The sequence below is a fragment of the Mesorhizobium sp. M0678 genome, assembly GCF_040320505.1.
In the GTDB taxonomy this organism is placed as follows: domain Bacteria; phylum Pseudomonadota; class Alphaproteobacteria; order Rhizobiales; family Rhizobiaceae; genus Mesorhizobium.
In genome coordinates this window covers 57672-113327 of the sequence record NZ_JAMYPT010000012.1, presented here as the reverse complement: position 1 = coordinate 113327, position 55656 = coordinate 57672, and the positions used below count along the sequence as shown (strand labels likewise).

The window sequence follows — 55656 nt, the reverse complement described above, 5'->3', positions numbered from 1 at the left end:
CTTGCCGGCCTCGACGGCTGGTCGCTGGCCAAGGATGGTGGCTCGATCACCCGCAGCTTCACCTTCAAGAATTTCTCCGAAGCCTTTGCCTTCATGACCCGCGTTGCCCTGGCCGCGGAGAAGATGGACCACCATCCCGACTGGTCGAACGTCTATAAGACGGTAAACGTGACCCTCAACACGCACGACGCCGGCGGCCTGACCGCGCTGGATTTCGATCTGGCCAGGAAAATGAACCGCTATTTCGGCGGCTGAGCCTATCTGCACCTTGCAGCGAGGTTCGGCTTTCACCACATTTTGCCTCGCGGTCACGCGTGAAGTCACGCGACGGCCGCAAGGAGAGGTTGATGGCGCAAAAATCCGGTTTTGATTTCTTTGGCCTCGGCAGCAAGCCGGGCAACGAGAGCGAAGTGCGCGAAAAGTTCTGGCGTACGGCGAAGAAGGCCGCCCGGCAGATCCCGTTCATGGAAGAGGTGGTCGCCGCCTATTACTGTGCCATGGACAAGAAGACGCCGCTGCGCGCCAAGGGCACCTTGCTGGCTGCGCTCGGCTATTTCGTGCTGCCGACAGACGTCATCCCCGATTTCATCCTTGGGCTAGGCTTCACCGACGACATCGCCGTGCTGACCGCCGCGATTACCGCCGTCAGCGCCCACATCACGCCGGCGCACCGGCTCGCCGCCAGGCAGGCCATCGCCGACAAGAGCTGAGCCGGTACGGCGCAAAAAATCGCGTGAGAACCGACTTTCCGGCCGTCAAACCCACCGCCGCACCCGCGCCTTGTAGGCGCGATAGGCATCTCCGAACTTCCGCTCGAGATAGCGCTCTTCCGGCGCGATTACGCCGGTATTGATCACCCACAGCAGCGGGACGACGAGCGCAATAGCCCAAAGACTTCCGGCCGCGACGCCGAGGCCCAAATAGATGAGGGTCGTTCCCAGATAGAACGGATTCCTGGTGCGCCGATAGATACCGTCGACGACCAGCGCCGTCGTCGGCAAGGTCGGTGGTATGTTGGTTCCAGCGGCCTGAAAGCGGCCCGCTGCCATAAAGATGAACACGAAGCCGCACACCGCGAGCACGGCGCCGGTCAGATAGCGGGCGAGCGCCTGCCCGGCCATGACCGGGAGCGGCACGAGCACCTCGAGCACGGTTGCCGCCACCAGGAAGCCGAGGAAGATCAAAGGTGGCAGCGCAATGACCCCGGCCACGTCGGGCGCGCCCGATCCGCCCGCCGTCTCCCCGGCATCCGACCGGCGCACCGCGCCACCGGCCGCCCGCCGCATGGCGACACGAATGCCGAACACAATCGCCAGGACGGCTGTGCCGCCCGCCAGGATCAGGACTGTCTCGGAAACGGCCATGGCCAAATCTCCCGTAGCCGCCAAGAAGGGCGCCCTGGCCGAACGTCGTGGAGGCGAACGTAGACATGGTACCATCTGGAGGGAAATTCGTCACGTACATCAGAAAAGCCAGGATGGCTGCAAGGACCTAGCTGCTTGAAAAGTCAAACTCTTGCCGTTTTCGTGGCCTCCAAGTCGCGGCAGGGACAGTGCGCCAGCCGCTTTTTCGAGCGGCAGCGCGAAGACGGCGGCGGTTTCCTGGCGTGAACATCCTTTTCTCAGGGAAATTCACCGTTTGGTAACCCAGATTAAATCAAAATGAAGCGACGGGCAGGACGCCGAGCCGGCCTGCCGCCGCACCAGTGGAATACGGGAAAAGCGATGCGCGGATTGATTGCTATAGTTTCCAGCCTGGCCCTGGTGGCCTTGACGGCGCCCGCGCTGGCGCAGTCGGCAACCAAGATCGGCCAGCATAATGCCTGGGGCACCTACAGTTATCAGGCGTCGGGCGGCGGCAAGGTCTGCTATGTCCTGACGGTGCCAACCGACAAGCAGCCGCCGACGCTCGATCACGGCGACATGTTCTTCTTCGTCAGCCAGCGGCCGGGGCAGCAAGTGTCCTACGAGCCGCAATTCATCGCCGGCTATACCTTCCAGGAGGGTTCCAAGGCCACCGTCACCATCGACAAGAAGTCTTTTTCGATGTTCACGCGCGGCAAGTCGGCCTGGGTCGAGAACGCCGCCGAGGAGCCGGTGCTGATCGCCGCGATGAAGACCGGCACCGACATGAAGGTGTCGGCCAAGTCCGGCCGCGGCAACACCACCACCTACGTCTTCTCGCTGAAGGGCATCTCGGCGGCGCTGGCCTCGATCGCCAAGTGCAAGTAGGCGGTTAGGCGCAGTCTTCCCTTCTCCCCTTGTGGGAGAAGGTGGATCGGCGCGCAGCGCCGAGACGGAAGAGGGGTGTTGGACGGAACGCCGTCGGCGCCAAGCTGGAACACCCCTCATCCGACCGAGCTTCGCTCGGCCACCTTCTCCCACAAAGGGAGAAGGAAGAACCCGGCATGACTCCGCCATCAAGCTGTGCTATGCGCCGCGCTTCATTTCGGGCACGATGCTGTATTCGGCCGCAAATCGCTTATATTGGCGCAACAATGACCCTTTCATTCGATCTTACCGCCGAAGGCGCGCGTGACGCGTTGCGCACCCGCACGACGCCTGAAAAACCGTCGCTGATCGGCTTGACGCGCGCCGAACTTGGGGCCGCCCTTGTCGCCGCCGGCATCGTGCCGGAGCGCCAGGCGAAAATGCGCGCCCAACAGCTCTGGCATTGGATCTATGTGCGTGGCGTTTCCGACTTTGCCGGCATGTTCAACATCTCCAAGGATCTGCGCGCGGCGCTCGACAGGCATTTCACCGTCGCCAGGCCCGAAATCGTCGAGGAGCAGATCTCCACCGACGGCACGCGCAAATGGCTGTTTCGCTTTCCGCCGCGCGGCGCCGGCCGGCCGGTCGAGATCGAGACCGTCTACATTCCCGAAGAAGGCCGCGGCACGCTGTGCATCTCTTCGCAGGTCGGCTGCACCCTGACCTGCTCCTTCTGCCACACCGGCACGCAGAAACTGGTGCGCAACCTGACCGCCGAGGAAATCCTCGCCCAACTTTTGACCGCCCGCGACCGGCTCGGCGATTTCCCCGACCGCGATACGCCGGACGGCGCCATCGTGCCGGCCGAAGGCCGCAAAGTATCCAACATCGTCATGATGGGCATGGGCGAGCCGCTCTACAATTTCGAGGCGGTGAAGAAGGCGCTGCTTATCGCATCCGACGGCGACGGGCTTTCCCTGTCGAAGAGGCGCATCACGCTCTCGACCTCCGGCGTCGTGCCCGAAATCTTCCGCACCGGCGAGGAGATCGGCGTGATGCTGGCGATTTCGCTGCACGCCACCAATGACGATTTGCGCGATCTCTTGGTGCCCATCAACAAGAAGTATCCGCTGAAGGATCTGATCGCTGCCTGCCGCGCCTATCCAGGCCTGTCGAACGCCAAGCGGATCACCTTCGAATATGTGATGCTGAAGGACGTCAACGATTCCATCGACGACGCCAAGGCGCTGATCAAGCTGCTCAAGGGCATTCCGGCCAAGATCAATCTGATCCCGTTCAATCCGTGGCCGGGCACCAACTACCAGTGCTCGGACTGGGAAACGATCGAGAAATTCGCCGATTACATCAACAATGCCGGCTATGCCTCGCCGATCCGCACGCCGCGCGGCCGCGATATCCTCGCCGCCTGCGGCCAGCTCAAGTCGGACTCCGAGCGCATGCGCAAGGTCGACCGGCTGGCGCTGGAAGCGATGATGATCGCGGGGCATGGCGAGGCGTGAATCGCGTCGGCGCCTATCTGATCCGCTTCGCCGTCATCCTTGTCGGCTACGGCGTTGCTTCGCTGGCGGCCAGCGCCTTCCTTAACATCATGTTCCTGGCGTCTCTTGGGCTGATAACGGACGAGACGCAACCGGCGGCGCAGGCGTCGCTGTGGTTTTCAATCCCCTTCGTCGCGCTGTTCGTCGCCTATTTCGCCTTCATGCCGGCCGCCATCGCCATCCTCGTCTCCGAGATCCTTGGCCGGCGTGACTGGCTGTTCTATGCGCTGGCGGGTGCTGTGGTCTCGGCGGTCTTCCTTGGCTTCGTCCACCAGACGGCCGATGCCAATTTCGAGGTTACCAATACCAGCGTCATGCTGGCGGTGATCGGCTGCGGCATGGTCGGCGGTATTTTCTACTGGCTGAGCGCCGGGCGCTCGGCCGGAAGCTGGCGTCAGATCGGACGCCCTATTTCGCCTGGGCCGTCAGGATCTTGAGCGCGAAGGCCGAAAAAACTCCGGCAAACAGATAGTCGACGACGCGGGTCACACGCGGGCTGGATTTCATCGCGGCCGAGAATTTTTCCGCCGCCAGCACCATCGGCGCCGTCACCGGGATCGCCAGCACGACGAACATCGCGCCGAGGAAGAACAGCTTTCCCGGCGCGTCGGGATCATGCGCGGAGACGAATTGCGGCAGGAAGGTCATGAAGAACAGGATGATCTTCGGGTTGAGCAGATTGACCCCGAGCCCCGCCGCCCAGCTGCGGAACAGCGAGATCTGCGGCCCGCTCTTCTTCTCCGGTGAAAACGCCGACCCTTTTGTGATCGCCTGCCATGCCAGGAAGACCAGATAGCCGGCGCCAAAAATCTTCAGCACGAAGAACGCCATCGGCGAGGCGACGATCAGCGCCGAGACGCCGACCACCACCAGCGTGGTGTGGATCAGCGTGCCGCACAAGGCGCCGGCCATCGAGGCAAAGCCGGTGGCACGGCCCTGGCTCAGCGTGCGCGACACGAACAGCGTCATGTCAAGCCCGGGCGTGATCGCCAGGATCAAGGTGGCGATGGAGAACTGGATAAGCGTCGTACTGTCGGGGATGAAGGACATGGCTCGTCTCGTGGCGGCAAAAGACGGCGCAGCCATACCGCAAGAGCCGTGTCCTCGCCAGCCTCTTGGAGATGAGGCATTTGGTCCAGGCATCGTTCGTCCCTTGCGCTGGCCTAAAACGCCGTGATACCTCGCCCGCGAAGAACCCCTGTCGCGGAACTGCCCACCATGTCGAAAGCAAAAGCCGCCAAGAAAGTCGTGCTCGCCTATTCCGGCGGCCTTGACACCTCGATCATCCTGAAATGGCTGCAGACCGAGCTCGGCGCCGAGGTCGTGACCTTCACCGCCGATCTAGGCCAGGGTGGCGAACTGGAGCCGGCCAGGCGCAAGGCCGAGATGATGGGCATCAAGGATATCCGCGTCGTCGATGTCCGCGAGGAGTTCGTATCCGATTTCGTCTTCCCGATGTTCCGCGCCAACGCTGTCTATGAAGGCACATATCTGCTCGGCACCTCGATCGCCCGGCCACTGATCTCGAAACATCTTGTCGAGATCGCCAGGGAGACCGGCGCCGATGCGATCGCCCATGGCGCCACCGGCAAAGGCAACGACCAGGTGCGTTTCGAGCTGTCGGCCTATGCGCTCAACCCCGACATCAAGGTCATCGCGCCGTGGCGCGATTGGTCGTTCAAGTCGCGGACCGATCTCATCAACTTCGCCGAGCAGCACCAGATCCCAGTGCCGAAGGACAAGAAGGGCGATGCGCCTTTCTCGGTCGACGCTAACCTGCTGCATTCGTCGTCCGAGGGCAAGGTGCTGGAAGACCCGTGGAGCGAGCCGCCGGAATTCGTCCACCAGCGCACCATCTCGCCGATGGATGCGCCGGATGAGGTCACCGAGATCGAGATCGAATTCCTCAAGGGCGACCCGGTTGCGCTCAATGGCAAGAAGCTGTCGCCGGCAACGATGCTGGCGGCGCTGAACGATCTCGGCCGCGACAACGGCATCGGCAGGCTCGACCTGGTCGAGAACCGTTTCGTCGGCATGAAATCGCGCGGCGTCTACGAGACCCCCGGCGGCACCATCCTGATCGCCGCCCATCGGGCGATCGAATCGATCACGCTCGACCGCGGTGCGGCCCACCTCAAGGACGAGTTCATGCCGCGCTATGCCGAGCTGATCTACAACGGCTTCTGGTTCGCGCCCGAGCGCCTGATGCTGCAGGCAATGATCGACAAGAGCCAGGAAGACGTCGAAGGCACCGTGCGGCTGAAGCTCTACAAGGGCAACGTCATGGTCACCGGCCGCAAGTCGAGGAAGACGCTCTATTCCGACGCGCTGGTCACCTTCGAGGACGACCGCGGCGCCTACGACCAGAAGGATGCCGAAGGCTTCATCCGCCTCAACGCGCTCAGGCTGAGGACACTGGCGGCGCGTAACCGCCAGCGCTGACATCCGAACAGCGGGCTGGGCGCTCTACCGATCTCGTGAAAGCTGAAAACGATCCGAGAAAACTAGGACGTAGACACATTACTTGCACCGTGCCGTCATGGGCCTCGGTAATGACGTCCATCAGCCGATCCCAGACACCTGCTTTCCGCCATCGAACGAAGCGGTTGTAGCAAGTGGTGCGAGGGCCGTAGCGCTCGGGCAGATCGCGCCATGGCGCACTCGATCGCAGCACCCAGAAGATGCCGTTCAGCACGCGACGGTCATCGACACGCGGCACGCCTCGCGGCTTGTTGGGCAAAAGCGGCTCGATGACGCGCCATTCGAAGTCGGTCAGATCGTATCGGCTCATGCCCCTATGAATCAGACTCCGCTCAAATTTGGAACCAGCCAGTCGGCAAACGACCCAATGCGGGACAGGACGCCTGCTCACACCTCACTTCCATGTTGGTGAGCTTCGTCCTCAACAAAAAGGTCGAGGCTCCAGCCAACACCGCAATCCGCGAGCACCCTCATCGCAGACGGCTCAAGCCAAATGCCGCACTGTACGTCGTAGGGCTGATAGAACCCGCCGTAGATAGTTATCTGCTTTGGCCGCACTTCCTGCCGCAGCCGTGCGAAGGCCTCCTCCCGACCTCGCATCTGCTCGATCAGGTAGTTGACCGCATTCTCGTGCTCGGCCCCACTCCGGAGCCTTTGCCGCGGACCATCGAGGCTCCATCCATTCTTCTTGCGCGGGGACCCGTTACGCATCGGGTCGCCCTTGCGGACTATGCGTGTCGGTTCGAGGCTTAGGATCGCAGTCACCCCCTCGGGGTCCGCATCGAAATCAACGATCGAGAGCGAGATCATCGCCTGTCCTAGCTAGGTTCCAAAGGGCAAGGCAAGCCCTGCGCTGTTGCGAGACTCTTCATGCTCGCCTCGCGCTTCCAACCGAGCCCAGTCATTTTTGCGTTTATATCCTGTCAGTCGGCATCGATCGCCGTGGCCATGCGGGCGATGGCCTGTTGATAGACGCTCGCCGAATTCCAGCCAGCAATTGCGCCGATATTCGCCTGCGCGCTGGCGCCCGGTCGCCAACCATGACCCTTGAGGAAGTTGGCGGTAGAAGCCAACGCAGTGGCCTTGTCGCGCAGGTTTTTGTTGCCTACGCCATATGCCAAAACATTTCCGGGCAGGAACTGCGTGTGGCCAATCTCGCCATGCGCGGCACCGACCGACGCGGCGCTCAACGCTCCGCGATCAACCAGCTTCAGGGCCGCAATGGCATGCGGGTAGAAGAACTCCGGACGGCGACAGTCATAGGCCAGCGTTAAAATGGCGGAGACCGTATTCTGGTTGCCCATGGCGGAACCGAAGCCGGTCTCCATACCCCAGATGGCGAGCAACACGCCCGGCGACACGCCGTAATTCCGTTCGATCTTGTCGAACAGCGCAGCATTGGCCTTCTTCAGCGCACGGCCCCTGGCAATGATCGCGGACGCGCCACGGCGCTTCATGAAAGCTTCCACCGAGCCGCTGAAAGCCTTATGGATGGCGCGGTCGACGGAGATCGTCTTTGTCGCGTAGGTTGCGCGAGACAGAGCGGCCAGACCCTTCGAGCCGACACCGTCGGCCTTTGCCTCCGCGGCGAACTCCGGTTTCCATGCCTCGAAGCCGGCGCCGCTCTTGCCACAGCTGGCCGCCGCCTGCGCGCCCGTCGCCAGCGCAAGCACCGCCACCACCGTGGCCACTACAAACATCTTCCCCTTGGCAAGAAATGCCATGCTGCTCTCCTGGTTGCCTGAATCACGTTCCCAATTGCGAACTTGCCTGCGAAACACCTGCTTGTCACTGTCCCGGCGCTGCGCCGATGCACTCAATACAGCAGGAACTTCAAATCCACCACACTGGCGGATGCCCGGGAATTTGCCTACGATCAAGTAATTATTGTGGCGGGGACAGAATAAGCATGGAAGACGTTGATGTCGTGATCATCGGCGCCGGTTCAGCCGGGCTTTCGGCTTCCAAGACCCTGCGCGCTGCCGGTTTTTCCTTCAAATTGTTGGAAGCGATGAACCGCATTGGCGGCCGCGCCTGGACCAGCGACCAGCATTTCGGCGTGCCGTTCGACATCGGCTGCGCCTGGCTGCATGCCGCGGACCGCAATCCCTACTTTCCCGAGGCGAAGGCCGCTGCCTGGACGCTTCATCACCACGACATGAATGTCGATCATCTCTATTACCGTGAGCGAAAGGCAAGCGAAGCCGAGGAGGCGGCGATGAAGGTGGCCGACGCAAGGCTGTTCGAACTGGTGGCGGCACATCAGGTGAGGGAAGGCGACGATGACCGCCTTTCGGCATTGCTCGCCAAGGGACACGCGCCGCGCGCCGCCGCAACCTTCGCGGGGCCGATGGATTTCGGCGCCGACGAGGACGAGATATCGATCCGCGACTTTCAGGCCGCCGCCGATCTCGATCCGAATTATTTCACCGGGGAAGGCTTCGGTACGCTGGTTGCCCGCTTCGGCGCCGACGTGCCGGTGGAGCTGTCGACGCCGGTGCGCAAGATCCTCTGGGATGGGCCGGGCGTAGCCTGCGTCACCGATCGCGGTACCATCTGCGCCAAGGCGGTCATCGTCACCGCCTCGCCGGCAGTGCTCGCCTTCGAGGAGATTGCGTTCTCGCCTGCACTCCCCGATGCGCATTTCGCCGCCCTCTTCGACCTGCCGATGGGCATGCTGACCAAGCTGCCGGTCGAAATATCCGGTACAAGGCTCGGTCTGGAGCCGTTCGACGATTTGCTGATCGAGCGGTTGGCACGGCACGACATCTACTTCCTCTGCTTTCCCTTCAACCTTGATTTGATGGTCGGTTTCGTCGGCGGCGATTTCGCTTGGGAGATGTCGGCGGCGGGCGAGGCGGCTGGCATCGACTTCGTCGTCGACCGGCTCTGCGGCATTTTTGGCGGCGACATACGAAAGCATGTCGGACGCGCAATGATGACCAATTGGGGCGCTGAGCGGTTCGTGCGCGGCGCCTATGCGGCGGCGCGGCCCGGCCGCTCGCAAGCGCGCGCCACGCTGATGCAGCCCGTGGCGGAAAAGATCTTCTTCGCCGGCGAGCATTTGGCCGGTCCGCTGATGCAGACCTGCGGCGGCGCCGGGCGAGGCAGTGGCCAAGGAGGTCGTCGCCCAGCTTGCGGCAAAATAGCATCGGCCGGCAGGAACGTGGGCAGCTGACAGGCGTTTGGCGTTCTCCTGCTCGTATCGTCCTCCGCATTTCGAATGATTTGAGACGCCAATGAAGCTTTTCGACTGCCCGCATTGCGGCCACCGTCTCTATTTCGAGAACGCGCAATGCCTGAACTGCGCCAGCCTCGTGCTTTACGATCCCGAGCATGCGCGCTTCGCGCTGTCCGGCGCCGACGTCTTCCATTGCACCAATGCCGACGAATGCGCCTGCAACTGGATGGCGGAGCCCGGCCACGCCTTCTGCCGCGCCTGTGCGCTGAACCAGCTGATCCCGGATCTGTCGGTCGACGGCAACCGCCGCCGCTGGATCCGTGTCGAGGCGGCAAAGAAGCGTGCCGTCTATTCGCTGCTCGCCTTCGGCCTGCCGGTCGCACCCAAGCAGGACGTTGGCGACGAGATCGGTCTCGCTTTCGATTTTCTTGCCGATCCGATCGGCGGCGGTCCGGGCGGCGAACGTATCCTGACCGGTCATGACAACGGCCGGATCACGCTCAACGTCGCCGAGGCGGATTCGGCAGAGCGCGAACGGCGGCGCGTCGAGATGGGCGAGAACTACCGCACGCTGCTCGGCCATTTCCGCCATGAGCTCGGCCATTATTACTGGGACCGCCTGATCCGCGACAATTCGCAAAAGCTTGCCGGTTTTCGCGCTTTGTTCGGCGACGAGCGCGCCGGCTACGAACAGGCGCTGAAGACCTATTATGCCGATGGCGCGCCGCCCGACTGGCAGCAGCGCCATATCTCGGCCTATGCGACGTCGCACCCATGGGAGGACTGGGCCGAGACATGGGCGCATCACATGCACATCACCGACACGCTGGAGATGGTGCATGCCCTGAATTTCCCGCTCGGCCGGCTGGAAACCGTTGAAGCCAACGAGCTGCCGCGCGCCGATACCGGCGGCAAGCTGCAGCCGGCACCATCGGAACCCGCCTCCAGGCCAGAGCCTTTCGAAAGGATTCTCGACCGCTGGCTGGTGCTGTCGGAGGCGTCCAACTCGATCAACCGCTGCATGGGCCTGCCCGATCTCTATCCCTTCGTCATCTCGGACGTGGCGGCGCAAAAACTTGCTTTTGTTCACGAGCTTTTGACCGACCTGCCGAAAACGACTGGAACAAATCGTGAGCCGGCCGAAGCCTTTTAGCCGGAACGCATGCGGCTTTGCTTCGTTTTCCGTGCCAAGGGACTGTGAAACGGAGAGAAGACCATGAAACGCATATTGTTTCCGGCGGTGGCCGGAGCGCTCATAGCGATGTCGGGCTCTGCATTGGCCGACACCGCCGTCTCGGCCATCACTGATCTCAATGTACGCGCCGGCCCCGGCCCGCAATATCCGGTGATCGGCGTGCTCGCGGCCGGCCAGTCGGCGACGCTCGACGGCTGCATCGCCAACAGCAAATGGTGCACTATCGCAGAGGCTAACGGCCAGGGCTGGGTCTATTCCGACTATGTGACGGCCGATTTCGGCGGCAGCCGTGTGGTCCTGACACAGCGTCCGGCCAGCGCCGACATTGCCATCGTGACGCCGCCCGCCGATAGCGTCGAGTATTCCGACAGCTATACCGGAGCAATCGTCGCCGGCGAGGCGATCGAACCTATCCGGAGACCGCCGGCCGAAATCCGTACCTATGTCCGTACGCATCGGCTCGATCCGGTCTATCTCGAGGGCGAGGTGGTCACGGGCGCGACGTTGCCCGACACCGTCGAGCTACGCGAGATTCCGGACTATGACTACCGCTACGTCTACGTGAACGGTCAGCCGGCGCTGATCGATCCGGACACAAGGCGCATCATGTACGTCGTGCGCTGACGTTACCAACAGGGCGGTCGCCCTGCAGTAGCGGCGGCCGCTCACAAACCCCGATATTGCCACAGGCCGGCATTGCCGATGCAATACCGGTTTCCACATTGGGGCCGATGTTCTAGACCTTGCGAGCCGAAGCACCAGCCAGCGAGCCCGCGTGATCATCGACCCGACCGCCTTCCAACAGTACCGGCACGCCGCCAACGACAAGGCCACCTTGCCGCGCCTCCTGCTCGGGACGGTGGTCGTCATCCTGTTCTGGCTCGGAACCACTGCCGCCGTGCTGTTCGGCGGCACCTATGCGTTTGCCGTTTGGCAGGCATCGTCTGGCACCGCCCCGCCAGGTGGAGGAGCGGTGCAGGATTTCATGGCCTCTCCTGCGGGCATCCTCGCGGCGCTGGCTTCATTTGCCGGAATCTGGCTCGGCCTTTGGGCTGCCATGCGCTGGATCCATCGCGAGAAGCTGACCGCCCTGATTGGCGTCAGCCGGCGCATTTCTTGGGCGGGGTTCCTGAAAGGGCTGGCCGCAGTGCTGATCACCTCGCTGCTTTCCGAGATCCTGCTTTATGGTTTGCAGCCCGACATCGCGCGCGGCACGATCGGCCTGTCCGCGTGGCTTTCGTTCCTGATCCCGATCGCCGCCCTGACCTTTCTGCAGACCTCGTCGGAGGAGATGCTGTTTCGCGGTTATCTGCTCTGGGGCCTGGCGAGCCGGTTCCAGAACCCTTTCATCTGGGCGCTGCTGCCGGGATTGCTGTTCACCTCCCTGCACTGGAGCCCAGGTTCGAGCGCTGCCATCAATGCCTGCGTGCTGGCCTCGATCGCCGCCTTTGCGCTGCTGCTGACGCTTCTGGTCTATGCAACCGGCAATCTCGGTGCCGGCTTTGGCGCCCATCTCGGCAACAATCTGACCGGCTTCCTGCTGATTTCGCACCAGCAAAGCTATAATTCCTTCGCCCTGTTCAACGCCAAGCCGCTCGAAGCCGCCGGCTGGACGACTTCAGACGCCGTCCTCATCGCTTCGATCGGCATCGTCAGCAGCCTGTTGACCGTTCTGCTGCTTTTGCATCCGCGCTCACCGCTGAAGGTCGAGCCGGATATGGCGCGCGCCGGCAGCGTGCGCTGATGTGCATTGCCTGGTCGTCCTGAGCTATTTGACGCAAAGCTTGACCAAAGCTTGACTCTGCGGCCGATTTCCTGTCTACACGCCGCGAATTCCGCGACGAGTATTCCTCCGAGCAAACCGACCGGGACGCCGAAACCTCTTTGAGGTGAAGTGCTGTAAATCGATCCCGGAGGCCAACACCCGGCAGCGCTGTGCGCCCCCGGGTGCTTTTTGGCTTTGGGCTTTGCCCGGACCGGCTTTTGCTTGGACAGTTGGCGCGAACGCATTACCTCTCGGGCATCATCCGGGTGCCAGGGAAAAGGAAAAAGAATGTTTGAATCGCTACAGGAACGTCTTGGTTCGATCCTGAACGGCCTCACCGGCCGCGGCGCCTTGTCGGAGGCTGATGTCTCGGCGGCGCTGCGCGAGGTGCGCCGTGCGTTGCTCGAGGCCGACGTGGCGCTGGAAGTGGTGCGTTCCTTCACCGACAAGGTGCGCGAGAAGGCCGTCGGCGCCGCCGTGGTCAAGTCGATCAAGCCCGGCCAGATGGTCGTCAAGATCGTCCATGACGAGCTGGTCGAGATGCTCGGCGCCGAGGGCGTCGCCATCGACCTCAATGCACCGGCTCCGGTCGTCATCATGATGGTCGGCTTGCAGGGTTCCGGCAAGACGACGACCTCGGCCAAGATCGCCAGGCGCCTCGCCGACCGTCAAAACAAGAAAGTCTTGATGGCCTCGCTCGACACGCGGCGTCCCGCCGCGCAAGAGCAGCTCCGCCAGCTCGGCGAGCAGGTCAAGATCGCCACATTGCCGATCGTCGCTGGCCAGACGCCGGTCGATATCGCCCGCCGCGCCGTGCAGGCGGCCAAGCTCGGCGGCCATGACGTCGTCATCCTCGACACCGCCGGCCGCACCCATATCGACGAGCCGTTGATGGTCGAGATGGCCGACATCAAGAAGATGTCGTCGCCGCACGAGATCCTGCTGGTCGCCGATTCGCTGACCGGCCAGGACGCCGTCAATCTGGCAAAAAGCTTCGACGAGCGCGTCGGCATCACCGGCCTCGTGCTGACCCGCATGGACGGCGACGGCCGCGGTGGTGCGGCGCTCTCGATGCGCGCCGTTACCGGTAAGCCGATCAAGCTGATCGGCACCGGCGAAAAAATGGACGCGCTGGAGGAATTCCACCCCAAGCGCATCGCCGACCGCATCCTCGGCATGGGCGACATCGTCAGCCTCGTCGAAAAGGCGGCCGAGAACATCGACGCCGAACAGGCCGCGGCGATGGCCAGGAAGATGCAGTCGGGCAAGTTCGACCTGAACGACCTCGCCGGCCAGCTTCAGCAAATGTCGAAAATGGGTGGCATGGGTGGCATCATGGGCATGATGCCCGGCATGGGCAAGATGAAGGACCAGATGGCCGCCGCCGGGCTCGACGACAAGATGTTCGGTCGCCAGCTCGCCATCATCTCGTCGATGACCAAGGCCGAGCGCGCCAACCCCGATATTCTGAAGCACTCGCGCAAGAAGCGCATCGCCGCCGGCTCGGGTACCGACGCGGCCGAAATCAACAAACTGTTGAAGATGCATCGCGGCATGGCCGACATGATGAAGGCGATGGGCGGCAAGGGCAAAGGCGGCGGCCTGATGCGCGGCATGATGGGCGGCCTCGCTTCCAAGATGGGGCTCGGCGGCATGATGCCTAGCGGCGCAGGCGGCATGATGGGCGGCGGCATGCCGGACCTCTCCAAGGTGGACCCCAAGCAGCTCGAAGCCTTGCAGAAGCAGGCCCAGGCGGCCGGGCTCGGCGGCATGAAGGGCCTGCCCGGTGGTTTTCCCGGTGGCGGTGGCCTGCCTGGGCTGCCCGGTGGCATGAAACTTCCCGGCCTGCCGGGCGGTGGCGGGCTGCCTGGCCTCGGCAAGAAGAAGTGAGGGCGCCATGAACGAAGAGAAGGACATGGCGGACGCGCGTGCGGCGCTGGCCAATTATCGCGCCTCGATCGACAATATCGACGCGGCGCTGATCCACATGCTGGCCGAGCGCTTCCGCTGCACCAAGGCAGTCGGCGTGCTGAAGGCGGAACATGGCCTGCCGCCTGCCGATCCGGCGCGCGAGCAGGAGCAGATCGCCCGTCTTCGCCAACTGGCGAAGGACGCCCATCTCGACCCGGATTTCGCGGAGAAATTCCTGAACTTCGTCGTCCGCGAAGTGATCCGCCATCACGAGCAGATCGCCGCATCCAACGGCGTAGCGAAAACCGGCTGAGGACCAGCCACCAACCGATCAACCGAATCAGAGCTTTTAGGAGAAAAGAAATGCCACTGAAAATCCGATTGGCCCGTGCGGGCTCGAAGAAGCGTCCCTATTACCATGTCGTCGTCGCCGACGCGCGTTCGCCGCGCGACGGCCGTTTCATCGAGTCGCTCGGCTCGTGGAATCCGCTGCTGCCCAAGGACGGCGAACGCGTCAAGGTCGACGCCGAGCGCGTCAAGCATTGGCTGTCGCATGGCGCCCAGCCGACCGACCGCGTGCTGCGCTTCCTCGATGAAGCCGGCATCGCCAAGCGCGAAGCCCGCTTCAACCCGAACAAGGCCGAGCCCGGCAAGAAGGCGCAGGAGCGCGCAGCCTTGCTGAAGAAGGCGCAGGAAGATGCCGCCGCGGCCGTTGCCGCCGCCGCAGCCGCGCCGGCCGAGGCGGAAGCCGCCAGCGCCGAATAAATCATCTCCACAACCACGAAACGGCGGGCCCTGCCCGCCGTTTTGCTATTGCATCCATATGATGCGGCCCGATCAATAGCCTTCCGGGCAACTCGCAACGTAGACACGACCGTTGCGATCGCGATAACGGCATTGGCCGCTTTCGCTGGCACGGCCGATCAGTGCACCGGCCAAAGCGCCGGCCGCACCGCCGATCACCGCGCCCTTGGTCGGGTTGCCGGCCACCGCAGCGCCGACCGCCGCACCGCCCAGGCCACCAACTGCCGCGCCTTGCTCAGTACGGGAGCAGGCACCGAGCGGGACCAGCAAGGCCATCAAGATCATCACCTTTTTCATTGTCGTTCCTCTCCAACAGGGTGCCGTCCTCGCCGCTGCACCCCCTAACTCGCAACCAGGCGATTTGATCCAAAGAAGAAGATCGGCTGCCGCCCGGCGGCGCTCAATTTGATCCAAAGAGTAGAAAGGCGGCGGCAGACCGCGCCCGCTCTGGCGGCGTGGCCACCATCGAACGGCTTTCGAAATCGCCGCTATTGGCTGAACGGGAACAACGCGCGCACCCTTGGATCGCGCAGATACAGGCCACCCCAGAGGACGGCGCCGAGATAGACGCCGAACAGTATGTGCGAGAACAAAGGGCTGCCGATACGCACATGCGTGGCGACTGCGCCGCCGAGATAGGCGGTGAGCAGGATGGCGCCGAGCACCGAGGTGCGTGGCAGCGCGTAAAGCGCTGTCGAGACCAATCCAATGGTACCGAGCATGCGCGAGACATTGGCATCGGCCGGCCAGCCGAGCTGCACCATGGTCTGGGTGACGATTTCGAGCGGCGGTAGCTTGATGACGCCGTCGAAGATCATGAACAGCACGATGACGGCGCTGAGCACGCGGCCGGCCCACAGGGCACGCGGTGAGACGGGTGCTGCCTGAGACATGGTCATTGATGTTCCCTCCGGTCGTTGTGAGCACTGGCTCCTTCGCCAGCTCGAACCAAGGACGCGGCCCATGACGGCGATCCGACACGCCTCCAGCTCTTTTTCAGCTCCGGGGGACGGCGACCTCGGATGTACAAGTTCAGTCGGCAACGAACCTGGCCAAGTCCACCTTGCGGGGTGAGGTGGAGGGCGTTATTGAAAATCCGTAGAGGTGTCTTCCGAGCGCTCGACGGCAACCACCGCCTGATCGCACAACGAAAGCAACCGATGGCCGGAGAGACCGACCTGAAACAGTTGCTGGCGGCAATGACGCCGGAATTGCTTGCCGGCGTTCATGTCTTCACCACGTTGCCACCCGATGCGCCCGTTCCCGACAGGCTCCACCCGGTGATGCTGTTTCGCGAGCGCGAGGGCACGACGCTGATCGTGGTTGAAGACCATGCCAAGGCCGCTGGACTGAAAACCGTGTTCCGCTGCCGGATGCTGACGCTGAACATCCATTCGTCGCTGGAAGCGGTCGGCTTCCTCGCCGCCATCACCGCGCGGCTGGCCACCGCCGGCATCGGCGTCAATCCGGTCTCGGCCTTCTACCACGATCATCTGTTCGTGCCCGCCGACCGGGCGAAGGAGGCGCTGGAGTTGCTGTTGGACCTAGCGGAGGAGAACCGGCTGTGACGCCGTCGCCTTGCTGCCTATTTGAGACGCCTGTGCCCCTCATCCGCCTGCCGGCACCTTCTCCCCGTGAACGGGGAGAAGGGCGCTAACGGCCGAAGGCCGAGCCCGCGACTGCGGGCCGCCGGTCGTCCGGCGCCCCCGCGGAGGGCCAGCCGCGACAGCGGCGATGCGGCCGTGAGCGAAAAAGTTATGCCGCCTTCTTCTTCGGCTGGATCAGCCCGCGCTCGACCAGCAGCTCGGCGATCTGCACCGCATTGAGTGCCGCGCCCTTGCGCAGATTGTCGGAGACGATCCACATCGACAGGCCGTTGTCGATGGTCGAGTCCTCGCGGATGCGCGAGATGAAGGTGGCGTCCTCGCCGGCCGATTCCAGCGGCGTGATGTAGCCGCCGTCCTCGCGCTTGTCGATGACCTGGCAGCCCGGCGCCTCGCGCAGGATCTCGCGCGCCTCGTCCGCCGTGATCGGCTTCTCGAACTCGATGTTGACCGCTTCCGAATGGCCGATGAACACCGGCACGCGCACGCAGGTCGCCGTCAGCTTGATCTTCGGGTCGAGCATCTTCTTGGTCTCGGCCACCATCTTCCACTCTTCCTTGGTGAACCCGTCGTCGAGGAAGACGTCGATATGCGGGATGACGTTGAAGGCGATACGCTTGGTGAACTTCTTGACGTCGACCTGGTCGGCGACAAACACCGCGCGCGTCTGCGTGAACAATTCGTCCATGCCTTCCTTGCCGGCGCCGGAGACCGACTGGTAGGTGGCGACGACGACGCGCTTGATGGTGGCCGCGTCATGCAGCGGCTTCAGCGCCACGACCAGCTGCGCCGTCGAGCAGTTCGGGTTGGCAATGATGTTCTTGCGCGTGAACAGCGAGATCGCATCCGGGTTCACTTCCGGAACGATCAGCGGCACGTCCTGGTCGTAGCGGAAGGCCGACGAATTATCGATGACGACGCAGCCCTGCTTGCCGATCTTCGGCGACCATTCCTTGGAGACGTTGCCGCCGGCCGACATGATGCAGATGTCGGTATCTGAAAAATCATATTGGTCGAGCGCTCTGACCTTCAGCGTGCGGTCGCCGAACGACACTTCCGTGCCCTGGCTGCGCCGCGAGGCCAGCGCCACCACCTCGCTCACCGGAAAGCCGCGCTCTTCGAGTATGTTGAGCATTTCCCGGCCCACATTGCCCGTGGCGCCGACGATCGCAACCTTGAAACTCATCGAAATCTCCTGTCCCTCTCCGCTCGTTTTCTGGAGAAAACCCGCCGGCCGATGCGGGTTTCAACCCCCGGGCCGGACCCGGGAGAGGGTGGTTAGGCCAAGGGAATCAGACCGTTTTGGTGGTCGTTTTGCCGGTTTTTTTGAGCAAGAACGTGATTTTGCTGGAACGAGGAGACGCAGCGACGCGCCCGGCCCAATGGTTCGCATTGGGGCCGGGGATGTCGAAGGCAGAAAGCGCCATCAAAAGGCCGCGCATCGAAAACTATCCCGTTCGGTGCCGGCTTTTACGCGGTTTACGTCTAGAGTCAATCGCAACAAGGCCGACCCGCCCGCCCTGTACAATGACGGCGGCACCAAGTACGAACGAGCATCGTCTGGCTCGTGGCGCCCGTCTGTGGCGCTTGCCGACATTTGACCCGTCGCCGGGTATTCAGAATCCGAATTTCGAAAGAGCAAGATGTCCAATTTCGAAGCTATTGTTCCCGCGCTGGCAAAGGCGCTGGAAAAACGCGGCTATGTCGAGCTGACGCCGGTGCAGAAGGCCGTTCTCGAGCTTGGCCAGGCCGATGCGCTGGTTTCGGCCCAGACCGGCTCCGGCAAGACCGTCGCCTTCGGTCTGGCTTTGGCGCCGACCCTTCTCGATGGCGCGGAGCGCTTTTCCCACGCGGCGGCACCCCTGGCGCTGGCCGTGGCGCCGACGCGGGAGCTGGCCCTGCAGGTAACGCGCGAGCTGGAATGGCTCTACGAACTGACCGGCGCCACGGTGGCGTCCTGCGTCGGCGGCATGGACATGCGCACCGAACGGCGCGCGCTGGAGCGCGGCGCCCATATCGTCGTGGGCACGCCCGGCCGCCTGCGCGACCACATCACCCGCAATTCGCTCGACATGTCGGCGCTCAAGGCAGTGGTGCTCGACGAGGCCGACGAGATGCTCGATCTCGGCTTTCGCGAGGATCTGGAATTCATCCTCGATGCCGCACCCGCCGATCGCCGCACGCTGATGTTTTCCGCGACCGTGCCGCGCTCCATCGCCACGCTGGCCAAGGGCTACCAGCGCGATGCTGTGCGCATCTCGGCCTCCGGCGAGGAAAAGCAGCATCTCGACATCGAATACCGGGCGCTGAGCGTCGCCCAGGCGGACCGCGAAAACGCCATCATCAACGTGCTGCGCTTTTACGAGGCCAAGAACGCGCTGGTGTTCTGCAACACGCGCGCCGCCGTGAACCATTTGACGGCGCGCTTCAACAATCGCAACTTTTCCGTCGTGGCGCTGTCCGGCGAGCTTAGCCAGAACGAGCGCAGCCACGCGCTACAGGCGATGCGCGACGGCCGCGCCAAGGTCTGCATCGCCACCGACGTCGCGGCACGCGGCATCGACCTGCCCAATCTCGAGCTGGTGATCCATGCCGACCTGCCGACCAACCCGGAAACGCTCCTGCACCGAAGCGGACGCACGGGTCGTGCGGGACGCAAGGGCGTCAGCGCGCTGATCGTGCCCAATAGTGCCCGCAGGCGCACCGAGCGGCTGCTGCAAAGTGCCGGCCTTGCGGCAACCTGGGCGAGCCCGCCGTCGGCCGACGACGTGATACGGCGCGACGACGAGCGCATTCTCGCTGATCCGGTCTTCAGCGAGCCTATGAAGGATGAGGAGCGCGGCTTCGTCGAGGCGCTTCTCGATCAGCACGGGCCCGAACAGGTTGCCGCCGCATTCGTGCGGATGTGCCGCTCCAGCCACTCGGCGCCGGAGGATCTTCTCGACGTGGCACCGTTCACGCCGTCGGGCGAAAAATTTGCGCGCCGGGACGAGGCACCGAGCCGCCGCGACGATTTCGGCGACAGCGTCTGGTTCTCGCTGTCGGTCGGACGCCGGCAGAATGCCGAGCCGCGCTGGCTGATCCCGATGCTGTGCCGGACAGGCGGCATTTCCAAGCGCGAGATCGGCGCCATCAAGATGCAGCCGGAGGAAACCTTCGTGCAGATCGCGGCGGACTGGGCCGAGCGTTTCCTCGCTGCGATCGGCCCCGACCGCAAGCTGCAGGGCAACATTGCGGTCAAGCGGCTGGACGGCACGCCGGATTTGTCGCGGGCCGGCTACCAGGAACCGCGGCCCGAAAAGAAGCCGCACCGCGGCAAGCGCACCTTCGATCAGAACACGCCCAAATTCGAGAAGCGCGCACCGGCCGACCAGCGCCCGGCATTCGAGGCGAAGCCCTGGGCCGGAAAACCGGCCAAGGCGAAGTTCGAAGGCGGACCTGCGAAACACAAGAAATCGAAGAAACGGCCGGGGTAAATAGCCAGCACTCTCCATTTCCGCACGCCCCTTGCGGTCTGCCGGAACTTTGCACAGTCTGGGGCGGGGAAATGGGGGTGGGCAGGACATGCGCGGCGAAGTTCTTCATTACGACGAAGACCAGGGTTTCGGCTTCATCATCGGAGCCGACGGCAACCGCTACACTTTGGCGCGCGAAGATTTGCGCCGCGAAGCATCGGTTGCCGGAGGTACGACCGTCGAATTCCAGCCGGCTGGCGGACGGGCACGCGATGTTTTTTCGATCCGCGCCCAACCTGGCAGTGCGCCTGCCGACGCCTCCACTGCAACCGCCGCGCCATCTCAGGCCGGCAACGCGCCAGCGGCACGTCAGCCGCAACATTTCGGCCGTTCCGCTGAACAAAGTCCGGCCGAATCGGCCGGCCTGTGGAACTATTTCTGGCTGGGTCTGACCGAGAATTACTTCAACTTCGCCGGCCGTGCCTGCCGCAAGGAATATTGGGGCTATTGCCTGTTCTGGACGATCGCGCTGCTCGTGGTCATAGGCATCGGTGTCTTTATCGACGGCGCCATGGGCAATACCGCTGAACTGCCGGCAGTAGCGGTCGGCCTTTTCGGCCTCTTTCTGCTGGCGACAGCCCTGCCGTGGTTCGGGCTGAACGTGCGTCGCCTGCACGATATCGGCCTGACCGGCTGGCTCTTCCTGCTTTTCCTGATCCCGACCTTCGGCACCGTGATCATCCTGATCTTTGCGCTGATCCCGACCCAGCCGCGCGAAAACCAGTGGGGTCCGGTGCCAGTAGGTGTCAGGGTTTAGTACCTCCACGATTGGGTCGCCGGCCGCCACGCCTTCGTCATCCTAGGGCGGAGCGACGCGAAGCGGAGCGCAGACCCTGGGATCCATGCCGCGACATAAGCCGAGGAACGCAGCGGTTCAGAATGGCGCTCATATCCACCACGAAGAAGCACTCGGTTCTGGTCGGCCGAGCACTGCCGCCGGGTAACGGCATGGATCCTGGGGTCTGCGCCGCGTCGCTTCGCTCCTTGCTTCGCCCCAGGATGACGAAGGGGGAGATGTTTCGGCCAATCTCCAATTTAGGGCTTCCAAGATCGCGTCGAGGAACCAGCCGCGATCGCCAGCAGCGCCTCGCCGGATAACCTGAGAAAGACCTTCTGCTCGTGACGCTCGGCACCAAATTGGGCATAGAAGCGCAGCGCGCCTTCGTTGCAGTCCTCCGTGGTCAGATCGATACGGCCGATGCCTTCGCGCATGCAATTGCCGGCGAGGAATGCCATCAGCGCTCGACCGACACCGCCATCGCGGGCGGTATCGCGCACGAACAGGTCCTTGAGGAACAGCAGCCGCTCGAGATCGATGCCGGGATGCGCGATCGCAACCGAGGCCAGCCCGCAAACTTCGCCATCGACGAAGGCGAGCGCAAAATGCGGATAGGATGGGCTTTCGTCGCCAAGCCATTTCTGCGCCGCCGACAAAACCTGGCTGGCGTCGAGTGGCGGTTGCCGGTAATGCACCGCCATTTCGCAAAGCACGGTGGTGAGTGCCGCCGCATCCCCAGTCGTCGCCCAGCGGACGTCGACCGCCATAGGATCAGCCCAGGAACTTGGCGATGATCGCGCCGCCCATCTCAGCGGTGCCGACCTCGGTCATCCCCGGCGAATGAATATCCCTGGTGCGCAACCCCTGATCGAGCACGGCGGCGATCGCGCCTTCCAGCCGGTCGGCCTCTTCAACCATGCCGAAGGAATAGCGCATGCACATGGCGAAGGAGGCGATCATGGCGATCGGATTGGCGATGCCCTTGCCGGCGATGTCGGGCGCCGAGCCGTGCACCGGCTCGTAGAGCGCCTTGCGCTTTTTTGTCTTCGCATCCGGCGCGCCGAGCGAGGCCGACGGCAGCATGCCGATCGAGCCGGTCAGCATGGCGGCGATGTCGGACAGCATGTCGCCGAACAGATTGTCGGTGACGATGACGTCGAACTGCTTCGGCCAGCGCACCAGCTGCATGCCGCCAGCATCGGCCAACATGTGATCGAGCTTGACGTCGGCATACTTGGCCTTGTGCGTCTGGGTGACGACCTCGTTCCACAGCACGCCCGACTTCATCACATTGCGCTTTTCCATCGAGGTGACGTGATTCTTGCGCGTGCGCGCCAATTCGAAGGCAACGCCCGAAATGCGCTCGATCTCGAACGTATCGTATATTTGGGTGTCGATGCCGCGCTTCTGGCCGTTGCCGAGGTCGATGATCTGCTTAGGCTCGCCGAAATAGACGCCGCCGGTGAGCTCGCGCACGATCAGGATATCGAGCCCCTCGACCACCTCCTGCTTCAGCGAGGAGGACGCCGCCAGCGCCGGATAGCAGATTGCCGGCCTGAGATTGGCAAACAGCTCCATGTCCTTGCGCAGCCGCAGCAGACCCGCCTCCGGGCGCACCTCGTAAGGCACCGCATCCCATTTCGGTCCGCCGACGGCGCCGAACAGCACCGCGTCCGACGCCATTGCCTTGGCCATGTCGGCATCGGAAATCGCCGCGCCATGCGCGTCGTAGGCGCAGCCGCCGACAAGGCCCTCATCGGTGACGAAATCGCTGCCGAGCCTGTCGTTCATGGCGGAAATCAGCTTCTTCACCTCGGCCATCGCCTCGGGGCCGATGCCGTCGCCGGCAAGCAGGAGAAGATTTTTCGAAGCCATGGGGAACCGTCCTGATTGTGTCGTGAGCCGCGGCCTTGCTAAACGCCAAGCGGCCGGCGCGCAAGCCTGCGGTTCAGAGCATCGGACCCAAAAGTGGAAACCGGTTTTGGGAAAATCCGATGCTCAAGACAAAATGCCTAGAGATGCGAAAGGATATTGACCAGCCTGCCGAACGGGTCGCGTACGAAGAAGCGCCGCACGCCCCAGGGTTCGTCCGCCGGACCGTATTCGATGGCAAAGCCGGCCGTCCTCATGCTTTCAAGCGCGGCATCGACGTCGTCGACTTCGATAGAGATGTCCGGCACCGGCGTTCCTGATCCCCCTTCGGCCATGAAACTGACCTGCACGGACATCGTCTCTTGCGAGCCGTAGGTAGCGATCCAGCCCATATCCATCTTGAGATCGAGGCCGAGCACATCCTGATAGAAGGGTTTTGCCGCCGCGATATCCTGCGTGTCTATGTTTGCAACGATGCGCCTGACCTTCACCATGGGCCGATCCTCGTGCTAACCGTGTCGTTGTCGCAACCGTGACAGGCATCAGGCTGTGCGCCGCAGCGCCGTCACCTCGATCTCGATCTTCATCTCCGGCTTGTTGAGCTGGCACACGATCATCGTTGCCGCCGGCCTGATCTCGCCAAAGGCCTCGCCGAGGATCGGGAACACCACATCCACGAAAGCCGCATCGGTGATATAGTAATGCGCCCGCACCACATCGGCCGTCTCGAAGCCGCCGTCCCCGAGCGCCTTGGCGATCGTCGTCAGGCAATTGCGCGTTTGTGCCTCCACGGTCTCCGGCATCGACATGGTCGCATAATCGTAGCCGGTCGTTCCGGACACGAAACACCAGTCGCCCTGCACCACGGCGCGCGAATAGCCGGCGGTCTTCTCGAAGGGCGAACCGGTGGAGATCAGTTTTCGCATGGTGTCCTCCTTTTTTGCAGCGTAGGCGGTTTGGCGAAAGCGGCGGTGACGGCCGATCTCCCCCCAAGTGGGGGAGATGTCCGGCAGGACAGAGGGGCGCGCGAAGGATCGCGGCAGAACGATTTCTAATTCGGCGACCCCAGCGCCTTGTCCAGCGCTTCCTTGACGTCGGCCGGCCATGTACTCACCGCCGGCCACGCGTCCGGCTCGGGCTTGTCGCCGCGGCGGGCGAAATACAGCTTGTGCTTGACCGGGTCGACCGCCATGAAGCCGTCATTGCCACCGCAATCATGCGGCACGCAGCCGCTGGCAAAGAAGGCACCCGACGCGGTTTTTTCCGTGCCGCCGCCGACCAGCAGGCTGGTCGCCATGTCGGGCATGTCCTTGCCGAGCAGCGTCTCGGCTAGCCTGTAGACGGCCTCGTTGTGAAAGGCATCAATGATGTTGTCGTATTTCGACGGATCGATGTCTTTCCAGTCGGTGCCCGGCTCCGGCATGTAGGTCAGATTACCGGACGTCGTCAGTCCGTCCGTCGGCGACCATTGCAGCGCCGGCTTGGAATCGCCCGGCAGCAGATAGGGTACGAAATAGACGGCGCTGTCGGAGATCGCGGCCGGCGGCGCGCCGCATTCATCCTGCTCGACCGTGGTCGTCTGGATCGCACCGCCCTCCGGCTTCCACACGATCACCTTGGCCGGGCCGCACTGGTTGCCGCCGTCGCCGACATCGACCAGCGCCACCTTGACGCCGCCGACCTCGACGATCTTGTCGAAGAAGACGTCGTAATTGCGCGCCAGTTCCTTGCCGTCGAAGGCGAGTACCCGTTCCCCGTATTCTTCCTCCTGGGTGATGGTCAGCTGGCCGCCCTCGAACGGGATCGGCGCCTGCTTGTCATCGTCGGCGGCGGCTGTGTCGCTGGCGCCTTGATCTGCCGCTGGCGCTTCCGTGGCGGGCGTCTGCGTCTGGGCATAGACGCTCGCCGGGGGCAGCAGCATCAGCGGCAGTCCGCAGGCAGCGGCAACAAGCAAGCGTGTCATCACATCCCTCCCCGGACACTTGGCGTAGAGGCTGACCGTCGGCGCGGCTTTAGAGCCTATGCCCAGGGCCGCAGCTCGGCGTTCTTCTTCTCGAACGAAGCGATGGCGCCGGCCTTCTCCATGGTCAGGCCGATATCGTCGAGGCCGTTCAAGAGGCAGTGGCGCTTGAATTCGTCGAGGTCGAACTTGACCACGCCGCCGTCCGGCCCGCGGATTTCCTTGGCTTCGAGATCGACCGACAGCGTCGCGTTGGAACCGCGCGAGGCATCGTCCATCAGCTTCTCCAGGTTTTCCGGGCTGACGGTGATCGGCAAGATGCCGTTCTTGAAGCAGTTATTGTAGAAAATGTCAGCGAACGAGGTCGAGATGACGCAGCGGATGCCGAAATCGAGCAGCGCCCACGGCGCATGTTCCCGGCTCGAGCCGCAGCCGAAATTGTCGCCGGCGACCAGGATCTGCGCCTTGCGGTAGGCCGGCTTGTTGAGCACGAAGTCCGGGTTTTCCGAGCCGTCGTCCTTGTAACGCATTTCGGCGAACAGGCCGGTGCCGAGCCCCGTGCGCTTGATCGTCTTGAGATAATCCTTGGGGATGATCATGTCGGTGTCGACATTGACGATCGGCATCGGCGCGGCGACACCGGTGAGCTTGGTGAATTTTTCCATGGTTCTTGCCCGTCTTCTTCTCGTTGCGGGGAATTGCTGGCGCTCGGTTTACACAATGCCGCGGGCAAATAAAAGACGGCTGTTTTTGGACTTCCGTCGTCGATCGAAACACAAAATCGGTACAAAACAGCTTCAAAACCACCAGCCCATGGTGCACTTTTGTCGACATGACAACGCGATCCACGATCCTTTACGCCAGCGAACCGGGCCTCGGCATCGCCGAGTTCCGCCGCGTTCTGGTGGAATCCGGCCTCGGCGAGACACGGCCCGTCGATGATCATGCCCGTTTGAAGGCGATGCTCACGAGTGCCGCCCTGGTGCTCACCGCGCGCATCGATGCACCGGGCAAGCCGCTGGTTGGTGTCGCTCGCGGCGTCACCGACTTTTCCTGGGTCTGCTATATCTCCGAGCTCGCTGTTTCTGCATCGGCGCAAGGGCTGGGTATCGGCAAGGGCCTGATGGATGAGGCACGCCGGCAACTCGGACCTTCCGTTGCCATCAGCCTGATCTCCATGCCCGACGCCGTCGGCTTCTATGAGCGTATCGGCATGGAGCGCATGCCCAACGCATTCTGGTTCGGCCGCAAGCGCTGACGCCTGCCGCGGAGTTCTCAGATTACATTCAATTCCCGAAACGGCCGCCCGTCGGCGATCCGGCTGTACCCGAACGCCGAGCAATCCACCGTGCGATAGCCGCCATGCACGATCAGTTCGGCCAGCGCCTTGCCGACCGCCGGAGCCTGCTGCAAGCCGTGGCCGGAAAAACCGTTGGCGAAGAGGAAATTGCCGACCTCCGGGTGCGGGCCGATCACCGCGTTCTGGTCGAGCGTGTTGTAGTCGTAATGGCCGACCCAGGCGCGCGTCGGCTTGATCGCCTCGAAGGCCGGAATGCGGGTCGCCAGCACCGGCCAGATCACCTCTTCGACCAGCGGCCAGTCGGGGTCGAAGTCGGCGGGGTCGGCCGGTCCTTCGCCCTCTTCCGGCTCGGCGCCGCCGGTGATGTAGACCGAGCCCTCCGGCCGGACATAGATGCCGCTCGGGTCGACCAGCAGCGGCATGTCGTCATATTTTTCGCGCGCCTCGAAGACGAAGACATTGCGCTTGCGCGGCTCCACCGGCAACGCCAGCCCGGCCATTGCTGCCACCTTGCCGGCATTCGGCCCGGCGGCGTTAACGACGGTGCCGGCCTCGAGCCGCTCGCCATTGTCGAGGGTCACACCGGCGACGCGCTTCCCCTGCCGCTCGATACCGGTCACCGACGCTGTGATGAAATCGATGTTCTTGCTTCGCAGTGCCTTGCGGAACAGCATCAGCATCGCATGCGCGTCGAACCAGCCTTCGCCGCTGCGGCCATAGGCGCCGGCGGAAATGCCCTCGACCGACAGCCACGGAAAGCGGCGGACGAGCGCCTCGGCATCCTCGAGCACGATGTCGGCGCCCTCGGCCATCTGCGCCTCGTGGTTGGCCCGCAGGATCGGCAGCCCGTTCTCGCCGGCAAGGATGAGGTAGCCGCCTTCGCGAAAGCCGATATCGGCGTCCGCGCCAAACTCTTCCCTGAGCCGCCGGAACAGTTTCAGCGTGAATTGCGACAGCCGGATGTTTTCCGGGATCGAGAACTGCTGGCGGATGGAGGCGCAGGACAGCGTGGTCGCGGCGCGGGAAAATTGCGGGTCGCGCTCGACAAGCGCGATCGAGCCCGAAAACCCTTCCTCGCGCAGATAATAGGCGACCGAGGAGCCGACGATGGCTCCGCCGATGATGACGATGTCGTAATGCACCTTTTGGCCCTTCCGATCTGAACCGCCGAGTCACGCCGCCGGCAGGATGATTTCGAAGCGCGTGCCGCTCGCCGAGTCAACCAGCCGGATCGTGCCATCATGCGCTTTCAGGAGGGCCAGCACGATGCCGAGGCCCATGCCGGTGCCGCCGGAATCGCGGCGCGTGGTGAAGAACGGCTCGAAGATGCGGCCTCGGTTGCTGGGCGAAACGCCGGCGCCGTCGTCAGCGACCACGATGGTGGCCTTGCCGTCCGCTTTTGCGGCTGTGACCGATACCAGCGTCGCGCCGTGCCGCGCCGAATTGTCGATGAGATTGGCCAGCACGATCGCAGCGTTTTCGGCCGATATGCGCAGCCCGATCTCGGTGCCCGCCTCGACGCGCACCGCCAGCCTGTCGTCGGCCGGCAGCAGCGCCAGTGCAGCAGTGAGCGACGTGCTTTCGCCGCTCGGCTCGAGATTTTCGGCGCGCGCCAGGTCGAGCAGGCGGCGCACCAGCAGATTGAGCCGGCCGGCATCGGTGACGATATTGTCCGAAAAGCGCCGCCGCTCGGCCTCGTCCATCGCGCTGCCCGAATCGCGCAGCAGTTCGGCGGCCCCCTGGATCGCCGTCAGCGGCGATTTGAGCTCGTGCGAGACGTGGGTGGCAAAGGTCTGGATGCCGTCGGAGCGTGCGTGCAGCTTTTCGGCCATGTCGAGGAAAGCAGCAGAGAGTTCACCCATTTCGCGCGTGCCGTGGTGATCGAGCGGCCTGATCGCCGCGCGGTCGCCGGCGGCGATGCGTTTCGTGCGTTCCATCAGCGCATAGATCGGACGGCTGACGGCGCGCAGGAAGACCAGCCCGATCAGCAGCGCGCCGCCGAGGATGGTGATTGCCGCCAGCGCCACCTTGCCGCGCTCGCCATAGAGATGCTTGACGATGTTGTTCGGCGTCCGCGACAGATAGACGACGCCGGCGACCTTGCCGGAGACCGCAACCGGCATGGCGACAAAGACGCGAACCTTGGTGCCGCGGCTGACCGAATAGAGCGGCGGCGACGGCTGGTCGGGAACCCGCAGCCTGAGCGCGCTGGCGTAGCGGCCGGCAAGCGCTGCGCCAACCTCGTCGACAGCGGCGAGCGACAGGCCGGCCTCCTCACGGCCGGCGATGACCACGCCTCTGGGATCGAGCAGCCGGAAGCCGGCGAGCGTGGTCTTCTGCGTCTCGGCAAGAATGCCCGACAGGCGTGCGCCGATTGCCGGGAAGGCGGGATCGGCGCTGGCCGCGGTGGCCGCGGGCCGGGTCGGCAGGATCCTGTCGGACGCAAGATCGAGGCGCGGTTCGATTGGCTGGTAGGGAGAGGCCCGATCGCTGGTGTTGGGTGAAGGCACGGGTGCGCCGAGCTTTTCCGGGGCAAGGCCGGCCTCGCGAACCTCTTGCGCATAGATCGCGCCAAGGGCGGCGCCTTGGGCGATCAGCTCGGCCTCGGTCTGCCTGATCAGCTGGTTCTCGTAGAGCCGGAAGAAAAACAGGCCGGCCAGCGGCAGCGCCATCACCATGATCAGGATGGCGATGACGACCGTGGCGAGGCGAGGCCGCCATTTGCTGCCAATCAGTTCTTGGGCGCTCACGCGCCGCATCCGCCCAGCCGAAAACCGACGCCGTGCACGGTCTCGATCGCATCGACGCAGCCGACGGCCGCCAGCTTGGCGCGGATATTGCGGATATGGCTGTCGACGGTGCGGTCTGCGACATGGATATTGGCCGCATAGGCGTTGGCCATCACCATGTCGCGGCCAAGCACATACGCCGGCCGCGCCAAAAAGCCTTTCAGGATCGCGAATTCGATCGACGTCAGCGCCAGCGGCTTGCCGTCGAAGCTGGCTGTATGGCTTGCCGGAACCAGCAACAGTCTGCCATGCGAGAATTGCCGGTCGTCGGCTGGTTCCGGCGTGGGCCGCGCGCGGCGCAGGATGACGTTGACGCGGGCGACCAGCTCGCGCGGGCTGAACGGCTTGGTGACATAATCATCGCCGCCCATCTCCAGCCCGAGGACGCGGTCGATCTCTTCATCCCGCGCGGACAGGAACAGCACCGGCAGGTCGGATGTGTGGCGCAGCCGCCGGCACACTTCCAGCCCGTCCATTTCCGGCATGCCGATGTCGAGCACGACGAGATCGGGCGCATGGCGCTCTATCGCCTGCAAGGCAGCCGCGCCGTCCGGCACCGCCAGCGTTTTCATGCCGGCCTTTTCCAGCGCGAAGCAGATGATTTCGCGAATGTGCGGGTCGTCGTCGGCGACCAGTATGTGGTGCGGCATCAAATCAGCGGCCCGGCATGAAGGGTTCGGACATCGGAGGAACCACGAACGGGCCACGCCTGTCGAGGGCGCGGTTGAGCCGCCAGTCACGAAAGCTCCAGCCCCGCCAGCTTTCCTGGCCGGCGCGGAAGCGTGCTTCGTCCTGTGCATACCAGCCGGCGAGTTCGCGGATGGAGGCATCCTCCGCGGAAACCGTCCTGCTCTGGTGCTGGACGAAGCGATCGAGCGCCGGCAAGGCGCCGGGCCCGAGCGAGCGCAGGTACCAGACGTCGAGCTGGGTGCCTTGGCCGGTCATTTCGAAGCAATGGTCGACATTGTAGTTGGCAATCAGCGCGGCAAAGTTGATGAACGAGCAGGCATAGAGCGTCGCCGATAGCGTCAGAAGATTGGCGGCAAGCAGCCATTCGTTGGACTTTTCGCGCGCGATGCGGGCTATGATCAGGACAAGGCCCGCCGCCACCGGCCCCATCCAGACGAACGCAGCGACACGCCAATAGGTCAGCGCATAGATACCGATATAGAGATCGAGCCGCAGGATCGACGAGATCACCAGGAGGATGTTCTGCGCCACCCAGGCATAAACCAGCCGGCGGATGAGCGGATCGCCGGAGGTCGCACTTCCCGGCCGCAGCGCCGCCAGCACGAAGCCGGCGGCCAGCAGCGCCGTGACGATCAGCGGATAGGCGCCGCGATGCGCGTAGGCGGCATAGGTCAGCCCGTCGGGAAGCGCGATGCCGCCCCACAGATAGGTGGCGTCGAGTGCGCTCTGCACCGCGAACAGGATGTTGAAGACGACGAGCGCGCGGAGGATAGCGGCCTTGCCGAAGACGATGTCCTCGATGGTGGTCCTGGTGGCCGGCGTCGCCGGTGCGCTGGCTGGCGACACCCTGCGGCGGCGGAGAAAGCGCGGCAGCCGCGGCCGCAGAAAGGCCCAGACGCAGGCAAGCACGAACAGCCAGAAGCCGAGACGTGGCAGCTGGACGACGTCGAGCAGTGCCATCAGGTCGATCAGCGAGAACCAATATTCGATGACCGGATTGGCGGCGCCGAACAGCGCGAGGAACACTGCGCCGAGGCCCAGCGGCATGACCCAGACGGCGATCGCCGCAAGGCGCACGCGCCGCCGGCCAAGCCGCCGCGCCGCCGTGCGCCAGCGGAAAAAATCAAGGACGAGCCGAAATGGCGTTGCAAGCAGGAACAGCGAGAGTTGGCCGGCAATACGGGCAAGGCCGCGCCGCAACCGTCCGGCCAGTGAAAGCGCGAGGATGGCCGTCGCCGCCAGCGCGATCGAGACGGACAGTGCGCTGACATTTTCCACAAGCGGCAGCAGCGCCATAAACAGCGCAACCGGCTTGAACCAGAACCTGCCATCGTTGAAGACGTCGAGAGGATGGAGAGCCATGCTCGCCGCTGCAATCGCAACGCCGAACAGGAAAAGCGTGATGCCCGCCGGTTGGCCATAGAAGAAGAAATCGGCCAACGCGACGAGCAGGACGGCAACGCCGAAGCGGCTGCAATAGCTCGGCGCCGCCGAGAGGAATACTGTCATGATCGGGCTTTCTCGGCGGCTTTGATGCGGCTGGTGGGCAGGGATTTCCGGACGAAAGGGAGGAGGGTTGCCAAAGTCTGGGGCGGATCGACGAGCCACCAGCTTTCGCGGCGAAGCCGGTACGGCAGGGACCAACGGGAGTTCTTTTGCTCTTGCATGCCGCCCTTGTCGCATCCGGTCGGGTGGCAAGCGGGGCGGAGACGAGGAGATTTTCCGAAATTGCGTGCAGTTTTTATGCACGGCTTGCCTCGGCTAGCTGCAGGCGGCATAGATCGAAGATGACCACCGAAAGCTACCGCCCGCGCCGCTCGGTGCTTTACGTCCCGGCTTCGAACGACAAGGCGCTGGCCAAGATCCAATCGCTGGCCTGCGATACCGTCGTCATCGATCTCGAGGACGCCGTCGCCCCGGCCGATAAACTTTCCGCGCGCGAAAAACTGGCGGCGATTTTCGCCGGCCATTCCAACCGGCGCTGCGAGATGGTCGTGCGCATCAACGCGCTGTCGAGCGAGTGGGGCGGCGCCGACCTGCTGGCCGCGGCAAAATGCTCGCCCGACGCCATCCTGCTGCCCAAGGTCGACACGCCGCGCGACATTCTCGAGGCCGGCGACGTGCTCGACGACAATTTTATCGCCGACGAAGTCAAGCTATGGGCGATGATCGAGACGCCCAAGGCGCTGCTCAACATTGGGCCGATTGCCGAGCTCGGCCGCGATCCGGCCTCTCGACTGGTGTGTTTCGCTGCCGGAACGAATGACCTGGTCAAGGACACCGGAATTCTCGCCATGCCCGACCGGCGCTATCTCGTTCCATGGCTGATGCAGATGGTGCTCGCCGCGCGCGCCGGCGGCCTCGACCTGCTCGATGGCGTCTTCAATGATTTTCGCGATATGGACGGGTTTGCGCGCGAGTGCACGGAAGCGGCCGCCATGGGTTTTGACGGCAAGTCGCTGATCCATCCAGCTCAGATCGAAGCCGCGAACCGCGCCTTTGCACCGTCGCCCGAAGCAATAGCCGAGGCGCGCGCGGTCAAGGATGCCTTCGCGTTCGCCGAAAATACCGGTAGGGCGGTAGTTGCGCTGAACGGCAAGATGGTCGAGCGGCTGCATCTGGCGCAGGCCGAAAAACTGCTGGCGAAGGCCGCCGCTGTTCGCGCATGACTAACGTAACTGACGACAGGATTGAAGAATGAAACTCTACCGCTTTCTGTCCGGCCCGGACGATGCCAGCTTCTGCCACAAGGTGACGGCGGCGCTGAACAAGGGCTGGCACCTGTTCGGCTCGCCGACCTATGCCTATGACAAGGAGGCCAAGACCATGCGCTGCGGCCAGGCCGTGGTGAAGGACATCGAGGGCCAGGAATACGGCCCCGACACCAAGCTCAGCGATTGGTAGGTGCTACCGGCTACGGCAGCCTTTCCCAGACGGCTCTGATTTCGTTGAGCCGCGCGTCTGCGAGCCCGTCGACGTCATCGCAGCTGAAATAGAGTATCGATAGCGCTGCAAGGAGGCCGGGATAACCGGAGACGTAACCCATCTTCGTAAGTATCTCGGGAACCGGCAGTCGCTTGCGTTCGATCAAGGAGATCGCGCATTCTGCAGTCAGAGATGCCACCGGGTGGTCGACTTCGGATAGCCAAAAGTCGACCAGAGCTAGGAGAATGGCGGGCTCGACGGCAGCACTTGCGGGCAGATGGCAAAGCTCGCTAAGTGCTAAGAACGCGGCATTCGGCGAAATCCTCACTGCGGATTCGATCAGTTCCCGGCTCAGTGAAATGTCGTGATACGGCCAATTGCAATCGATCAGATCGGCAAATTCTGCTTCTGTCATCTGAGTGCTATTCAGCCGCTTCCTCGATCCGCTCCATATCGTCGTCCGACAGGCCGAAATGGTGGCCGATCTCGTGGATCAGCACATGGGTGACGATGTCGCCCAGCGTTTCCTCGTTCTCGGCCCAGTAGTCGAGGATGGCGCGGCGATAGAGCGTGATGCGGTTCGGCCCCTCGCCGGTCTGCGGGTTCCAGCGCTCGGCGATGCCGCGCCCCTCGAACAGGCCGAGCAGGTCGAAGGGCGTTTCCAGCGAAAGGTCGTCCATGATCTCGTCGGTCGGGAATTCGGCGATCTGAATGACGATCTCGCCGGTCAACTTGCGAAAGTCCTCCGGCAGATGGGCATAGGCCTCCAGCGCCAGGAGCTCGATTTCCTCCATCGTTGGCGAAAGCTGGTCGTGCCAGATGCGTGTTTGGTAGATGCGAGCCATGCTTTGTCCTTTGATCCCGGCATATAGGCTTTCGGGCCGGACTCGGCAAATGGTCGGGCTGGGGTGACCGTGTCACGCCCCCACTACAGGAATAAATTCCCCATGACTCCGCTTGACTCTTTGGCCGGCCTCTGGAATTCTAGGGAACATAACAGGAACAATTGTGAGTGGAAGCTGACCGTCATGGCGACAAGCGCCGTGGCGCGGGAGACTGTTTTTGCCCTGCGCCGCCAGATCGCGAAGATCGAAGGGACCTTGCCCGAGCGCCTGGAGGCGCCGGCCAGTTCGTCGTTTGACGCGGATGTCTCTCGTCAGAGTCTGACACCCTCTCGGCATCCGACACCCGCTCGGAATCTGACCATTGTCCGGCGCGGCCTCGCCATGGCGCCGCCCGATGCGTTTTTGCGCACCGGCGCCGAGCGCCTCGATGCTGCGCTGAGCGGCGGCCTGCCGAAGGCGGCGGTGAGCGAGTTTCATGGCGCCGCGACCCGCGATGCCGGGGCCGTTGCCGGTTTTGCCTTGTCGCTCGTCAGCCTGATCCTCAGCCAGGGGCCGCGATTGCCGGTGCTGTGGATCGGCACATCCGAGGTTTTCCGCGAGGCCGGCTTTCCCTATGCCAGGGGGCTTCACGCCTTCTTCGGCATCGAGCCGGAGCAATTGCTGTTTTCCGAGGCGCCAAGGCTGCTCGATGCGCTGTGGATCGCCGAGGAGGCTGCCCGGATGACGGCGCTGGCCGCCGTCATCCTCGAAATCCGCGGCAGCCCGCAGCGGCTTGACCTCACCGCGACGCGGCGGCTGCACGCCCGCGCGCAGAGTGCGGGCCGGCCGCTGTTCCTGCTGCGCCAGGCCGGCGAGCCCGAACCGACGGCAGCGCCCGTCCGCCTCATCCTGTCGGCGGCACCGGCGGCAACGCGTAAGACGCTTGCCGGGCCGCTCGCCGGCTCGATCGGCCGACCCGCCTTCACCGTCGCCATCGGCAAGAGCCGCACGGCCTTGCCCGGAAAATTCACACTGGAGTGGAACCCCGATGAACGCATATTCGAAGAAAGACGGGGCGAGCAAGGAAGGTCTCAGGAATGGGCCCCAGAACGGCCAAAGACTCCTATCCCTGTGGTTTCCGCATCTCGCCGCCGAGAGGATCCTGCGGCAGCGTCTGGGGCGGTCCTGGCGTTCCCGGCCGTCGGATCACCTGCCGCTGGTGATCAGTCACCGCGACCGGAACGCCCAGCGCATCGCCGCCCTCGACGAGCGGGCCGAGGCGCTTAATCTGAAGCGCGGCATGGGCATAGCCGACGCACGCGCCATGCATCCCTCGATCGACATCGTGGAGGCCGATCCGGAGGCCGACCGGCGCCTGCTCGAAGGCCTCGCCGACTGGTGCGACCGCTATACCCCGCTGGTGGCGCTTGACGGGACCGACGGCCTCTATCTCGACGTCACCGGCTGCACCCATCTTTTCGGCGGCGAACGCTCGATGCTGGACGATATCCTGTCGCGTTTTTTCCATCAGGGCTTCGATGTCCGCGCCGGGCTTGCCGCCACGCCTGGTGCTGCCTGGGCGGCGGCGCGGTTTGCTGGCGACCGCATCGTGCCCGATGGTGAGGAGGAAGCGCTTCTCGCGCCCTTGCCGCTGGCGGCGCTGCGCATCGACCCGGAGGTACGCGCCAGCCTCGAAAGCGTCGGCCTGCGCACGGCGGGCGCCGTCATGGCGGCACCGCGCGCGCCGCTGGCCCGCCGCTTCGGCGCATCGCTGCTCTTGCGTCTCGACCAGGCGCTTGGCCGCCTCGAGGAGGCCGTGTCGCCGCGCCTGCCGGTGGCACCGCTTTCGGTCGAGCGTCACCTTGCCGAGCCGATCATGCTGACCGAGGACATCGAGCGGCTGACCGGCATGCTGGCGACCACCTTGAAGAGCGACCTCGAGCGTCGCGGCGAGGGCGCAAGGCGGCTGGCGCTGCTGCTTTTCCGCGTCGATGGCGGCGTCAGCCGCATCGCCGTCGGCACCTCGCGGCCTCTGCGCGAGCCGCGGCTGATCCAGAAATTGTTGCACGAAAGGCTTGCCGCGCTCGAACAGGATATCGACGCCGGCTATGGCTTCGATCTCGTGCGCCTTTCGGTGCTGACCGCCGCCGCCTTCGACATGCAGCAGGCCGACCTTGCCGGCGAGACGAGCGACGACGGTGCCGATATCGCGCTTTTTGCCGACCGCATTCGCGCCCGGCTCGGCGAAGGCGCGGTCTTGAAGCCGGTCGCCGTCGAGAGCCATTTGCCGGAGCGCGCCGTCGCCACCCTTCCCTTCACGGAGGCGCCGCAGAGAAGCTCGCCGCCGAAGCAGCCGGACAAGGCGAAGGACGCTCCCTCGACCGTCTTCCAGCCGGAACGGCCGATCCGGCTTTTCCGTTCGCCCGAGCCGATCGAGGTGCCGGCCACCGAAATGCCGGAAGGCCCGCCTTTGAACTTCCGCTGGCGGCGCGCGCTCTATCGGGTCGCGCGCGCCGAAGGGCCGGAGCGCATCGCGCCGGAATGGTGGCGAGGGGCGGCGGGACGAGAAGATGCCCCGACCCGGGATTATTTCCGCATCGAGGATGCCGACGGCCGCCGTTACTGGCTCTATCGCCAGGGCCTTTACAGCGCCTCGCAGCCCTCGCCGCGCTGGTTCATGCATGGGATCTTCGCATGAATGCGCTGACGGCCAACCCCTATGCCGAATTCGGCATCCAGTCGAACTTCTCGTTTCTGCGCGGTGCCTCGAAACCGGAGGAGCTGGTGGTCGCGGCAAAATTCCTGGGGTTTTCGGCGATCGGTCTCGCCGACCGCAACACGGTGGCGGGCGTGGTGCGCGCCTGGCAGCAGGCCAAGGTGGAGGGTGCTTCCTATCATCCCGGCTGCCGCCTGGTTTTTTGCGACGGCACGCCGGACATCCTCGCCTACCCGCAGGATCGCAAGGGCTGGGGGCATCTCTGCCGCATGCTGACGCAGGCCAATCTGCGTGACGAGAACGAAAAAGGGGCGACGCTCCTCAAACAGAGCGATCTTCTCGAATGGGGCGATCTCCTGTCGCTCGCCATACTGCCGGATGTGTCGGCGGACGCGGAAACCAGCCTCGCACTCCTTAGCCGGCTCACGGATCGTTTCGGTGAAAACCTGCGGCTTGCGGTTTCGCCGGATTACCGCGGCAACGACCGCTTCCGTATCGAGCAGGCGGCGGCGATGGCGGAGCTGGCCGGCATCCCGTTGATGGCGACCAACGATGTTCTCTACCATACGTCGGAACGGCGCCCGCTGCAGGACGTGCTGACGGCGATCCGCCTCAATGTGCCCGTCGCCGAGGTGGGGCTGGAGCTGGCGGCCAATGCCGAGCGTCACTTAAAGCCGCCGCTGGAGATGGCACGGCTTTTCCGCAGGCATCCGCAAGCGCTGGCGGAAACGCTGCGTTTTGCCGGCGAGCTGACCTTCTCGCTCAGTGACCTGCAATACAACTATCCCGACGAGCCGACGGAATCGGGTCTTGGGCCGCAGGCCGAACTGGAAAGGCTGGCCAAGGAGGGAGCCGCCATCCGCTACCCCTCGGGCGTGCCCGCTTTTGTGACGCAGCGCATCGAGGAGGAGCTCGCTCTGATCGAGCGCCTGAACTACGCGCGCTATTTCCTGACTGTCCACGACATCGTCAAATTCGCCCGCAGCCAGAACATTCTCTGCCAGGGGCGCGGCTCTGCCGCCAACTCGATCATCTGCTTCTGCATTGGCATCACCGAAGTCGGCCCGGACAAGATCGAAACGCTTTTCGAACGCTTCATTTCCGAGGAAAGAAACGAGCCGCCCGACATCGACGTCGATTTCGAGCATGAAAAGCGCGAGGAGGTCATCCAGTACATCTATTCCAAATACAGCACCAAGCGCACCGCGCTGGCCGCCGCCGTCGTCAGCTACCGGGGCCGCTCGGCGATGCGCGAAGTGGCCAAGGCGATGGGCCTGTCGGACGACGTCCGGGGCGCGCTGTCCAGTTCGATCTGGGGCTGGTCGACCTCGGAGCTCGGCGAAAAGGAGACAAAGGCCGGCGGCCTCGATCAGACCGATCCATCGACAAGGCATGTGATCGAATGCGCCAACGAGATCATGGGCTTTCCTCGTCATTTGTCGCAGCATGTCGGCGGTTTCGTCATCACCCGGGACCGGCTCGACGAGATCGTGCCCATCGTCAAGACGGCGATGGACGAGCGCAAGATGGTCGAGTGGGACAAGGACGATCTCGACGCGGTGAAAATCCTTAAAGTGGACGTGCTGGCGCTCGGCATGCTGACCTGTCTGCAGCGCGCTTTCACCCTGCTCCAGGATCATTATCCGCAGGCGCGGGACGAGTACGGCCTGCCCTATGTGCTGGCCACTCTGCCTGCCGAGGACAAGCATGTCTACGACATGATCTGCCGTGCCGACACGATCGGCGTCTTCCAGATCGAATCGCGCGCGCAGATGTCGATGCTGCCGCGGCTGCGGCCGAAAAGCTTTTACGACCTCGTCATCGAGGTGGCGATCGTGCGGCCCGGCCCGATCCAAGGCGACATGGTCCACCCTTATCTGCGCCGCCGGCAAGGCAAGGAAAAACCCGAATATCCCAAGCCGGAACTGGAAAAAATACTCGGCAGGACGCTGGGCGTGCCGCTGTTCCAGGAGCAGGCGATGAAGATCGCCATCGTTGCTGGCGGCTTCAGGCCGGGCGAGGCCGATGAACTGCGCCGCGCCATGGCGACATTCAAGCGCACCGGCACGATCGGCAATTACCGCAAGAGAATGGTCGACGGCATGGTCGCCAAGGGCTACGAAAAAGACTTCGCCGAGCGCTGCTTCAAGCAGATCGAGGGTTTTGGCGAATACGGCTTTCCCGAGAGCCACGCCGCCTCCTTCGCCCTGCTGGTCTATGCCTCCTGCTGGTTCAAGACCTTCTATCCCGACGTGTTCTGCGCCGCGATCCTGAATTCCCAGCCGATGGGGTTTTACCAGCCGGCCCAGCTTGTCCGCGACGCGCATGACCACGGCGTCGAGATCCGCGAGGTCGACGTCAATTTTTCCGGCTGGGATTGCGCCTTGGAGAAATCGCCTTTCGATCCGGATCGTATCCTTGACCGCCATGCCCAGATGCGCGGCGTCATCCGGACCAGCCATGCCGTCCGGCTCGGCTTTCGCCAGGTCAAGGGCCTGTCGAAGGAGCGCATGGAAGCGTTTGTGTCGAGGCGCGGCGCCGGCTATGCATCCGTACGCGACGTCTGGCTGCGCTCGGGCCTCAACGTCGACGAGATCGAAAAACTGGCGCAGGCCGACGCTTTCCGGTCGCTTGGATTGAACCGTCGCGACGCTCTATGGGCGGTCCGCGCGCTCGACGGCAAGAGTGCCGCCGAAAAGCTGCCGCTGTTCGACCAGCCGGCGATCCGCTTGCGCGATCTGGAGCCTGCAACCAGGCTCCCGACAATGCCGCTCGGCGAGCACGTCGTCCACGACTACCGCTCGCTTGGCCTGTCGCTGAAGGCGCACCCGGTCGCCTTCCTGCGTCAAAGGCTGGATCGTTCCGGCGTCACGCCCAATGTGCGGCTCGGCCAGGTGCGGGACGGCCGGCGCGTTTCGGTCGCCGGCCTCGTGCTGGTGCGGCAGCGGCCGGGCAATGGCAAGGCGATTTTCCTGACGCTGGAAGACGAGAATGCGGTCGCCAACATTATTTTCTGGGAAAGGACTTTTGACCGCTTCCGCCCCATCGTCATGGGCGCGCGTCTCATCCGCGTCACCGGCAAGTTGCAATCGGAATCGGACGTCATCCATATCGTCGCCGAGAAGGTCGAGGATCTGACGCCGTGGCTGTCGGTGCTGCTTGAGCAGGCAAGGCCTGCGGACAGACTGTCGAGCAGTGCAGACGAGGCTCAGCCTGGCAGCATCGCGCAAACGGAACTACTGGGAAAGGCAGAGAAGGTCATGCCCAAAGGGCGCAATTTTCAATAGAGGCGCGAAAGATCGCGACGGAGCGGCTCTGAACCGCAGCACTCAGGGCGTTCCACCCAGGCGCGGCGGCGGTGGCATGGCATCATCTATGGTGATGACACGCGCTTCCGATGGCAGCATGATCGGAATGCCGTCCCGCACCGGATAGGCAAGCTTTGCCACCCGCGAGATAAGCTCGCCGCGCTCCGGATCCCAGGCAAGCGGCCCCTTGGTCAGCGGGCAGGCCAAGAGTTCCAGCAGCTTGGGGTCGACAGTCCTGTTCCCGTCACGTCCATCCGCCATTTGGTTTGTCCTTATCTGGGCAAATCGGGTTAAGGTTTCGAGCGCGAACTTCCTTCTCCCCTTGTGGGAGAAGGTGGCCGAGCGAAGCTCGGTCGGATGAGGGGTGTTCCAGCTTGGCACCGACGGCACTCCGTCCAGTACCCCTCAACCGTCTCGGCGCTGCGCGCCGATCCACCTTCTCCCACAAGGGGAGAAGGCAAGAACCTACTGCAAACTCGAACCGAAATCCTCATTGTCGCGCGCCAGCGCCATTTCGGTGATGGCGATCAGGGTCTCGGCGCGTGTCTTCAGATCGGCCGCTTCGAGCAGCGCCTGTTTCTCGGCCGGCCCGTAGGGCGCCATCATCGACAGTGCGTTGACCAGCATGGCGTTTTCGGCGCGGCTGACGCTTTCCCAGTCGGCCTCCAGATCGTTAGCCTGCAGATAGGCGCGAAACGCTTTGAGCAGCGCCGGCCGGTCGATCTCGGCGTCTGCCTGCTCCTCGTCGAGATCGGCGAGAAAGGGTGCCAACCGGCACTGCCGGAACGGTGTTTTGACCGTGAGCTCCTGGACAATACGGAACCGGCACACGCCCTGCAGCGAAATCAGGTAACGGCCGTCGCCGCTCTCGGACAGCGCAATGATGCGCCCGGCGCAGCCGACATTGCAGAGCTCCGGCTCGCCGTCGGGACGCAGCGCACCGTCAAGGCTGGGCTGGATCATGCCGATCAGCCGCGGCCCGGCGATCGCCTCGTCGACCATCTGCAGATAGCGCGGCTCGAAGATGTTGAGCGGCATGCGGCCTCCCGGCAGCAGCAATGCGCCCTCAAGCGGAAAGATCGGCATGGTCGACGGTAAGTCCGCAGCGAGCCGGTAATGCGCGTTTCCCGCCTGCACCTCAATCCTCCGATCGCTTTGTCAGGAAGCGCACCAAATCCGTCTCCTCCCGGCCGGCACAAGGCGCAACACCGGAAACCTGAAATCGAACGCCGTCCGAAAACCTAATCTGGCGCAGCCGCGGCCCACCGCAAGCCCGCGCGACAAAACAGTCTGCGCCGGCTCAGGAAAACAGCAGCGACGACAGTTTGCGCCGTGCCGACAGCGTTGCTTCGTCGGTCATGCCCCATGCCTCGAAGAGCTGCAGCAACTGGGTTCTGGCGCCGTCGTCGTTCCACGAGCGGTCGGCCTTGATGATCGCCAGCAGATTGTCGGCCGCCGCCATGCGATCACCCTTGGCGTTCTGGATCATGGCAAGCTCGAACCGTGCCTGGTGATCCCCGGGATTTTCGGCCAGCCGCCGTTCCAGTTCCGCCGGATTGCCGAGCACTGCTGCTTGCGCGGCGAGCGCCATCTTGGCCCGCAGCGCGGCGAGCTGGGGCGCATCCTTCTTTGCTTCCGGCGCCCGCGCCAGCACCGCCTCGGCACCTTCGGCATCGCCGGCCTCGAACAGCAGATCGCCCAAGCCAGCGATCGCCTCGATCGTCTCCGGCGCCTGTTCCAGGATGGCATCGTAAATGTCGGCCGCCGTCTGCACGTCCCCGGCGTCGCGCGCTTCGGCGGCCGCGGCCAGCGCCTCGGCAACTTGCGGCGCACCGCCGTTCTTGCCGCCGACCTTCTGGATGAATTGCGTGATCTGGCTCTCGGGAATGGCGCCCATGAAGCCGTCGACCGGCTGGCCGTCCTTGAAGGCAATGACCGCCGGTATCGACTGGATGCCAAGCTGGCCGGCGATCGATGGATGGTCGTCGATATTCATCTTGACCAGCTTGACCTTGCCACCGGCGGCTTTCACCGCCTTCTCCAGCAGCGGCGTCAATTGCTTGCAAGGGCCGCACCACGGCGCCCAGAAATCGACCAGCACCGGCTGGTGACGCGATTCCTGGATCACGTCGGCGGCAAATCCAGCGGTCGTTGTGTCCTTGATGACGTCGGCCGGCGCCTCCGCAAGCGCGACCTTCTCACGCGCGGCATCGGTGCCGCCATATTGCACGGTGGTGGCATACCGGCCGCCATTGCTGCCAAATGGGCCGCCAAAGGGGTTGCTATCGCTCATCTTGTCGCCTTTCGGTCGCGCCGCCGGCCAAGGGACGGGCGCAAAATCCTTCTTTAGAACCCGGTTTCAGTCACCCATGTGGCGATCATGCCGAGACTTTCAAGATAACAGCATCATGTCCGGTTGCCTCGACGAATTTGACCAGGTCCGCGGCAGCGATGGAAGTCGTCGCTTCATTGGTCAGCGGGTGGGCATTGACCACCGCATGGCTCATCAGCTCCTGGTCCAAAACGACCTTGACCCTTCGCTCGGTGTCGTTGATCAGCCCGAACATCGTGACCGCGCCCGGGACGACGCCGAGAAGCTCCATCAGCATCTCCGGCCGGCCGAAAGACACGCGCCCGGCAGCGCCGATCAGATGGTGGATCTGCTTGAGATCGACCACCGCCTCCTCGTCGACGCTGACCAGGAAGAAATTGTCCTTCTTGTCCTTGAGGAACAGGTTCTTGGTGTGGCCGCCGGCGATCCCGCCGCGCAGCGCCTGCGAATCGGCGACCGTGAACAGCGGCGGATGCCGCCGCGTCGATACCTCGATCCCGAGTCCGGCGAGAAAGGCGAAAAGTTCGGCTTCGGTCTTCGGCATCGGTCTTTCTTCTGATGGTCGCTTTCAACGGCTTGTTCGGCTAACGCCGTTTACGGCCAATGATGCTGCCAAGACAAGCCCGTCGCGCAACGCGGGGCGATTGCCTTGCGACGTCTCGCAGGAGGCTTGTCCGCATTGCCGACGAAGCAAAAAGCCTGCGAATTCCCTGTTGCAATCGCCGCGCTCTTCAGCCATATAGGCGCGGCTTGCGGCCCAAAAGCCGCGCGAGCGGGTGTAGCTCAGGGGTAGAGCACAACCTTGCCAAGGTTGGGGTCGAGCGTTCGAATCGCTTCACCCGCTCCAGTTTCCTTGAGGGGAATCAAGCGATTAAGAGGCGCCTTTCGGGGCGCCTTTTGCTTACGTGGCGAAAAGAGTGTCCCTGCCTGCCATGAGCGATGCGCGGAAAGCCGCGCTGTGACCAGCAGGTGTCGCAGCTTTTCTATTCCGTTGTGCTAGCTTTTTTTCTGCGCCGAATAGTGTGCGACTGCGCGACGGCCATTTTCAACTCGGGCGTGATCTCCAACGGTGCATTCTCTGCCCCATGTTGGTTCTGTAGCCCCTGGACCTGGACGGTCGGAAATGGGAGTTCGATGCCCTGCTCCTTGAAGACCTGGCGGAGGCGTACATAGAATTTGCGTTTCATACCGAAGGCGCCTCCCGGCTTGGTTGTGGCCTTGACCCTCAATACGATGCCGTATTCGCCGAACTCCTGTACGCCCTGCATCTTGATCGGGTCGAGCACCCAGTGTTTGAACTCGGGATCTTCCGCCAGTTCGAGGCCGATCCGCTTGATCAGCTTGCGAGCGAAGTCGATATCGGTGTCATAACCAACGGTAATGTTGAATTTGTCGATAACCCAGTCACGGCTCTGGTTCTGGACTGCCCCGAGTTCACCGAAAGGTATCGTGAACAGCGGACCACGATGGTGGCGCAGCTTCACCGAGCGCAGCGAAAAGCTTTCCACAGTACCCTTGTAATTGCCCGATGAAATGTATTCGCCAACACGGAACGCATCATCGAGCAGAAAAAACACGCCTGAAATGACGTCCTTGACAATGGTTTGTGCCCCAAAGCCCACGGCGACGCCGACGACGCCTGCGCCGGCGATCAATGGGCCGATCTGGATACCCAGCGAGGCGAGCATCATAAGCACCGCCATCACGATGATCGATGCGAGCAGAATATTCTGGAGGATCGGCAAGAGCGTGTGCAGCCGTGCCTGCTGCGGATCGAGGATCGGGACGTCCTCGTCGCTGATCACAGGGTGCGGTGTTTCGATGCCCAGCTTTCGTTCGATCAAAGCTTTGATGATCGACCAGCCGAAGTCGGCGGCGAGGGCAATGACCACGACATTGATCAAGCCGCGCAATATGAACGTCGTCGTCGTATCGCTGTCCCGCATGGATTGCATGTCCAGACCCCAGACACGTGCGAGAAGGTAAGCCGCCGCCAGGATGAAAATCATTCGGATTCCGCGATCGATGACAGCGATCGTCACCGCCGGGATCGTGGGCCGGCCGACATCTTCCGAACCTGGCCGCAGAACGAAATTAACCCCGCGCTGCGTCACCACGATTGCCAAAGGCAGGAAGAATGCGGCGAAGGTGAACCAGAAGTATGTATAAAGGCCGGCGATACGCTGCAGGAACAGGACGACGAAATAAGCAGTCAATAGCCATGTCGCTTCCGTGTGACCGATGTGGCGCGCACCGTCTCGCTGCGTTCTTGGCCGACGCCAAATGGCGAGCAGCAGGAGCAACAGCAGCACGAAATCGGCGCCCAGTGACAGGACCATCATTCCGTCCTGATCGATGCCGAGACCTGGCAAGAGGATAAACGCGGCGCCGAAGAAGGCGAAGACGCCGACGATCCGGGGTAGCCAATAGGACCAATGGTCAGCCGCTTCGTTGGTGATCGGCAAAGCACGAACCTCGACGGCGTTCTCGACGTTCATGAAGGAAGGGACGAGCATCGCCATGACGTACATGCGCACACCCCATGTAACGACTGCCGCCATCAGAAATGTCAGTACAATCTCGCGGATAAGCATCGGCCAGTCGAACAACATGAACGCGCCGGCGCTGCCCAGTGCGAAAGAGACTATCAGCATGCTGGAATAAAGCAGGCGGCCACCAATCTTCTTGGCTCGCCCAACGGGCGTATCCTTCGGTTGCGCGATAATCCAAAGACGAAATGGACGGGTGAGCTTGAACGTTGCCCAAGTGAGTGCCAGGCCGGCAGCGATGAACATTGCAATCAGCACAAATACGCCGGCAGGCCCCTTGCTGGACATATCCTCCATCGTCTCTGCCCGAACGCGCGCGAACTGGCCTGGCAGCAAGGGCAAAGTTCGCACGATTCTTTCGATATGATGCCTGATCCCATCGAGCGTCGAGGATGCCATCGTATTCATCTGGCCTGGTGCGGCCACGGCGCCGGACGATGCGTCGGTCGGCGAAGCCCCTCTCTCGGCGGGCGCTCCCGTTGACCCGGCGTCCTGATTTCGCTGTTCGGCCACCCAGGCCTTCACTGACGGATCGTCGAGAAGCTCGAACAACTGTTTGACCCTTTCAGGCGGGACGGTCGCCGGCGCCTGCGCCTGCGCCTGACCAGCCAACAAAAGGGCGATCCCAAAGACGAGCGGCCTGGCAATCAGGGCAAACATCGCAGTCAGGTCTCCGAGACGCCGTGCCGGGCGCGCCAGGTTCCTGGCTCCCAATCGTCGAGTCATGAGTGGCATCGTGCTGTTAACCTTCCGGTCAGATCGGCGAGCAACGACATCTATGTCCGTTGTTGCCCTACCTTGAAGAAACCGATGTTGCGGTGCAAGACGTCATCGTTCCGAGCCAGACCGTTGCGCCGGGTACTTGGCGGTGTTTATTTAGCCGCGGGGGCAGGGCATTCCGACCTCGGCCCAGGCCTCCGGCCGTTCTATGAACTGGGCATCGACGTTAAATCTCAGGAACTGATTTCCTGAGTTGACCAGGACAGACCTTTGGCGGTCGCTCGGTGGTCAACTGCTTCGCGCACCGCTGCGGACATTCGAAACCATGATGTTGCTTGAGATGCAATGCGCTTCCGGGTCGGCACTGCCATGCGGCAAATCAGGCCGGGAGCCGCCACATTCGCACACGACCTGTACCACGCAATTCCGTTTCCTCGAGCGGGTCGCAAGCAAAATTTGGTCCAAGCAGTTGATGAGTTGCATCCGAAATACGGATTTCATCGGGCTCCGCGGACGTTTGGATACGTGCGGCGAGATTAACGGTGTCGCCCCATAGGTCATAGGCAAACCGCCTTTTGCCTATGACGCCCGCCACGATTGGTCCTGAGTGAATTCCAATTCTGAGTCTTATCGGTTCTCCTGCGAAGCGTTCGAGCTTAACCGCCTTCCGCAGTTCAAGCGCATAGTGCGCAAGGGCTTCCGCATGATCGGATCGCGCGGCGGGCAGGCCAGCGACCACCATCACACAATCGCCGATTGTCTTGATCTTTTCGCAGCCGTATCGCTCCGAGAGCAGATCCGCCGCTTTGAAGAAGTAATTTAAAATAGCGAGCGTCGTCACGGCTCCGACGTTCCGCGCTCTTTCCGTAAAACCGACGATGTCGGCAAAAAGCACACTCACCTCTGCGTAGTTGTCTGCAATTTCTTCGTGCGCTTTTAGCCGCTCCGCGATAGACGCCGGAAGAATGTTGAGGAGCAGGGCTTCGGCGCGCTGGTATTCACGCGACAATCCCTCTTGGCTCGCCCTCAACGCCTCGTTCATCGATTGTAATTTCTCGTTGAGTTGACGCTCCCTCTCTTGCAGGAGCGTCATTTCATAAGCCTTCTGTTGAAGCCGCTGCCTATTGTCGCGTTCGGCATTGGCGTCAAGAAAGAGCAGCCACACGCAGGCATTGTCAGCAAAAAGATGGAGGTCCGCGACACGCCCGCTGGGAAGTTCGACCATGGCCATATCATATGGAAGCTCCGGGCAGGGCAACAAACCTTCCATGAATTCAAGCTGCTCGGCAACAGGCTTACCTATGCGAACTGACGAGAGTCCGTAATGTTTAACGTTACCGCCCTTCGCAGCTATGCAAAGCTGGGCGTCGATTTTCAGATATGCGACCGAGCGCTCGTTGTAGAAGAAATCGTAAATCCAGCTTTTAACTTCTCTTGGCAAGACGTGCATGGTTTATTTGCTGACCATCGAAGCAAGTTGACGAAACGCATCATCAACATGCTCACCCGAAAGCGCACTTGTTAGATAGACTTGCCATCCAAGTTGCCTCAGTTCGTCAATTTCACTATCCGATATTGCCCACCGATCGGCCAGATCGGATTTGTTGAACAGCAATACAAACGGCATAGCGCCGAATTCAGCCTCGGCCCGCTCGCGCAACGTGAGCGCCACGGCAAGAGTAGCAGCGCGTGTTCCATCGACGACAAGCACGAGCCCACTCGCACCTCGCACATAGCTGACGCGGAATGAGCCGATATCGTCTTCGCCGGCCAAATCCCACAAAATCAGATCCACGGTTTTGTCCGGGAATGCGACGCTCTTCTTGTCGATTTTCACTCCCACCGTGGTCAAGTAGGTTTCTGAAAAGATGCTTTGCACAAACCTGCGAACCAGACTGGTCTTTCCGACAGCGAACCCGCCCAACATGCAGATCTTCTTTTGCAATATCCTGGGCTCCGCCTAGTGGAAGTTTACCGTAACCGAAACTCTGCGGTTGGCGGAGTTCCCGGTTCGGCTATTTTCAATCTCCGCTGGCTCAAAGGTGCCCGCGCCGCGAACCAAGAGCAACTCCGGATCGACGCCGCGCTTCTTGAGAAGCGCACGAACTGTTTCCGCGCGCGCGGCGCTGATCGACAACTTGGCCGTTTCACGGCCCGTCTCGTCCGAATGGCCGGTCAACATGAACTGTGCTGTTACGCCTGCCTTGCGGGCGGCCTTGGCCAATTCCTTCAACTGATTCGCCAATTTGTCGAGAACCGGCAGTTGCTCTGGTCCCGGTACAGCCTTGCCAGAATCGAACAAAATGTCGACCGCTTGAATAGCCTCCCTCAAATGAGTGAGTTGCGGAGGGGTCAACTCACGCAGCTCGGAGATTTCTAGAGAGAGTCCGTCCGCGGACAGCTGTTGGGCGGCGACCCGCGCCCGATCTATCCAGGCGGCAGGAGCTTCACCCTGGGCAACGATGCGATCCTTGATGATCGAAAGCCGTACTGAATCCGGCGGAGTCAGCGACGCCATCAGCCGCTTCACCACGAACTTCGGATCAAGGCTTTGATAGAATTGCCACTGTGAATGAACGCGAGCAGGATCGACCCCTGTTCCGGACAGCAGAGCCTTCGGGTCGGCGGCCTGCGGGTCTCTCAGGCCGGAAATATAGAAATGTCCGCCCCTCGCCGTTTGTTGGGCGACGATGATTCCCGCTTGGGCCTCCAGTCGCGACACATAAGTCTGCCAGTGCTCCGCCGCGCGTGCTTCGGGGCTCACATCACGAACCTTGGAGATGTCGAATTCCGGTCCGCCTGCCGAAAGCTGTCGGGCCGCTGCGCGTGCGCGATCTATCCAGGTGTCGGGAGCCTCACCCTCGGCAACGATGCGATCATTGACGATCGAAAGTCGTACTGAATCCGGCGGAACCAGCGACACCATCAGCCGCTTCAGGACGAACTTCGGATCAAGGCTCTGATAGAATTGCCACTGCGAATGAACGCGGGCGGGATCGACCTGCGTTCCGGACAGCAGAGCCTGCGGGTCGGCGGCAAGCGGGTCTCTCAGGCCGGAAATATAGAAATGTCCGCCCCTCACCGTTTGTTGGGCGACGATGATTCCCGCTTGGGCCTCCAGTCGCGACACATAGGCCTGCCAGCGCTCCGCCGCGCGTGCTTCGGGGCTCACGTCACGAACCTTGGAGATATCGAATTCCGGTCCGCCTGCCGAAAGTTGTTGGGCCGCTGCGCGCGCCCGATCTATCCAGGTGTCGGGAGCCTCACCCTCGGCAACGATGCGATCATTGACGATCGAAAGTCGTACTGAATCCGGCGGAACCAGCGACACCGTTAGCCGCTTCAACACGAACTCCGGATCAAGACTCTGATAGAATTGCCACTGCGAATGAACGCGAGCGGGATCGACCTGCGTTCCGGCCAACAGAGCCTGCGGGTCGGCGGCAAGCGGGTCTCTCAGGCCGGCAATATAGAATTGGCCATCGCGCACCTTTTGTTCGGCAACGATGATGCCCGGCTGGGTCCCCAGTCGCGACACATAGGCCTGCCAGCGCTGCCCGGATTGCCAGGAAAGAAAGAACCAACCGCCTGCCGGAATCAAAACCAGCAGGACTGCAGCCACGACCAGCCACGGAAATCCCTGGTTTGATTCCTCCTGCTTCAGTTCAACACAGGTCTGCAACTGCGTCTCTACGCCGGCCAACTGCGAACTGTCGCCGTCAAACTGCTCTAGAGCCTGTGAGCATTCATCATGGATGCGAAGCAATACATCGCGAATTATTTCATGTAATTCCTCCGGCGGATTTCCCCGGATCACCGCAACCAAGGTCGCAAACGGTCCAACTTCCGACCAGAGACGAAGCTCCCCGAAACGAATGGTGTCCAGGCCGCTCTGTTCTTTCTCGTTAAATGAGTCTTTTACAAAATCTTGAATTGCACTAAGCATAGAAGAAATGAGTTGAGGATCTTCGCTAGTTGCATTATCGGCAGTTACATGCGCTATCAAAAGCCCGGAATTGCGATTGATTAGAAAGACGTGTTCTACACGATAGACAAGAGAATGCTTAAGAACAACTTCTGAGAAGCTTGCTCCTGTTCTCCAGGCTTCAAGTCTCCACTTGAGCCCATGCCAGGTAAATATATGTCTTAAAGTTTCATTCAGCGATTGAAAGGTCTGGTCGATCTTTTCGCCGATCGACTTGCGAATAGCCGGCAGAAACACCGGGTACAATATATCCGTCAGCGTACGCGGGCTCTTCTGGATGGACCGTTGCACGGCCCTCTCGACAGCTGGCGCAAGGGCCTCTCCGAGTTGCGCATGAGGCGCACGTGCGGCTGCACTGGGGAGAACGCTCCCCACTGCAGCCGCAAGCTGCTCGGGTTCGTCGAGCAGGTGCGTAACTCGTGAAAGCTCCGAAATTTCGCCGCCGACCAGCAACTGGCGCAGCGTTTCCATGCGAGGATCGGCGGCTGGAACGCCTTCGAGACGCGCACGATAGTCCGGATCAACGTTCCGGGCAATTTCGATCAAAAGGCGAGCCAGAGCCTCGCGATCAATCTCTGTATCGTTCGAAGCTGCTCTTTGAGGGAGGCTGATTGGGTCGACAGTCGACGTCAAGTTCCGATCAACTCACTTTCCAGGTACGCTCCGAGTTGTTCTTGCTGCCGACGGGATCCTGATTTAGACATTTTGCAACCTCGACAAACAGGCCAGCCAAAAGATTTCTGTCGGTCTTGACATTGCCAAGATCGGAAAACATTTTCTCCATCAGCATCTGAATGCTTTCATTCTTTTGCTTGATTTCCTCACGCAGCAAATGATCGTTTCGATTTATCCGGTCCGCAACTTCCCGCTCAAGCTCGCTCAACTGATCCGACAACGCGCGCACCTGCTTTTCGAGCGCCTGATTTTGCTCGCGAAGATTCCGATCAATCTCCTTGTCGGCGTCGGCTCGCGCGTCTTTTTCGTTCCGCAATTGCGCCGCAAGCGAGTCCACCTGCTTCTTTGCATTTGACTCGTACATTTCAAGATTGCGCTTGGCCTCGGATTCGACATCCTTGAAGCGCTGCAAGACCCGTTCTTCAAGCTTGGAAAAGCGGCGGTCATAGTCCTGCATCTGGTTGCCGAACAGCAGATCACGTATCTTGTCGACACCTACAGCGTCGCCGGGGGCCCCGCTCTCGCGAGCCTGGCCCGCCATGAAGGTCAGCCCGCTTCCGTCTGCATTACTTATCAGATTTGCGTCCGCTTTATTTGCTGAAGAAGCGGTATTCGAAGATTCCTTGGCCATCTTTATGCCCCCTTCTTTGAACAATTGCCACAGTGCACCACTCAGAAACCAGCAAGCATGCCAGCAAAATACCCGGCTCGCAAGCCGGAATCTTCTTGGCTTAAGCCAATTCGTGCCTCCCTTTTACATCTCTTGGACTAGCAGCAAATGCACGAGTTCGGATTGATGTCGCTCTCGCATCTCTTTGTGATAGCAGCCATAACCGGCTAATCTAATCGATCATTGGACGCAATCTACTATCGAAATGAGTAATACAATGTCAGGCTATAGCTACTGGAGCGCAATTAAGTAGCGCAGATTCATTAGAAGTGTCTAAAGTAGCTGGTCTGGCGGTGCACGTACCGTCTCGCACCCGACTGTATACTGCGACGATCAGCTTCCGATGCGGGCCCAACGGTAGAAGGAAGGTCTTCTTTCGCACGGAGAATGGCTGTTCGAGAATGCACCTCGGAATCGAGGCGTTTCGGTCGATAGGAGGGGAGCGACAGTCCCAATAACTGCAGTCATTCACACCAAAGCTTCAGTGGGCGGCATTTGTTGCGCCCCCAATTGCAAAAGACGTCAGGTTGCCATAGCTATTGCACTCATACGGTGCCCGGGACCGCCGCCTGTGGTCATGGCGCCGACTCCGGGGATCGACATGAGTATGCGGCATGCTTGGCTTTGACGTGCATCTGCGACAGCTGGCGCCCAAGCTCGGCGGCACGGATGCGAATGCTGTGCCAGGCTTCCAACTTCGGTAGCACGACAGGAGCAAGCTCGCTCTGCAGCCAAATGGCGGCGTCGCGGCGGCTCGGAAGAGTTCGCAGGAGACTGTTTGGACGCAGCGTCCCTGAGGACCGTTTCCTTTGGCAGGAAATCGCCGGCTATGTTTCGGGACTCTTGTTCTACCTTCGAACCAACGCGCGGGTTACACGGCGTGGCGCATAATCCCTTGGTTTCAATCGTGGTTCCTGCGCACAACGCGGAGGTAACGCTGGCGCGCGGACTCGATTGCCTTCTCGATCAGGAAATAGTGGATTGGGAGGCGATCATCGTCGACGACGCCTCCAAGGACCGCACCCCCGCGATCATCGCCGGTTATGTGGAGCACGATGCCCGGTTTCGGACGTTGAGCTCTTGCGCGTATAGCGCCGCCGGCGCGCGCAATATCGGGATGTCGACAGCGCGCGGCCACTGGCTCATGTTTCTGGATGCGGACGATTGGGTGGATGCCAGCTTCCTTGCGAAAATGCTGGCCGCACTTGAAGCCGCGCCCGATGCGGTCGCCGCCTATTGCGGTTCCCGGCGCGTGATGCCCGATGGCGAACTCACCCAGTCGAGCATCGCGACGGAGGTTGCGATCCAGCCCTTCGAAACATTCGCGCGCCGGTGCGCGATCCGCACTCACGCGCTGCTCGTCGACCGGAAGACAATTGCCGAGTTGGGCGGCTTCGATGTGTCGCTGCGCACCTGCGAGGACTGGGATCTGTGGCAGCGCCTCGCACGTCTAGGCAAAAATTGGGTGATGGTCGACGAGCCGCTCGCTTTTTATCGGGTCAGCCCCAACTCGCTCAGCCGCAATTCGACGCAGATGCTGGCAGATGCGGAAATCGTGATCGCCCGCGGCTTTTCCGCCGATCCCAGGGTCAAAAACCCGGCATCGGCTCACGCCAATGGAGCGATCGAGGCGAACGGCCGCACCGCTTCAGAAGCACTCGCGTGGTTCGCGTTGTGGAACGCCGCATCGGATTGCGGCTGCGGCTCGCGCTCGATCAACCCGCAGTCCCTGCGCACGCTCCCGGCAGGACGTAAGTGGGCGCGTGAGATCGCCAAGGTGGCCGTCGATGGCCTTATGGTAGGAAGCCTGTCGGTGCCAGCGCAATTGGCTGCCAGGTGGGACAGGTTCGGCGGCTCCCTCACCGAGTTGATCATCGAACTCGGCAAGGTCTGGAATAATCCCGACGCGGCTCGCCGCGTGCAGTATCACTTTGAGCAAATGCTGCTCGATGTCGACGATCTTGCCGCGCCGCGCAGGCTGGCGCGGACACTTGGAATTCGTGTCGACGCGCGAAATCCGGCCTCAATCGAAGTGCCGGAAGGAATCGATCAAATCTATGCCCATCTGATGATGGATGGCCAGATCGAGGCTCTCGTGCAGTTCGGCGTACTCGGGAGAGTGACAAGGCGTCATTGGATTGAATTGATCCTGAATTTCGTGCCCCCTGAGCGGCCTATGCACAGTGCCGCGCGACTTGCGAGGCGATCGCCTGTAGATGCACCGCAAAAGGGCGCCGGTGCCGACAAGTCAAACATGTTTGCAGCCGAGGCATTGTTGTCCATGGCGGGACGCCGGTCTGATCGGGACAGCCATTTCGGCAAACTCGCGCGATTGGCCGCGGAAGCGCAGGCGCTGGTTCGGTCGAGCGCCGAAACTAAAGAGCCTTTTACAGCGCCGCGCCGTGCACGGGCCGCGGATGGGCGCGACAATGATCGCACATCTTTCTGGAATCGCCATTTCGCGACCGAGGATCCCTGGAACTACGGTTCGCCCTATGAGCAGGAAAAATATGAGCGGCAGCTCGAAATTCTGCCTGCCGGTCCCATCGGGCGGGCGCTTGAGCTGGCCTGCGCGGAGGGCCACTTCACGCGGCAGCTGGCGCCGCGCGTGGGCCATTTGACCGCAACTGACATCTCCGCCGTAGCCGTCGGGCGGGCGCGCGCGCGATGCAGCGATCAGCCGAATGTTGAGTTCGGCGTACTGGATTTCTCTGCGGACACGCTGCCGGGCGAAATGGATCTGATCGTGTGTTCGGAAGTGCTCTACTACCTGGATGATCTCGCCGATGTGCGGCGCATCGCCAAAAAACTCATTGAGGCGTTGGCGCCTGGCGGCAGTTTCATCAGCGCACACGCATTCGTGCTACGAGACAATGTTGGAAGGACGGGCTTCGACTGGAACACATTCGGTGCACAAGCGATCTCAGAGACGCTGGCAGCGACCGACGGCCTCGTCCTCGAGCAATCGATCCAGACCGAGCTCTACCGCATAGACCGCTTCCGCCGCCTGTCACCAGGCGACGTTGCGACGGAACCGATGGTAGATCATGTGCCAATCCGCGCACCCGTTGAAATCGGGGTCGCGCGAAATATCGTCTGGGGCGGGGCGCGGGCCTTGCGCCGCGACGTGGCACGTAGCGAGCGGCGGCAGCGTATCCCTGTCCTCATGTATCACAGCGTCGCCGATGATGGTCCGGCCGCGCTCGCCCGTTTTCGGCTCGCGCCCGCCGCATTCGCCAGCCAAATGGCATGGCTGCGCGCCAATGGCTTTCACGCGATTAGGTCCGAGCAGCTGGAATGGTTCATCGTCAACCGTCAGCCTTTCGTTGGCCGCCCAGTGCTCATCACGTTCGATGACGGCTTCCAGAACTTTGCCGACCATGCCTGGCCGGCCTTGCGCACGAACGATCTGACCGCGGAAGTGTTCCTGGTGACGGACCTGGTGGGTGAAAGTGCACAATGGGACGCCTACAGCGGCCCGCCGACGCAGCTTATGGACGCCGGGACGGTGCGACGCCTCGCCGGCGAAGGTGCGTTCTTCGGAAGCCATCTGGCGACGCATCGCGCGATCGATGGTCTGTCGAGCTCTGACTTGGCCGCCGAGCTCCTGCGCTCTCGTATGTTCATCGAACGATGGACCGGTCGGCCAACCACGGCGTTCGCGGCACCCTTCTCTGTCACCGACCGACGGCTTGGCAGGCTGGCCAAGGAGTGCGGCTATCGAATCGGCTTCGGCGGCAGACACGGGCCGGCGGACCTCGATTGCGATCCCATCGACCTTCCGCGCATCGAGATTCGCGGAGATCACTCGCTCGATGACTTTGTTGGCAAAGTCGAGGCCGTGCTCGCATGAACGGTGAACTTGTCAGTATCTAGATTTGTAACAAATTGGTTCCGCTTTTTATTCGGTGTCCCGCCCGCTTACCTCGTTCGCAAGTCTATTGGGCGACTTGGGATACGGCTGACATCAGCTCCTGCGGGCTTGGCGCCCCAAACATGTATCGCCCACCCTCTGGAACCTCCGTGAAGCTCCAGCGGACGATCCCCTGCCGGTCCAGCAGGAACTGACCGACCAATTGTCCGTGTCCCGTTGCTAGCATCTGCTCGTCGGCTTCGGTCAGCTCGTAATGGTCCCTCTTGTTGAGGATTTCGCTGGCCGCAAGAGGATCCATAGGACCGGGCAACTCGCCTGGTATGTCGACCCGCATATCCTTTGCCGCTGCCATCGAGACCTTGTACGGCCAGTTCGTCTCGTTTTGGGTGAATTCGAGATTGGGCAGTCCAAAAGCACGATGTGAAGCGCGTTCAGGATCGGAGGCCGCAAGCAGATTCGGCATCGGATGGTAGCGGAAATAGAGACGCGCCCGTTCGATCGGCGTGTTGACCACCGTCAGGCTCTCCACGCCCTTTTCGCGCAGCTCCGGATCAAGCCGCGCCTGGGCGGCGATATGGCGCCGGCAAAACGCGCAATGCAGACCTCGAAACAGGCCGACCAGCACCGGTTTTTGGCCGCGAAAATCGTCAAGCGCGATCTTGCCTTCCTGGGTAATGGCGTCGAGTATCACGTTTGGCGCACGGTCGCCCGGTTGAAGCGGCACCAAGTCACTACGCGCGGACATTTCCAACCTCCAACCCCGGCTAGTCGAGAAAAGGCAGCACCACAAGCGCTTCCGGGTCGAGCCCGTGCTGGGCGCATATACCCTGCGCCAGGGAAAAGTAGCGTTCGGCCTCGGCCAGATTGTCGAGGTCGAGATTAAGCGTTGCGAGACCATCATAACACGGAAACAGCAGTTGGGGTTCGCCCGTTTCGCGAGCTACGTCCAGTGCTTCGTGGAACAACCCAACCGCCAGGTCCGGACGGCCGTTGCACTGGTGGATCTGCCCAAGCACGATCAACGGCACCGGCAGGTGCTCGCGCTGGTCGAGCGCCCGGTCGAGCTCGATGGCCTTCTCGGCAGCAGGCACGCCCTCCGTTGGACAGCGATCCGTGAAAGTACAACAAGCGACCGCCAGATTGGCGAGGAGGCGCGCCTGGAAACCCAAATCACCAATACGGCGCGCCACTTCAAGACCGCGCCGACAGACCTCCATCGCTTTTGCGGGATCGATGGTCGTGTAAAGCACGCCGAGATTGGTGTAGCCGCGGCAGGCCGCGCCCAGCAGACCGGCGGCTTCGGCCAATTCAATGCTACGCTCAACCTGACGCACGGCCTCACGGTTTCGCCCAAGGCGAGCCAGCGCGACAGCCTTGGTGTTGAGTGCCTCGGCGGTCACAAGAGTGGCATCACACCTTACCTCGGAGACATGCTCCGTTGTCAGTGTGCCTACGCAATCCAGC

54 protein-coding genes, 1 tRNA gene and 2 pseudogenes (2 of these 57 running past the window's edge) are annotated in these 55656 nt (G+C 62.5%); 24 read left to right on the top strand and 33 right to left on the bottom strand.

Translation table 11 applies throughout. The features are described from left to right. Together NKI29_RS21520 and NKI29_RS21515 are read left to right on the top strand one after the other, a co-directional pair. Positions 1-255, top strand: the 3' portion of a protein-coding gene (locus tag NKI29_RS21520; RefSeq protein ID WP_023679826.1) for a 4a-hydroxytetrahydrobiopterin dehydratase. The gene continues 42 nt to the left of window position 1, outside the view; 255 of the gene's 297 nt are visible here — the last part of the coding sequence; the start codon falls outside the window, past its left edge; it ends in the stop codon at positions 253-255. Between the two features lie 92 nt (positions 256-347). Continuing rightward, positions 348-710, top strand: coding sequence for a YkvA family protein (locus NKI29_RS21515; protein ID WP_031212728.1), 363 nt, complete (start codon positions 348-350; stop codon positions 708-710). Between the two features lie 45 nt (positions 711-755). Here NKI29_RS21515 and NKI29_RS21510 read toward each other — a convergent pair whose 3' ends face one another. Then, the gene (locus tag NKI29_RS21510) at positions 756-1364 is read right to left on the bottom strand and encodes a methyltransferase family protein (RefSeq protein WP_352570032.1); all 609 of its coding nucleotides are present in this window, start codon (positions 1362-1364) and stop codon (positions 756-758) included. Between the two features lie 360 nt (positions 1365-1724). Between NKI29_RS21510 and NKI29_RS21505 the strand changes: the two genes are divergently transcribed. The 3 genes from NKI29_RS21505 to NKI29_RS21495 all read left to right on the top strand — a co-directional run bounded on the left by NKI29_RS21505 (position 1725) and on the right by NKI29_RS21495 (position 4206). Continuing rightward, a complete protein-coding gene (locus NKI29_RS21505) occupies positions 1725-2231 on the top strand; it encodes an invasion associated locus B family protein (protein WP_023721899.1) in 507 nt (168 codons plus the stop codon). A 266-nt stretch (positions 2232-2497) separates the two neighbouring features. Next, positions 2498-3730: a dual-specificity RNA methyltransferase RlmN gene (gene rlmN / locus NKI29_RS21500; protein ID WP_023679831.1), complete on the top strand. Its 1233-nt coding sequence runs from the start codon at positions 2498-2500 to the stop codon at positions 3728-3730. After that, complete coding sequence (locus NKI29_RS21495) at positions 3727-4206, top strand: hypothetical protein (RefSeq protein WP_023679832.1); 480 nt, start codon at positions 3727-3729, stop codon at positions 4204-4206. Before rlmN ends, NKI29_RS21495 begins: the two co-directional genes overlap by 4 nt. Here the strand turns inward: NKI29_RS21495 and NKI29_RS21490 are convergent. Next, positions 4178-4819, bottom strand: a complete 642-nt coding sequence (locus NKI29_RS21490) for a LysE family translocator (RefSeq protein WP_352797183.1) — start codon at positions 4817-4819, stop codon at positions 4178-4180. The two genes, NKI29_RS21495 and NKI29_RS21490, sit on opposite strands and share 29 nt — an antisense overlap. 168 nt (positions 4820-4987) lie before the next feature. Between NKI29_RS21490 and NKI29_RS21485 the strand changes: the two genes are divergently transcribed. Further along, positions 4988-6211: an argininosuccinate synthase gene (locus NKI29_RS21485; protein ID WP_352570035.1), complete on the top strand. Its 1224-nt coding sequence runs from the start codon at positions 4988-4990 to the stop codon at positions 6209-6211. Positions 6212-6287: 76 nt separating this feature from the next. Here NKI29_RS21485 and NKI29_RS21480 read toward each other — a convergent pair. From NKI29_RS21480 to NKI29_RS21470, 3 genes and pseudogenes are all read right to left on the bottom strand, one after another. Beyond that, positions 6288-6560: pseudogene (locus NKI29_RS21480) on the bottom strand (IS5 family transposase); the annotation flags it as partial. A 77-nt stretch (positions 6561-6637) separates the two neighbouring features. Further along, entirely contained in the window at positions 6638-7060 is a 423-nt protein-coding gene (locus NKI29_RS21475) for a DUF4279 domain-containing protein (protein ID WP_352570036.1), read from the bottom strand. A gap of 113 nt (positions 7061-7173) precedes the next feature. Next, the gene (locus NKI29_RS21470; protein ID WP_352570208.1) at positions 7174-7974 is read right to left on the bottom strand and encodes a lytic murein transglycosylase; all 801 of its coding nucleotides are present in this window, start codon (positions 7972-7974) and stop codon (positions 7174-7176) included. A 185-nt stretch (positions 7975-8159) separates the two neighbouring features. Between NKI29_RS21470 and NKI29_RS21465 the strand changes: the two genes are divergently transcribed. The 7 genes from NKI29_RS21465 to rpsP all read left to right on the top strand — a co-directional run bounded on the left by NKI29_RS21465 (position 8160) and on the right by rpsP (position 15067). Further along, positions 8160-9428 carry a flavin monoamine oxidase family protein gene (locus NKI29_RS21465; protein WP_352797181.1) on the top strand — a complete coding sequence of 423 codons (1269 nt, stop codon included), beginning with the start codon at positions 8160-8162 and terminating at the stop codon, positions 9426-9428. Positions 9429-9489: 61 nt separating this feature from the next. Then, positions 9490-10584, top strand: a complete 1095-nt coding sequence (locus NKI29_RS21460; RefSeq protein WP_352570039.1) for a zinc-binding metallopeptidase family protein — start codon at positions 9490-9492, stop codon at positions 10582-10584. 63 nt (positions 10585-10647) lie between these two features. Continuing rightward, positions 10648-11250: a DUF1236 domain-containing protein gene (locus tag NKI29_RS21455; RefSeq protein WP_352570040.1), complete on the top strand. Its 603-nt coding sequence runs from the start codon at positions 10648-10650 to the stop codon at positions 11248-11250. Positions 11251-11401: 151 nt separating this feature from the next. Then, positions 11402-12370 carry a CPBP family glutamic-type intramembrane protease gene (locus NKI29_RS21450; RefSeq protein ID WP_352570042.1) on the top strand — a complete coding sequence of 323 codons (969 nt, stop codon included), beginning with the start codon at positions 11402-11404 and terminating at the stop codon, positions 12368-12370. Positions 12371-12679: 309 nt separating this feature from the next. Then, a complete protein-coding gene (gene ffh, locus NKI29_RS21445; protein WP_352797179.1) occupies positions 12680-14281 on the top strand; it encodes a signal recognition particle protein in 1602 nt (533 codons plus the stop codon). A gap of 7 nt (positions 14282-14288) precedes the next feature. Continuing rightward, positions 14289-14615 (top strand): chorismate mutase, encoded by a 327-nt coding sequence (locus NKI29_RS21440; protein ID WP_352450211.1) that lies wholly within the window; start codon positions 14289-14291, stop codon positions 14613-14615. A gap of 50 nt (positions 14616-14665) precedes the next feature. Next, positions 14666-15067, top strand: a complete 402-nt coding sequence (gene rpsP / locus NKI29_RS21435; protein ID WP_352570046.1) for a 30S ribosomal protein S16 — start codon at positions 14666-14668, stop codon at positions 15065-15067. 72 nt (positions 15068-15139) lie between these two features. Here rpsP and NKI29_RS21430 read toward each other — a convergent pair whose 3' ends face one another. Both NKI29_RS21430 and NKI29_RS21425 read right to left on the bottom strand, forming a co-directional pair. After that, the gene (locus tag NKI29_RS21430) at positions 15140-15403 is read right to left on the bottom strand and encodes a YMGG-like glycine zipper-containing protein (protein WP_023680734.1); all 264 of its coding nucleotides are present in this window, start codon (positions 15401-15403) and stop codon (positions 15140-15142) included. 191 nt (positions 15404-15594) lie between these two features. Continuing rightward, the gene (locus NKI29_RS21425; RefSeq protein ID WP_023680735.1) at positions 15595-16005 is read right to left on the bottom strand and encodes a DoxX family protein; all 411 of its coding nucleotides are present in this window, start codon (positions 16003-16005) and stop codon (positions 15595-15597) included. 261 nt (positions 16006-16266) lie between these two features. On the opposite strand from NKI29_RS21425, the gene NKI29_RS21420 reads away from it, so the two are divergent. After that, positions 16267-16674, top strand: a complete 408-nt coding sequence (locus NKI29_RS21420; RefSeq protein ID WP_352570209.1) for an ACT domain-containing protein — start codon at positions 16267-16269, stop codon at positions 16672-16674. Positions 16675-16861: 187 nt separating this feature from the next. On the opposite strand, the gene NKI29_RS21415 is transcribed toward NKI29_RS21420, so the two are convergent. Then, positions 16862-17896, bottom strand: a complete 1035-nt coding sequence (locus tag NKI29_RS21415) for an aspartate-semialdehyde dehydrogenase (RefSeq protein ID WP_023680535.1) — start codon at positions 17894-17896, stop codon at positions 16862-16864. A gap of 106 nt (positions 17897-18002) precedes the next feature. Further along, a complete protein-coding gene (locus NKI29_RS21410; RefSeq protein ID WP_352450216.1) occupies positions 18003-18152 on the bottom strand; it encodes a hypothetical protein in 150 nt (49 codons plus the stop codon). 201 nt (positions 18153-18353) lie between these two features. On the opposite strand from NKI29_RS21410, the gene NKI29_RS21405 reads away from it, so the two are divergent. Beyond that, a complete protein-coding gene (locus tag NKI29_RS21405; protein ID WP_352570047.1) occupies positions 18354-20186 on the top strand; it encodes a DEAD/DEAH box helicase in 1833 nt (610 codons plus the stop codon). A gap of 88 nt (positions 20187-20274) precedes the next feature. Then, positions 20275-20982, top strand: a complete 708-nt coding sequence (locus NKI29_RS21400) for a DUF805 domain-containing protein (RefSeq protein ID WP_352570048.1) — start codon at positions 20275-20277, stop codon at positions 20980-20982. A 278-nt stretch (positions 20983-21260) separates the two neighbouring features. On the opposite strand, the gene NKI29_RS21395 is transcribed toward NKI29_RS21400, so the two are convergent. The 6 genes from NKI29_RS21395 to leuD all read right to left on the bottom strand — a co-directional run bounded on the left by NKI29_RS21395 (position 21261) and on the right by leuD (position 25500). Beyond that, positions 21261-21770 (bottom strand): GNAT family N-acetyltransferase, encoded by a 510-nt coding sequence (locus tag NKI29_RS21395; RefSeq protein ID WP_352570049.1) that lies wholly within the window; start codon positions 21768-21770, stop codon positions 21261-21263. A 4-nt stretch (positions 21771-21774) separates the two neighbouring features. Next, positions 21775-22878, bottom strand: coding sequence for a 3-isopropylmalate dehydrogenase (gene leuB, locus NKI29_RS21390; protein WP_352570051.1), 1104 nt, complete (start codon positions 22876-22878; stop codon positions 21775-21777). A gap of 137 nt (positions 22879-23015) precedes the next feature. Then, positions 23016-23366: a VOC family protein gene (locus NKI29_RS21385; RefSeq protein ID WP_352570210.1), complete on the bottom strand. Its 351-nt coding sequence runs from the start codon at positions 23364-23366 to the stop codon at positions 23016-23018. A 51-nt stretch (positions 23367-23417) separates the two neighbouring features. Further along, on the bottom strand, positions 23418-23801 hold the full coding sequence (locus NKI29_RS21380) for a RidA family protein (protein WP_352570052.1): 384 nt from the start codon (positions 23799-23801) through the stop codon (positions 23418-23420). A gap of 125 nt (positions 23802-23926) precedes the next feature. Continuing rightward, positions 23927-24838 carry an Ivy family c-type lysozyme inhibitor gene (locus NKI29_RS21375; protein WP_352570054.1) on the bottom strand — a complete coding sequence of 304 codons (912 nt, stop codon included), beginning with the start codon at positions 24836-24838 and terminating at the stop codon, positions 23927-23929. A 56-nt stretch (positions 24839-24894) separates the two neighbouring features. Beyond that, the gene (gene leuD, locus NKI29_RS21370) at positions 24895-25500 is read right to left on the bottom strand and encodes a 3-isopropylmalate dehydratase small subunit (protein WP_023680526.1); all 606 of its coding nucleotides are present in this window, start codon (positions 25498-25500) and stop codon (positions 24895-24897) included. A 167-nt stretch (positions 25501-25667) separates the two neighbouring features. Between leuD and NKI29_RS21365 the strand changes: the two genes are divergently transcribed. Continuing rightward, positions 25668-26093, top strand: a complete 426-nt coding sequence (locus NKI29_RS21365; protein WP_352570056.1) for a GNAT family N-acetyltransferase — start codon at positions 25668-25670, stop codon at positions 26091-26093. Between the two features lie 17 nt (positions 26094-26110). On the opposite strand, the gene NKI29_RS21360 is transcribed toward NKI29_RS21365, so the two are convergent. From NKI29_RS21360 to NKI29_RS21345, 4 genes are read right to left on the bottom strand one after another with little or no spacing between them, the layout of a single operon-like run. Further along, the gene (locus tag NKI29_RS21360; RefSeq protein ID WP_352797176.1) at positions 26111-27277 is read right to left on the bottom strand and encodes an NAD(P)/FAD-dependent oxidoreductase; all 1167 of its coding nucleotides are present in this window, start codon (positions 27275-27277) and stop codon (positions 26111-26113) included. A gap of 30 nt (positions 27278-27307) precedes the next feature. Then, complete coding sequence (locus NKI29_RS21355; protein WP_352797174.1) at positions 27308-28894, bottom strand: ATP-binding protein; 1587 nt, start codon at positions 28892-28894, stop codon at positions 27308-27310. Beyond that, positions 28882-29574 carry a response regulator transcription factor gene (locus NKI29_RS21350; RefSeq protein ID WP_352450230.1) on the bottom strand — a complete coding sequence of 231 codons (693 nt, stop codon included), beginning with the start codon at positions 29572-29574 and terminating at the stop codon, positions 28882-28884. The genes NKI29_RS21355 and NKI29_RS21350 overlap by 13 nt, the downstream gene beginning before the upstream one ends. Before the next feature lie 4 nt (positions 29575-29578). Further along, positions 29579-31123 carry a DUF4153 domain-containing protein gene (locus NKI29_RS21345; RefSeq protein WP_352755862.1) on the bottom strand — a complete coding sequence of 515 codons (1545 nt, stop codon included), beginning with the start codon at positions 31121-31123 and terminating at the stop codon, positions 29579-29581. A 278-nt stretch (positions 31124-31401) separates the two neighbouring features. On the opposite strand from NKI29_RS21345, the gene NKI29_RS21340 reads away from it, so the two are divergent. Both NKI29_RS21340 and NKI29_RS21335 read left to right on the top strand, forming a co-directional pair. Next, a complete protein-coding gene (locus NKI29_RS21340) occupies positions 31402-32283 on the top strand; it encodes an HpcH/HpaI aldolase/citrate lyase family protein (protein ID WP_352697023.1) in 882 nt (293 codons plus the stop codon). Positions 32284-32311: 28 nt separating this feature from the next. Then, positions 32312-32518 carry a DUF1737 domain-containing protein gene (locus tag NKI29_RS21335; RefSeq protein ID WP_352458330.1) on the top strand — a complete coding sequence of 69 codons (207 nt, stop codon included), beginning with the start codon at positions 32312-32314 and terminating at the stop codon, positions 32516-32518. Between the two features lie 10 nt (positions 32519-32528). On the opposite strand, the gene NKI29_RS21330 is transcribed toward NKI29_RS21335, so the two are convergent. Together NKI29_RS21330 and NKI29_RS21325 are read right to left on the bottom strand one after the other, a co-directional pair. Beyond that, a complete protein-coding gene (locus NKI29_RS21330; protein WP_352470864.1) occupies positions 32529-32954 on the bottom strand; it encodes a hypothetical protein in 426 nt (141 codons plus the stop codon). 7 nt (positions 32955-32961) lie between these two features. Beyond that, a complete protein-coding gene (locus tag NKI29_RS21325; RefSeq protein WP_352594348.1) occupies positions 32962-33384 on the bottom strand; it encodes a metallopeptidase family protein in 423 nt (140 codons plus the stop codon). 183 nt (positions 33385-33567) lie between these two features. On the opposite strand from NKI29_RS21325, the gene NKI29_RS21320 reads away from it, so the two are divergent. Genes NKI29_RS21320 through NKI29_RS21310 form a run of 3 tightly spaced genes read left to right on the top strand, consistent with a single transcriptional unit; the run spans position 33568 to position 39366 of the window. Beyond that, positions 33568-34650 carry an ImuA family protein gene (locus NKI29_RS21320; protein ID WP_352697025.1) on the top strand — a complete coding sequence of 361 codons (1083 nt, stop codon included), beginning with the start codon at positions 33568-33570 and terminating at the stop codon, positions 34648-34650. Then, entirely contained in the window at positions 34583-36061 is a 1479-nt protein-coding gene (locus tag NKI29_RS21315; RefSeq protein WP_352797172.1) for a DUF6504 family protein, read from the top strand. Before NKI29_RS21320 ends, NKI29_RS21315 begins: the two co-directional genes overlap by 68 nt. Then, the gene (locus tag NKI29_RS21310) at positions 36058-39366 is read left to right on the top strand and encodes an error-prone DNA polymerase (protein ID WP_352636476.1); all 3309 of its coding nucleotides are present in this window, start codon (positions 36058-36060) and stop codon (positions 39364-39366) included. Before NKI29_RS21315 ends, NKI29_RS21310 begins: the two co-directional genes overlap by 4 nt. Positions 39367-39408: 42 nt before the next feature. Here the strand turns inward: NKI29_RS21310 and NKI29_RS21305 are convergent, their stop codons facing one another. From NKI29_RS21305 to NKI29_RS21290, 4 genes are all read right to left on the bottom strand, one after another. Beyond that, positions 39409-39648, bottom strand: coding sequence for a Trm112 family protein (locus tag NKI29_RS21305; protein ID WP_023675986.1), 240 nt, complete (start codon positions 39646-39648; stop codon positions 39409-39411). Between the two features lie 204 nt (positions 39649-39852). After that, complete coding sequence (locus tag NKI29_RS21300; protein WP_023675985.1) at positions 39853-40524, bottom strand: LON peptidase substrate-binding domain-containing protein; 672 nt, start codon at positions 40522-40524, stop codon at positions 39853-39855. Between the two features lie 163 nt (positions 40525-40687). After that, entirely contained in the window at positions 40688-41680 is a 993-nt protein-coding gene (gene trxA / locus NKI29_RS21295) for a thioredoxin (RefSeq protein WP_352458335.1), read from the bottom strand. An 85-nt stretch (positions 41681-41765) separates the two neighbouring features. Beyond that, entirely contained in the window at positions 41766-42263 is a 498-nt protein-coding gene (locus tag NKI29_RS21290) for a prolyl-tRNA synthetase associated domain-containing protein (RefSeq protein WP_352797170.1), read from the bottom strand. 228 nt (positions 42264-42491) lie between these two features. On the opposite strand from NKI29_RS21290, the gene NKI29_RS21285 reads away from it, so the two are divergent. After that, positions 42492-42566 (top strand) — tRNA-Gly (locus NKI29_RS21285). Positions 42567-42702: 136 nt separating this feature from the next. Here the strand turns inward: NKI29_RS21285 and NKI29_RS21280 are convergent. The 6 genes and pseudogenes from NKI29_RS21280 to NKI29_RS21255 all read right to left on the bottom strand — a co-directional run. Further along, positions 42703-44928, bottom strand: a complete 2226-nt coding sequence (locus NKI29_RS21280; protein ID WP_023675982.1) for a mechanosensitive ion channel family protein — start codon at positions 44926-44928, stop codon at positions 42703-42705. Positions 44929-45367: 439 nt separating this feature from the next. Further along, entirely contained in the window at positions 45368-46438 is a 1071-nt protein-coding gene (locus NKI29_RS21275; RefSeq protein ID WP_023675981.1) for an adenylate/guanylate cyclase domain-containing protein, read from the bottom strand. A gap of 3 nt (positions 46439-46441) precedes the next feature. Beyond that, on the bottom strand, positions 46442-46933 hold the full coding sequence (locus NKI29_RS21270; RefSeq protein ID WP_245274668.1) for a Rab family GTPase: 492 nt from the start codon (positions 46931-46933) through the stop codon (positions 46442-46444). 15 nt (positions 46934-46948) lie between these two features. Next, positions 46949-49519, bottom strand: coding sequence for an OmpA family protein (locus tag NKI29_RS21265; RefSeq protein ID WP_352570071.1), 2571 nt, complete (start codon positions 49517-49519; stop codon positions 46949-46951). Between the two features lie 94 nt (positions 49520-49613). Further along, the gene (locus tag NKI29_RS21260) at positions 49614-50279 is read right to left on the bottom strand and encodes a DUF3450 domain-containing protein (RefSeq protein ID WP_031211579.1); all 666 of its coding nucleotides are present in this window, start codon (positions 50277-50279) and stop codon (positions 49614-49616) included. Between the two features lie 612 nt (positions 50280-50891). Then, a pseudogene (locus tag NKI29_RS21255) lies at positions 50892-51037 on the bottom strand (IS110 family transposase); the annotation flags it as partial. A 161-nt stretch (positions 51038-51198) separates the two neighbouring features. On the opposite strand from NKI29_RS21255, the gene NKI29_RS21250 reads away from it, so the two are divergent. Further along, entirely contained in the window at positions 51199-54171 is a 2973-nt protein-coding gene (locus tag NKI29_RS21250; RefSeq protein ID WP_352797167.1) for a trifunctional glycosyltransferase/class I SAM-dependent methyltransferase/polysaccharide deacetylase, read from the top strand. A gap of 85 nt (positions 54172-54256) precedes the next feature. On the opposite strand, the gene NKI29_RS21245 is transcribed toward NKI29_RS21250, so the two are convergent. Together NKI29_RS21245 and NKI29_RS21240 are read right to left on the bottom strand one after the other, a co-directional pair. Further along, the gene (locus tag NKI29_RS21245; protein ID WP_352570074.1) at positions 54257-54937 is read right to left on the bottom strand and encodes a redoxin domain-containing protein; all 681 of its coding nucleotides are present in this window, start codon (positions 54935-54937) and stop codon (positions 54257-54259) included. Between the two features lie 19 nt (positions 54938-54956). Continuing rightward, positions 54957-55656 carry the 3' end of an adenylate/guanylate cyclase domain-containing protein gene (locus tag NKI29_RS21240; protein WP_352797165.1) on the bottom strand. 2600 nt of this gene lie beyond the right edge of the window, so only the last 700 of its 3300 coding nucleotides appear in the window; its start codon lies beyond the right edge, outside the window; it ends in the stop codon at positions 54957-54959.

Bases quoted from the DNA above. Each gene is read 5' to 3' on its own strand.
- rlmN (WP_023679831.1), top strand. From the start codon at position 2,498: ATGACCCTTTCATTCGATCTTACCGCCGAAGGCGCGCGTGACGCGTTG.
- NKI29_RS21260 (WP_031211579.1), bottom strand. From the start codon at position 50,279: ATGGCCAAGGAATCTTCGAATACCGCTTCTTCAGCAAATAAAGCGGAC.
- NKI29_RS21490 (WP_352797183.1), bottom strand. From the start codon at position 4,819: ATGTCCTTCATCCCCGACAGTACGACGCTTATCCAGTTCTCCATCGCC.
- NKI29_RS21415 (WP_023680535.1), bottom strand. From the start codon at position 17,896: ATGAGTTTCAAGGTTGCGATCGTCGGCGCCACGGGCAATGTGGGCCGG.
- NKI29_RS21335 (WP_352458330.1), top strand. From the start codon at position 32,312: ATGAAACTCTACCGCTTTCTGTCCGGCCCGGACGATGCCAGCTTCTGC.
- NKI29_RS21330 (WP_352470864.1), bottom strand. From the start codon at position 32,954: ATGACAGAAGCAGAATTTGCCGATCTGATCGATTGCAATTGGCCGTAT.
- rpsP (WP_352570046.1), top strand. From the start codon at position 14,666: ATGCCACTGAAAATCCGATTGGCCCGTGCGGGCTCGAAGAAGCGTCCC.
- NKI29_RS21485 (WP_352570035.1), top strand. From the start codon at position 4,988: ATGTCGAAAGCAAAAGCCGCCAAGAAAGTCGTGCTCGCCTATTCCGGC.
- NKI29_RS21395 (WP_352570049.1), bottom strand. From the start codon at position 21,770: ATGGCGGTCGACGTCCGCTGGGCGACGACTGGGGATGCGGCGGCACTC.
- NKI29_RS21320 (WP_352697025.1), top strand. From the start codon at position 33,568: ATGGCGACAAGCGCCGTGGCGCGGGAGACTGTTTTTGCCCTGCGCCGC.
- NKI29_RS21425 (WP_023680735.1), bottom strand. From the start codon at position 16,005: ATGACCATGTCTCAGGCAGCACCCGTCTCACCGCGTGCCCTGTGGGCC.
- NKI29_RS21340 (WP_352697023.1), top strand. From the start codon at position 31,402: ATGACCACCGAAAGCTACCGCCCGCGCCGCTCGGTGCTTTACGTCCCG.
- NKI29_RS21305 (WP_023675986.1), bottom strand. From the start codon at position 39,648: ATGGCGGATGGACGTGACGGGAACAGGACTGTCGACCCCAAGCTGCTG.
- NKI29_RS21345 (WP_352755862.1), bottom strand. From the start codon at position 31,123: ATGACAGTATTCCTCTCGGCGGCGCCGAGCTATTGCAGCCGCTTCGGC.
- ffh (WP_352797179.1), top strand. From the start codon at position 12,680: ATGTTTGAATCGCTACAGGAACGTCTTGGTTCGATCCTGAACGGCCTC.
- NKI29_RS21245 (WP_352570074.1), bottom strand. From the start codon at position 54,937: ATGTCCGCGCGTAGTGACTTGGTGCCGCTTCAACCGGGCGACCGTGCG.
- NKI29_RS21440 (WP_352450211.1), top strand. From the start codon at position 14,289: ATGAACGAAGAGAAGGACATGGCGGACGCGCGTGCGGCGCTGGCCAAT.
- NKI29_RS21280 (WP_023675982.1), bottom strand. From the start codon at position 44,928: ATGTTTGCCCTGATTGCCAGGCCGCTCGTCTTTGGGATCGCCCTTTTG.
- NKI29_RS21350 (WP_352450230.1), bottom strand. From the start codon at position 29,574: ATGCCGCACCACATACTGGTCGCCGACGACGACCCGCACATTCGCGAA.
- NKI29_RS21455 (WP_352570040.1), top strand. From the start codon at position 10,648: ATGAAACGCATATTGTTTCCGGCGGTGGCCGGAGCGCTCATAGCGATG.
- NKI29_RS21470 (WP_352570208.1), bottom strand. From the start codon at position 7,974: ATGGCATTTCTTGCCAAGGGGAAGATGTTTGTAGTGGCCACGGTGGTG.
- NKI29_RS21380 (WP_352570052.1), bottom strand. From the start codon at position 23,801: ATGCGAAAACTGATCTCCACCGGTTCGCCCTTCGAGAAGACCGCCGGC.
- trxA (WP_352458335.1), bottom strand. From the start codon at position 41,680: ATGAGCGATAGCAACCCCTTTGGCGGCCCATTTGGCAGCAATGGCGGC.
- NKI29_RS21290 (WP_352797170.1), bottom strand. From the start codon at position 42,263: ATGCCGAAGACCGAAGCCGAACTTTTCGCCTTTCTCGCCGGACTCGGG.
- NKI29_RS21515 (WP_031212728.1), top strand. From the start codon at position 348: ATGGCGCAAAAATCCGGTTTTGATTTCTTTGGCCTCGGCAGCAAGCCG.
- NKI29_RS21510 (WP_352570032.1), bottom strand. From the start codon at position 1,364: ATGGCCGTTTCCGAGACAGTCCTGATCCTGGCGGGCGGCACAGCCGTC.
- NKI29_RS21420 (WP_352570209.1), top strand. From the start codon at position 16,267: ATGGCCGGAGAGACCGACCTGAAACAGTTGCTGGCGGCAATGACGCCG.
- NKI29_RS21275 (WP_023675981.1), bottom strand. From the start codon at position 46,438: ATGCACGTCTTGCCAAGAGAAGTTAAAAGCTGGATTTACGATTTCTTC.
- NKI29_RS21400 (WP_352570048.1), top strand. From the start codon at position 20,275: ATGCGCGGCGAAGTTCTTCATTACGACGAAGACCAGGGTTTCGGCTTC.
- NKI29_RS21465 (WP_352797181.1), top strand. From the start codon at position 8,160: ATGGAAGACGTTGATGTCGTGATCATCGGCGCCGGTTCAGCCGGGCTT.
- NKI29_RS21410 (WP_352450216.1), bottom strand. From the start codon at position 18,152: ATGCGCGGCCTTTTGATGGCGCTTTCTGCCTTCGACATCCCCGGCCCC.
- NKI29_RS21375 (WP_352570054.1), bottom strand. From the start codon at position 24,838: ATGACACGCTTGCTTGTTGCCGCTGCCTGCGGACTGCCGCTGATGCTG.
- leuD (WP_023680526.1), bottom strand. From the start codon at position 25,500: ATGGAAAAATTCACCAAGCTCACCGGTGTCGCCGCGCCGATGCCGATC.
- NKI29_RS21310 (WP_352636476.1), top strand. From the start codon at position 36,058: ATGAATGCGCTGACGGCCAACCCCTATGCCGAATTCGGCATCCAGTCG.
- NKI29_RS21325 (WP_352594348.1), bottom strand. From the start codon at position 33,384: ATGGCTCGCATCTACCAAACACGCATCTGGCACGACCAGCTTTCGCCA.
- NKI29_RS21365 (WP_352570056.1), top strand. From the start codon at position 25,668: ATGACAACGCGATCCACGATCCTTTACGCCAGCGAACCGGGCCTCGGC.
- NKI29_RS21405 (WP_352570047.1), top strand. From the start codon at position 18,354: ATGTCCAATTTCGAAGCTATTGTTCCCGCGCTGGCAAAGGCGCTGGAA.
- leuB (WP_352570051.1), bottom strand. From the start codon at position 22,878: ATGGCTTCGAAAAATCTTCTCCTGCTTGCCGGCGACGGCATCGGCCCC.
- NKI29_RS21430 (WP_023680734.1), bottom strand. From the start codon at position 15,403: ATGAAAAAGGTGATGATCTTGATGGCCTTGCTGGTCCCGCTCGGTGCC.
- NKI29_RS21505 (WP_023721899.1), top strand. From the start codon at position 1,725: ATGCGCGGATTGATTGCTATAGTTTCCAGCCTGGCCCTGGTGGCCTTG.
- NKI29_RS21475 (WP_352570036.1), bottom strand. From the start codon at position 7,060: ATGATCTCGCTCTCGATCGTTGATTTCGATGCGGACCCCGAGGGGGTG.
- NKI29_RS21355 (WP_352797174.1), bottom strand. From the start codon at position 28,894: ATGCGGCGCGTGAGCGCCCAAGAACTGATTGGCAGCAAATGGCGGCCT.
- NKI29_RS21460 (WP_352570039.1), top strand. From the start codon at position 9,490: ATGAAGCTTTTCGACTGCCCGCATTGCGGCCACCGTCTCTATTTCGAG.